Annotated in this window: 49 protein-coding genes and 1 riboswitch (1 of these 50 running past the window's edge); of the genes, 28 read left to right on the forward strand and 21 right to left on the reverse strand. The window is 61.3% G+C overall.

Annotated features, from left to right (window positions below; genetic code table 11):
• Positions 1–212: 212 nt before the first annotated feature.
• A riboswitch (cobalamin riboswitch) is annotated at positions 213–434 on the forward strand.
• A gap of 121 nt (positions 435–555) precedes the next feature.
• The 4 genes from N8H71_RS05770 to cobM all read left to right on the forward strand — a co-directional run bounded on the left by N8H71_RS05770 (position 556) and on the right by cobM (position 2,714).
• Positions 556–753, forward strand: a complete 198-nt coding sequence (locus tag N8H71_RS05770) for a CbtB domain-containing protein (protein WP_262193246.1) — start codon at positions 556–558, stop codon at positions 751–753.
• A gap of 11 nt (positions 754–764) precedes the next feature.
• The gene (locus tag N8H71_RS05775; RefSeq protein ID WP_262193247.1) at positions 765–1,466 is read left to right on the forward strand and encodes a CbtA family protein; all 702 of its coding nucleotides are present in this window, start codon (positions 765–767) and stop codon (positions 1,464–1,466) included.
• On the forward strand, positions 1,463–1,876 hold the full coding sequence (locus tag N8H71_RS05780) for a cobalamin biosynthesis protein (protein ID WP_011334491.1): 414 nt from the start codon (positions 1,463–1,465) through the stop codon (positions 1,874–1,876). Before N8H71_RS05775 ends, N8H71_RS05780 begins: the two co-directional genes overlap by 4 nt.
• A 91-nt stretch (positions 1,877–1,967) precedes the next feature.
• On the forward strand, positions 1,968–2,714 hold the full coding sequence (cobM, locus tag N8H71_RS05785) for a precorrin-4 C(11)-methyltransferase (RefSeq protein ID WP_262193248.1): 747 nt from the start codon (positions 1,968–1,970) through the stop codon (positions 2,712–2,714).
• Positions 2,715–2,857: 143 nt separating this feature from the next.
• Here the strand turns inward: cobM and nfuA are convergent, their stop codons facing one another.
• From nfuA to N8H71_RS05800, 3 genes are all read right to left on the reverse strand, one after another.
• Entirely contained in the window at positions 2,858–3,442 is a 585-nt protein-coding gene (gene nfuA / locus N8H71_RS05790) for a Fe-S biogenesis protein NfuA (protein WP_007959519.1), read from the reverse strand.
• A 91-nt stretch (positions 3,443–3,533) separates the two neighbouring features.
• Entirely contained in the window at positions 3,534–4,535 is a 1,002-nt protein-coding gene (locus N8H71_RS05795) for an acyltransferase family protein (RefSeq protein WP_262193249.1), read from the reverse strand.
• Between the two features lie 59 nt (positions 4,536–4,594).
• The gene (locus N8H71_RS05800) at positions 4,595–6,889 is read right to left on the reverse strand and encodes a fatty acid cis/trans isomerase (RefSeq protein ID WP_262193250.1); all 2,295 of its coding nucleotides are present in this window, start codon (positions 6,887–6,889) and stop codon (positions 4,595–4,597) included.
• Between the two features lie 158 nt (positions 6,890–7,047).
• Here N8H71_RS05800 and metH point away from each other — a divergent pair, with 158 nt between their 5' ends.
• Together metH and N8H71_RS05810 are read left to right on the forward strand one after the other, a co-directional pair.
• On the forward strand, positions 7,048–10,758 hold the full coding sequence (gene metH, locus N8H71_RS05805; RefSeq protein WP_262193251.1) for a methionine synthase: 3,711 nt from the start codon (positions 7,048–7,050) through the stop codon (positions 10,756–10,758).
• Between the two features lie 178 nt (positions 10,759–10,936).
• Positions 10,937–11,155, forward strand: a complete 219-nt coding sequence (locus tag N8H71_RS05810) for a DUF2970 domain-containing protein (protein WP_007959515.1) — start codon at positions 10,937–10,939, stop codon at positions 11,153–11,155.
• Positions 11,156–11,160: 5 nt separating this feature from the next.
• Here the strand turns inward: N8H71_RS05810 and N8H71_RS05815 are convergent, their stop codons facing one another.
• On the reverse strand, positions 11,161–12,234 hold the full coding sequence (locus N8H71_RS05815) for an ABC transporter substrate-binding protein (RefSeq protein WP_262193252.1): 1,074 nt from the start codon (positions 12,232–12,234) through the stop codon (positions 11,161–11,163).
• 525 nt (positions 12,235–12,759) lie between these two features.
• Here N8H71_RS05815 and N8H71_RS05820 point away from each other — a divergent pair.
• Positions 12,760–14,418: a nitrite/sulfite reductase gene (locus N8H71_RS05820; protein WP_262193253.1), complete on the forward strand. Its 1,659-nt coding sequence runs from the start codon at positions 12,760–12,762 to the stop codon at positions 14,416–14,418.
• Positions 14,402–14,896: a DUF934 domain-containing protein gene (locus N8H71_RS05825; protein ID WP_007959510.1), complete on the forward strand. Its 495-nt coding sequence runs from the start codon at positions 14,402–14,404 to the stop codon at positions 14,894–14,896. Before N8H71_RS05820 ends, N8H71_RS05825 begins: the two co-directional genes overlap by 17 nt.
• A gap of 62 nt (positions 14,897–14,958) precedes the next feature.
• Here the strand turns inward: N8H71_RS05825 and sohB are convergent, their stop codons facing one another.
• Entirely contained in the window at positions 14,959–15,981 is a 1,023-nt protein-coding gene (sohB, locus tag N8H71_RS05830; protein WP_262193254.1) for a protease SohB, read from the reverse strand.
• A 207-nt stretch (positions 15,982–16,188) separates the two neighbouring features.
• Here sohB and N8H71_RS05835 point away from each other — a divergent pair, with 207 nt between their 5' ends.
• Both N8H71_RS05835 and N8H71_RS05840 read left to right on the forward strand, forming a co-directional pair.
• Positions 16,189–16,899, forward strand: a complete 711-nt coding sequence (locus N8H71_RS05835) for a histidine phosphatase family protein (RefSeq protein WP_262193255.1) — start codon at positions 16,189–16,191, stop codon at positions 16,897–16,899.
• 48 nt (positions 16,900–16,947) lie between these two features.
• Entirely contained in the window at positions 16,948–17,265 is a 318-nt protein-coding gene (locus tag N8H71_RS05840; protein ID WP_114883460.1) for an SCP2 sterol-binding domain-containing protein, read from the forward strand.
• A gap of 52 nt (positions 17,266–17,317) precedes the next feature.
• Here N8H71_RS05840 and N8H71_RS05845 read toward each other — a convergent pair whose 3' ends face one another.
• The 10 genes from N8H71_RS05845 to N8H71_RS05890 form a co-directional block, all read right to left on the reverse strand.
• Entirely contained in the window at positions 17,318–18,901 is a 1,584-nt protein-coding gene (locus N8H71_RS05845; RefSeq protein ID WP_262193256.1) for an ABC transporter ATP-binding protein, read from the reverse strand.
• 1 nt (position 18,902) lies between these two features.
• Positions 18,903–19,925, reverse strand: coding sequence for an ABC transporter permease (locus tag N8H71_RS05850; protein ID WP_262193257.1), 1,023 nt, complete (start codon positions 19,923–19,925; stop codon positions 18,903–18,905).
• Positions 19,925–20,989 (reverse strand): microcin C ABC transporter permease YejB, encoded by a 1,065-nt coding sequence (locus N8H71_RS05855; RefSeq protein ID WP_085745481.1) that lies wholly within the window; start codon positions 20,987–20,989, stop codon positions 19,925–19,927. The genes N8H71_RS05850 and N8H71_RS05855 overlap by 1 nt, the downstream gene beginning before the upstream one ends.
• Positions 20,976–22,826: an extracellular solute-binding protein gene (locus N8H71_RS05860; RefSeq protein WP_262193258.1), complete on the reverse strand. Its 1,851-nt coding sequence runs from the start codon at positions 22,824–22,826 to the stop codon at positions 20,976–20,978. Before N8H71_RS05860 ends, N8H71_RS05855 begins: the two co-directional genes overlap by 14 nt.
• A gap of 228 nt (positions 22,827–23,054) precedes the next feature.
• A complete protein-coding gene (locus N8H71_RS05865) occupies positions 23,055–25,709 on the reverse strand; it encodes a TonB-dependent receptor (protein ID WP_262193259.1) in 2,655 nt (884 codons plus the stop codon).
• A gap of 118 nt (positions 25,710–25,827) precedes the next feature.
• A complete protein-coding gene (locus tag N8H71_RS05870; protein ID WP_262193260.1) occupies positions 25,828–26,331 on the reverse strand; it encodes an RES family NAD+ phosphorylase in 504 nt (167 codons plus the stop codon).
• Positions 26,328–26,819, reverse strand: a complete 492-nt coding sequence (locus tag N8H71_RS05875) for an antitoxin Xre/MbcA/ParS toxin-binding domain-containing protein (protein WP_262193485.1) — start codon at positions 26,817–26,819, stop codon at positions 26,328–26,330. Before N8H71_RS05875 ends, N8H71_RS05870 begins: the two co-directional genes overlap by 4 nt.
• A 254-nt stretch (positions 26,820–27,073) precedes the next feature.
• Positions 27,074–29,998, reverse strand: a complete 2,925-nt coding sequence (locus N8H71_RS05880; RefSeq protein WP_262193261.1) for a TonB-dependent receptor — start codon at positions 29,996–29,998, stop codon at positions 27,074–27,076.
• Between the two features lie 91 nt (positions 29,999–30,089).
• Positions 30,090–31,037, reverse strand: a complete 948-nt coding sequence (locus tag N8H71_RS05885; RefSeq protein WP_262193262.1) for a FecR domain-containing protein — start codon at positions 31,035–31,037, stop codon at positions 30,090–30,092.
• Positions 31,034–31,540 carry a sigma-70 family RNA polymerase sigma factor gene (locus tag N8H71_RS05890; RefSeq protein ID WP_262193263.1) on the reverse strand — a complete coding sequence of 169 codons (507 nt, stop codon included), beginning with the start codon at positions 31,538–31,540 and terminating at the stop codon, positions 31,034–31,036. The genes N8H71_RS05885 and N8H71_RS05890 overlap by 4 nt, the downstream gene beginning before the upstream one ends.
• 298 nt (positions 31,541–31,838) lie before the next feature.
• Here N8H71_RS05890 and N8H71_RS05895 point away from each other — a divergent pair, with 298 nt between their 5' ends.
• From N8H71_RS05895 to N8H71_RS05910, 4 genes are all read left to right on the forward strand, one after another.
• Positions 31,839–33,557: a hydrogenase maturation protein gene (locus tag N8H71_RS05895; RefSeq protein ID WP_262193264.1), complete on the forward strand. Its 1,719-nt coding sequence runs from the start codon at positions 31,839–31,841 to the stop codon at positions 33,555–33,557.
• Positions 33,558–33,720: 163 nt separating this feature from the next.
• The gene (locus tag N8H71_RS05900) at positions 33,721–34,584 is read left to right on the forward strand and encodes a LysR family transcriptional regulator (protein WP_039768849.1); all 864 of its coding nucleotides are present in this window, start codon (positions 33,721–33,723) and stop codon (positions 34,582–34,584) included.
• A gap of 108 nt (positions 34,585–34,692) precedes the next feature.
• Positions 34,693–35,838 carry a sterol desaturase family protein gene (locus N8H71_RS05905; protein ID WP_262193265.1) on the forward strand — a complete coding sequence of 382 codons (1,146 nt, stop codon included), beginning with the start codon at positions 34,693–34,695 and terminating at the stop codon, positions 35,836–35,838.
• A 56-nt stretch (positions 35,839–35,894) separates the two neighbouring features.
• Positions 35,895–36,911 carry an SMP-30/gluconolactonase/LRE family protein gene (locus N8H71_RS05910; protein WP_279309533.1) on the forward strand — a complete coding sequence of 339 codons (1,017 nt, stop codon included), beginning with the start codon at positions 35,895–35,897 and terminating at the stop codon, positions 36,909–36,911.
• A 108-nt stretch (positions 36,912–37,019) separates the two neighbouring features.
• On the opposite strand, the gene N8H71_RS05915 is transcribed toward N8H71_RS05910, so the two are convergent.
• The gene (locus N8H71_RS05915) at positions 37,020–37,190 is read right to left on the reverse strand and encodes a hypothetical protein (RefSeq protein WP_178081267.1); all 171 of its coding nucleotides are present in this window, start codon (positions 37,188–37,190) and stop codon (positions 37,020–37,022) included.
• 109 nt (positions 37,191–37,299) lie between these two features.
• Positions 37,300–37,542: a YdcH family protein gene (locus tag N8H71_RS05920; RefSeq protein WP_007959466.1), complete on the reverse strand. Its 243-nt coding sequence runs from the start codon at positions 37,540–37,542 to the stop codon at positions 37,300–37,302.
• 205 nt (positions 37,543–37,747) lie between these two features.
• On the opposite strand from N8H71_RS05920, the gene N8H71_RS05925 reads away from it, so the two are divergent.
• The 7 genes from N8H71_RS05925 (at position 37,748) to N8H71_RS05955 (ending at position 43,931) form a co-directional block, all read left to right on the forward strand.
• Positions 37,748–38,269 (forward strand): DUF4142 domain-containing protein, encoded by a 522-nt coding sequence (locus N8H71_RS05925; RefSeq protein WP_262193267.1) that lies wholly within the window; start codon positions 37,748–37,750, stop codon positions 38,267–38,269.
• Between the two features lie 238 nt (positions 38,270–38,507).
• Positions 38,508–39,359, forward strand: a complete 852-nt coding sequence (locus N8H71_RS05930; protein ID WP_262193268.1) for an STAS domain-containing protein — start codon at positions 38,508–38,510, stop codon at positions 39,357–39,359.
• Between the two features lie 3 nt (positions 39,360–39,362).
• Positions 39,363–39,725 (forward strand): STAS domain-containing protein, encoded by a 363-nt coding sequence (locus N8H71_RS05935; protein WP_262193269.1) that lies wholly within the window; start codon positions 39,363–39,365, stop codon positions 39,723–39,725.
• Positions 39,722–40,126, forward strand: a complete 405-nt coding sequence (locus N8H71_RS05940) for an anti-sigma regulatory factor (RefSeq protein WP_262193270.1) — start codon at positions 39,722–39,724, stop codon at positions 40,124–40,126. Before N8H71_RS05935 ends, N8H71_RS05940 begins: the two co-directional genes overlap by 4 nt.
• Positions 40,123–41,133, forward strand: coding sequence for an ATP-binding protein (locus tag N8H71_RS05945; RefSeq protein ID WP_262193486.1), 1,011 nt, complete (start codon positions 40,123–40,125; stop codon positions 41,131–41,133). Before N8H71_RS05940 ends, N8H71_RS05945 begins: the two co-directional genes overlap by 4 nt.
• Positions 41,126–42,001, forward strand: a complete 876-nt coding sequence (locus N8H71_RS05950) for a sensor histidine kinase (RefSeq protein WP_262193271.1) — start codon at positions 41,126–41,128, stop codon at positions 41,999–42,001. Before N8H71_RS05945 ends, N8H71_RS05950 begins: the two co-directional genes overlap by 8 nt.
• Entirely contained in the window at positions 41,991–43,931 is a 1,941-nt protein-coding gene (locus N8H71_RS05955; RefSeq protein WP_262193272.1) for a response regulator, read from the forward strand. Before N8H71_RS05950 ends, N8H71_RS05955 begins: the two co-directional genes overlap by 11 nt.
• Before the next feature lie 107 nt (positions 43,932–44,038).
• On the opposite strand, the gene N8H71_RS05960 is transcribed toward N8H71_RS05955, so the two are convergent.
• From N8H71_RS05960 to N8H71_RS05970, 3 genes are all read right to left on the reverse strand, one after another.
• Positions 44,039–46,669, reverse strand: a complete 2,631-nt coding sequence (locus N8H71_RS05960; protein ID WP_262193273.1) for an excinuclease ABC subunit UvrA — start codon at positions 46,667–46,669, stop codon at positions 44,039–44,041.
• A 29-nt stretch (positions 46,670–46,698) separates the two neighbouring features.
• Complete coding sequence (locus N8H71_RS05965) at positions 46,699–48,810, reverse strand: ATP-binding protein (protein WP_262193274.1); 2,112 nt, start codon at positions 48,808–48,810, stop codon at positions 46,699–46,701.
• 129 nt (positions 48,811–48,939) lie between these two features.
• Complete coding sequence (locus N8H71_RS05970) at positions 48,940–49,629, reverse strand: GntR family transcriptional regulator (RefSeq protein WP_262193275.1); 690 nt, start codon at positions 49,627–49,629, stop codon at positions 48,940–48,942.
• Between the two features lie 141 nt (positions 49,630–49,770).
• On the opposite strand from N8H71_RS05970, the gene N8H71_RS05975 reads away from it, so the two are divergent.
• From N8H71_RS05975 to N8H71_RS06005, 7 genes are all read left to right on the forward strand, one after another.
• Complete coding sequence (locus N8H71_RS05975) at positions 49,771–50,856, forward strand: ABC transporter ATP-binding protein (protein WP_230731222.1); 1,086 nt, start codon at positions 49,771–49,773, stop codon at positions 50,854–50,856.
• 1 nt (position 50,857) lies between these two features.
• Positions 50,858–51,775, forward strand: a complete 918-nt coding sequence (locus tag N8H71_RS05980; RefSeq protein ID WP_007959454.1) for an ABC transporter permease — start codon at positions 50,858–50,860, stop codon at positions 51,773–51,775.
• Entirely contained in the window at positions 51,772–52,560 is a 789-nt protein-coding gene (locus N8H71_RS05985) for an ABC transporter permease (protein ID WP_064597101.1), read from the forward strand. Before N8H71_RS05980 ends, N8H71_RS05985 begins: the two co-directional genes overlap by 4 nt.
• Before the next feature lie 18 nt (positions 52,561–52,578).
• The gene (locus tag N8H71_RS05990; RefSeq protein WP_127798350.1) at positions 52,579–53,631 is read left to right on the forward strand and encodes an extracellular solute-binding protein; all 1,053 of its coding nucleotides are present in this window, start codon (positions 52,579–52,581) and stop codon (positions 53,629–53,631) included.
• 150 nt (positions 53,632–53,781) lie between these two features.
• Positions 53,782–54,978: an amidohydrolase family protein gene (locus N8H71_RS05995; protein WP_262193276.1), complete on the forward strand. Its 1,197-nt coding sequence runs from the start codon at positions 53,782–53,784 to the stop codon at positions 54,976–54,978.
• On the forward strand, positions 54,975–56,462 hold the full coding sequence (locus N8H71_RS06000) for an amidohydrolase family protein (RefSeq protein WP_262193277.1): 1,488 nt from the start codon (positions 54,975–54,977) through the stop codon (positions 56,460–56,462). The genes N8H71_RS05995 and N8H71_RS06000 overlap by 4 nt, the downstream gene beginning before the upstream one ends.
• An 11-nt stretch (positions 56,463–56,473) precedes the next feature.
• Positions 56,474–57,136, forward strand: coding sequence for a flavin reductase family protein (locus tag N8H71_RS06005; protein WP_262193278.1), 663 nt, complete (start codon positions 56,474–56,476; stop codon positions 57,134–57,136).
• Between the two features lie 146 nt (positions 57,137–57,282).
• Here N8H71_RS06005 and N8H71_RS06010 read toward each other — a convergent pair whose 3' ends face one another.
• Positions 57,283–57,671, reverse strand: partial view of a DUF799 domain-containing protein gene (locus tag N8H71_RS06010; protein ID WP_262193279.1) — the 3' portion only. Its footprint extends 271 nt past the window's final position; only the last 389 of its 660 coding nucleotides appear in the window; its start codon lies off the right edge, out of view; it ends in the stop codon at positions 57,283–57,285.

A 57,671-nucleotide genomic window follows, 5' to 3' on the forward strand; every position in this document is an offset into this window, starting at 1 on the left:
AGGCGATGCCCCCGGATCAATCCCGGAGCGAAGGAACCCGAGCCACAGCGAGGGCCGTACGTCAGGGTAAAGCCTTTTGGGTTACCTTTTCGGCGTCTGGAAAAGGTGACTCGCCGTAAGGGCGAAACCCTAAGAAGCCGTTACCGCAGCAACGGATCTGCCCCCAATCCCAATCCCAATCCCAATTGACTCAAATCCCCCCCGCATGGTCTCCTACACAACTTGTTACGGGTGCCCTTCACAGGGTGAAACGGGAAACCGGTGAATCATGTGCTTTACTCTAAAGCCATGTCAGTCCGGTGCTGCCCCCGCAACGGTAAGCGAGCGAAGCGTCAGATCCACTGTGCCCACGGGCATGGGAAGGTGACGCTTGCAGGTCGGCCAGACGCCAACCCCTCGTGAGCCCGGAGACCGGCCCGCAACACACAGTGCGCATCTTGCGCCACTGAACATAACAAACCCGCGGTGGGCGGGCGCTGTTCGAACCTCTGCGTGCCCGGCCGCAGGGGTTTTCATGCGCTCTATTCACCCGCTGACACTCCAGAGGGAAGCGCCATGTCGATCATCAGCAGCACCGGCAGCAATTCGGACAAGATCGCCAACACCACCACCCTGAGCCAACGCCTGACCGCCGCCGTCTGCGCGTCGATCCTCGGTGCGTGCCTCGTGTATTTCGCCGGCTTCTCGCACATCGAAGCGGTGCACAACGCCGCCCACGATACCCGCCACAGCGCCGCGTTCCCGTGCCACTGAGACCTGACGACATGATCAAGCGTATTGCGCAGACCGCAGGTTTCACCGGCCTTCTGGCCGCCCTGCTCCTGACGTTGCTGCAAAGCTTCTGGGTTTCGCCGCTGATTCTGCAGGCCGAGACCTTCGAGAAAGCCGAACCGGTTGCCGAAGTTCACGAACACGCCGCCGGCACCGCCGCCCACACCCACGATGCCGAAGCCTGGGAGCCGGAAGACGGCTGGCAGCGTGTGGTTTCCACCACCAGTGGCAATCTGGTAGTAGCCGTGGGTTTTGCCCTGATGCTGGCGGGTCTGTACACCCTGCGTGCGCCGACCAAAACCTCGCAAGGCCTGCTCTGGGGCCTGGCTGGTTATGCGACCTTCGTGCTCGCCCCGACCATGGGCCTGCCACCTGAGCTGCCGGGCACTGCCGCCGCGGATCTGGCCTCGCGGCAGATGTGGTGGATCGGCACCGCCGCCTCCACCGCTGTCGGCCTGGCCTTGATCGCCTTCAGCCGTAGCTGGCTGATGAAGATCCTCGGTGTGGCGATCCTTGCCGTGCCGCACGTGATCGGCGCGCCGCAACCGGAAGTGCATTCGATGCTCGCCCCGGAAGCCCTCGAAGCTCAGTTCAAAATCGCTTCGCAGCTGACCAACGTCGCGTTCTGGCTGGCCCTGGGCCTGATCAGCGCCTGGTTGTTCCGCCGCAAAAGCGAAGGTCAGTACCACGCATGACCGATGACAGCGCAGCGCCGACCTTCGTGGTCGGCCTGGGCTGCCAGCGCGGCTGCCCGGCCAGCACGCTGCGCGCATTGCTTGATCAGGCGTTGCAGGCGCATCGAATTGATCTTGAGAAGGTCAAGGCGCTGGCCAGCATCGATCTCAAGCGCGACGAGCCCGGTTTGCAGGAACTCGCCGCCCAACTGGCGCTGCCGTTGCTGTACTTCAGCAGCGAAGAACTGGCCAGTTATCAGCAACGTTTGAGTCACCATTCACAGATCGCCTTCGAACGCACCGGCTGCTACGGCGTAGCGGAAAGTGCCGCGCTGGCGCTCGCCGAGCAGTTGATCAGTGGCCCGGCAAAACTGCTGATTTCCCGGCAAAAGTACGCTCAGGCGACACTGGCATTGGCCGGCGCCGCGTAAATTCCCGATAATCCCCGCTTTCGATCATGAGCATTCTTCATCTGAAGCGCTTGTGAAGCACTGCCCTGCCCCTTTTCTACAGGATCCAACGATGACCGTTTACTTCATCGGCGCCGGCCCCGGCGACCCGGAATTGATCACTGTCAAAGGACAGCGGCTGATCCGCAGTTGCCCGGTGATCATCTACGCAGGTTCGTTGGTGCCAACGGCAGTGCTGGAAGGTCATTGCGCGCAAACCGTGATCAACAGCGCCGAGCTGCACCTGGAACAGATCATCGACCTGATCAAAACCGCCCACACCAAGGGCCAGGACGTGGCTCGGGTGCATTCGGGCGATCCGAGCCTGTATGGCGCCATTGGCGAGCAGATTCGTTATTTGCGCGAGCTGGGTATTCCGTTCGAGATCATTCCCGGTGTGACCGCTACCGCCGCGTGCTCCGCGCTGTTAGGCGCTGAGCTGACCCTGCCGGACGTCTCGCAAAGCGTGATTCTGACCCGTTATGCGGATAAAACCGCGATGCCTGCCGGCGAAGAGCTCGGCAATCTGGCGCAGCACGGGGCGACCATGGCGATTCATCTGGGAGTCAATCATCTGGAGAAAATCCTCGCCGAGCTGCTGCCGCATTACGGCGCGGATTGCCCGATCGCGGTGATTCACCGGGCGACGTGGCCGGATCAGGACTGGGTGGTCGGGACGTTGGAGGATATTGCCGCAAAGGTGGCGGCCAAGGGGTTTCGGCGTACGGCGTTGATTCTGGTTGGGCGGGTGTTGGGCAGCGATCATTTCAGTGAGTCTTCGCTGTATCGCGCGGGGCACGCACATCTTTACCGCCCATAACAACCCCATTGCGAGCAGGCTCGCTCCCACAGTAGACCGCATTTCCCTGTGGGAGCGAGCCTGCTCGCGATAAGGGGCGCTGAATTTCTGGCATAAAAAAACGGCGCTCACGGGGCGCCGTTTTTCATGCCGCAGCGAACACCTTAGTAGTAGGCGTTTTCTTTCTGCGTGTGGTCGGTCACGTCGCGAACGCCCTTGAGCTCCGGAATACGCTCGAGCAAGGTGCGCTCGATGCCTTCCTTCAGGGTCACGTCCGCCTGGCCGCAGCCCTGGCAACCGCCGCCGAACTGCAACACGGCAATGCCGTCTTCAACCACATCGATCAGGCTGACCTGACCGCCGTGGCTGGCCAGCCCCGGGTTGATTTCGGTTTGCAGGTAGTAGTTGATGCGCTCGTTGATCGGGCTGTCGGCGTTGACCATCGGGACTTTGGCGTTTGGCGCCTTGATGGTCAGCTGGCCGCCCATGCGGTCGGTGGCGTAGTCGACGACGGCATCATCGAGAAACGCTTCGCTGAACGAGTCGATGTAAGCGGTGAAGCTTTTCAGCCCCAACGCCGTGTCTTCAGGTTTCTCTTCGCCCGGCTTGCAGTAGGCAATGCAGGTTTCGGCGTACTGGGTGCCAGGCTGGGTGATGAAAACGCGGATGCCGATGCCCGGGGTGTTCTGCTTGGACAGCAGATCGGCCAGGTAATCATGGGCGGCGTCGGTAATGGTAATAGCGGTCATGGAGACTCCTCGCAGGCTTGAGGCGGAGTTTACGCCAATCGGCGCGCGGCACAAAGTCCTAGTATTTACGTAGGAATAGTTCGCAAATCGGCTAGGCGCCAGGTTCGCCGTCAATCCGCGCTTTAAGCCATTGATAACTGCGTTTTTCCACCCATTCGTAGCTCAGCCACGAACCGATAGCGATGGCCAGCGCACAGACGACAAACATCAAATACGGGTTGATCCCATAGCGTCGGGCCAGATAACCGCCGGCCGACAGCACCAGCACATGCATCAGATACACCGAGTAGGAACAGTCGCCCAGCAGCTTTAGCAGCCTGTTGCGTTCGACATACCGCTCCAGCGCCATGCTCGCCATGACCAGTACCGCACTGGGTACGCCCCAATTCAGCAATCGGGGTTCCGGCGGCAGATGATAGATCGCCAGCAACGCCGCACCGACCCCCAGTAACGGCAGCCAGAGCGCCGGACCGATCCAGCCCCGACGGTAAAGCATGCCGATGCCGATCCCCAGCAGGAATTCATAAACGATGTCCGAGCGATAAAACTCGCTGACCCAGCCAAACCCGGTCCAGGCCTGGCACACCGCAAACAGCAGCGCCGCGACCACCAGCAAGCGCACTTGCAGCCGGAACAACAGCGCCCAGGCGAACAGCACGTAGAACAACATTTCGTAATTCAGGGTCCAGCCGACATTCAGGGTCGGATAGATCCCATAGCCGCCGGGGTTTTCGGTCGGGATAAACAGCAACGACAGGAGCAAATGACTCCAATCCACCGCCTGGTCCGGCAGCAACGGCCGGGCGAACACCACCAGCAACGCCATCAGCACCGTATAGAGCCAATACGCCGGGACAATCCGAAACAGTCGATACAGCAGAAAACGCGCCGGCGGCAGCGCCTTGCCTTCGGTCGACAGGAAAATCACCAGCCCGCTGATCACGAAAAAGATATCGACGCCCACTGCGCCCTTGTCGATGAACAGCTGCCCTATCGGTCCGCGCGCCTCGAAGTCGAAGAAAATCTGCATGAAGTGATGACAGACTACCGCCCACGCGGCGAGCGCTCGCAGGGCCTGCACTGAAATCAACATCGATGGCGCTCCCGATCCCGTACTTCACAGGATTGGGACAACCGCCATCGCTCAAACGATCAAAGATTCTCGTACCGGTTCATATCCAGCACGCCCTCTTCCACCGGATCGGTTTCGTGGATGTATTGGCTCAGGTCATGGAAATAGAACCAGAACTGCGGATGACTGCGACGAATCCCCCAGCGTTCGACGATTTTCTCGAACTGCGCCGCGTCCTTTGCACTTTCCATCGCATCGACAAACGCCGGCACCTGATCCGCCGGGATTTTGAACATGAAATTCGGGTAGCTGCTGAGCACGCCCGGATAGATCGTCAACGTGTCCAGGCCCGGCTGATAGCGCAGGGATTCACCGAGCAGGAACGCCACGTTGCTGTGCGCACGGTTGCGCAGCAGGCTGTAGACCTCGCGTTTGCCGCTGCGGGTTTCGACCCGAAGCATGGTCGCCTCCGGCAATTGATCGATCACTTTCAGGCCGGCCGCCGGGCGCGAAGTCAGGCGGCTCAGTGCCTGTTCGGCGTTTTGCAGCGCCGGGTCGATGTTCGGGCGCGAGCAATAGGCGTCTTCGCAGCGGTTGATCGGATCGGGCCGCGCATTGAGGTCGCCGTAGCGCGCCAGCAATTGCATGGCGAAATCGCGTTTCGGGTCCTTTTCGTCGAGTTTCAGCGCGGTCGGCTTGTCGTCGTCGATGGCTTCGTAATCGAGCCACATCTTGAACTGGCCGCTGCTCTGGTACCAATCGTCGAGGTAACCCTCGCGGGAATCGGCTGGCATCAGGCGCAAGAAGTTCTGTTCGGCGCCGTTGCGGATCAGGTCGAAATACAAGCGCGTTTGCGCCTGATGGGAAACGTTGCCGAACACATCGAAATTCACCGCCAACTGGTAATAGGTGCGCTCCAGCAGCGGATAGTCGAACAGCCACATCGTCTGCGGCACTTCGCCAATCAGGCCTTTGGTCACCGAGGCGCTGTCGAAGTGGCGGAAGATGCTGAGCAAAGCGTTGTCATTGCCGGCCCACAGGGTCGACCAGCTCGGTGCCGGCAGATCGGCGTAGCTGTCACGGCGCAGCGCTTCGTATTTGTTTCGCTTGTTGCGGTAGTTGTGCCACAGGCTCAGGACGCTGCCGACGTCGTCGTTCTGCCCCGGCATCGCCAGCAATGGCGTGGCCTGGCCGCGATAGTTCGGGTCGGTGATGTACAGGTCGTGCTCCGGAGCCTGGAACAGCGCCCAGAAGTTGTCGCGGATCACGTCGGTTGCAATCTGCCCACGGCACACCGGGCCGCGAATGAACGTGCGCACGAAGTATTCGGCGTTATCGAGCATGAACTGATAGCGCGCCTGCGCCGGGATTGCCTCAAAGGTCGCGAACGGGTTGGCCCGGCTCTGCGGCCCGTAGCCCGGCAACGCGTTGACCTGCCAGTTGCCGTTGTAGAACAGGCTTTTGACCCGCGCCATCTTCGCCGCGCTCAGCGGATAGGTGATGTGGGTTTTGTGCACGATCACGCCCTGCACCGGCCACAAACGGTAATACACCTGAGTGCCTGGATCGTCGTTCGGGCGGCGGGTAGCGATCAGATCGATCGGCTGGCCGGTCGGCGTGCGCGAGCGCACCCACTGAAAGTAATGCCCCGGTTCGCCGTCCTTGAAATAGATGTGTGCCAGGAACCAGTGCTCGTACAGCCAGCGCCCGAGCAGACTCTCCCGTGCACCGGGCTGGTTGAGCAGGTTTTCCCACTGGACGATTTGCATCGCCTCTTTGGCGCTCGGCGCCAGCCCCTGCTCATCGATCGGAGCGCCTGACGCGAGCCAGCGCTGCAAGGTCTGGTATTGCTGATCGGTCAGGCCGGTGACGGCCAGCGGCATGCCCTCTTTCGGATGGGCGCCGGCATAGCCGTCGAATTCGGCGGGCATCGCGCACAGGTTCTCGCGGTTGAGTCCCAGCACAATGTCTTCCGGCAGTTTGGCGTTGGGCGTCAGCGGCGTTTTGTGCCCCAACTCCAGCATGCGTGCCATCAGGGCGGCCTGACTGCCCTGGGCATCGAGCACCGAATAGAAATCTTTCTGCTGCCAGGCGCGTTTGCCGAAGGCGTCATAGAACAACCGGGTGGTCGGTGCTGCCTGTGTGCGGTCACCGTCGTAGACCGGCATTTTACTCGCACCACGGGCTGCGCCTTCGCCGCTGCCCAGGTTCAACTGGCAGGCAGAGTCGTAGCACGCATGGCAAGCCACGCACTTCTCGGTGAAGATCGGCTGGATGTCGCGGGTGTAAGAAATTGAAGGCGAGATCGCAGGACTTTGCGCCGCCGCGCCAAAGCTCAAAAACAGCAACACCATGCTGACGACGCGGTACGACATATCCCTGATCCTGATCCTGAAGAAAAACGCCGCGATTCTACCGTTATGACGCCCGTTCCAACATGAGCGATATTCATGCAAAAGCACCACATGCTCTAAATCCGCACAGGTTTGTTATGATCCCGCTCCTTCGTCATGGTCTTTTTCGAGTAGTCCCAATGTCCGATCGCAGCGTCCGTCTTCAAGCTCTCAAGCAAGCTCTCAAAGAGCGCATCCTGATTCTCGACGGCGGCATGGGCACGATGATCCAGAGCTACAAGCTCGAAGAGCAGGATTATCGCGGCAAACGCTTCGCTGACTGGCCGAGTGACGTCAAGGGCAACAACGACCTGTTGGTCATCACCCGTCCTGATGTTATCGGCGGTATCGAAAAAGCCTATCTGGATGCCGGTGCCGACATCCTGGAAACCAACACCTTCAACGCCACCCGCATTTCCATGGCCGACTACGGCATGGAAGAGCTGGCCTACGAACTCAACGTAGAAGGCGCACGACTGGCGCGCAAGGTGGCCGACGCCAAGACCGCCGAGAACCCTGACAAGCCACGCTTCGTCGCTGGCGTGCTCGGTCCTACGAGTCGCACCTGTTCGCTGTCGCCGGACGTCAACAACCCGGGCTATCGCAACGTCACTTTCGATGAGCTGGTGGAAAACTACACGGAGGCCACCAAAGGCCTGATCGAGGGCGGCGCCGACCTGATCCTGATCGAAACCATTTTCGACACCCTCAACGCCAAAGCCGCGATCTTCGCCGTGCAAGGCGTGTTCGAAGAACTGGGCTTCGAGTTGCCGATCATGATTTCCGGCACCATCACCGACGCCTCCGGCCGGACCCTGTCGGGCCAGACCACCGAAGCGTTCTGGAACTCCGTGGCCCACGCCAAACCGATTTCGGTCGGTCTGAACTGCGCCCTCGGTGCCCGCGAACTGCGTCCGTACCTCGAAGAGCTGTCGGACAAGGCCAGCACTCATGTTTCGGCGCACCCGAACGCCGGCCTGCCGAACGAATTCGGCGAGTACGACGAACTGCCGGTTGACACCGCCAAGGTCATTGAAGAATTCGCCCAGAGCGGCTTCCTCAATATCGTCGGCGGTTGCTGCGGCACCACGCCGGGTCACATCGAAGCCATCGCCAAAGCCGTCGCCGGCTATGCGCCACGGCAGATTCCGGACATTCCCAAGGCTTGCCGCCTGTCGGGTCTGGAACCGTTCACCATCGATCGCAGCTCGCTGTTCGTCAACGTCGGCGAGCGGACCAACATCACCGGTTCCGCGAAATTCGCCCGCCTCATCCGTGAAGACAATTACACCGAGGCCCTGGAAGTCGCCCTGCAACAGGTCGAAGCCGGCGCCCAGGTGATCGACATCAACATGGACGAAGGGATGCTCGATTCGAAGAAGGCCATGGTGACCTTCCTCAATCTGATTGCCGGCGAGCCGGACATCTCCCGCGTACCGATCATGATCGACTCCTCGAAATGGGAGGTGATCGAAGCCGGCCTGAAGTGCATCCAGGGCAAGGGCATCGTCAACTCGATCAGCATGAAAGAAGGCGTCGAGCAGTTCATCCACCACGCCAAACTGTGCAAGCGCTACGGCGCCGCCGTGGTGGTGATGGCGTTCGACGAAGCCGGCCAGGCCGACACCGAAGCGCGCAAGAAGGAAATCTGCAAACGCTCCTACGACATTCTGGTCAACGAAGTCGGTTTCCCGCCGGAAGACATCATCTTCGACCCGAACATCTTCGCTGTGGCCACCGGTATCGAAGAACACAACAACTACGCTGTGGACTTCATCAACGCCTGTGCCTACATCCGTGACGAACTGCCGTATGCCCTGAGCTCCGGCGGCGTGTCCAACGTGTCGTTCTCGTTCCGTGGCAACAACCCGGTGCGCGAGGCGATCCACTCGGTGTTCCTGCTGTATGCAATCCGCGCCGGCCTGACCATGGGCATCGTCAACGCCGGTCAGCTGGAGATCTACGACCAGATCCCGCAGGAACTGCGCGACGCCGTTGAAGACGTGATCCTCAACCGCACGCCGGAAGGCACCGACGCCCTCCTCGCCATCGCCGACAAGTACAAGGGCGACGGCAGCGTCAAGGAAGCCGAGACCGAAGAATGGCGCAGCTGGGACGTCAACAAGCGTCTGGAACACGCGCTGGTCAAGGGCATCACCACCCACATCGTCGAAGACACCGAAGAATCCCGCCAGTCGTTCGCGCGCCCGATCGAAGTGATCGAAGGCCCGCTGATGTCGGGCATGAACATCGTCGGCGACCTGTTCGGCGCCGGCAAAATGTTCCTGCCGCAGGTGGTGAAATCCGCCCGCGTGATGAAGCAGGCCGTGGCCCACCTGATCCCGTTCATCGAGCTGGAAAAAGGCGACAAGCCGGAAGCCAAGGGCAAGATCCTGATGGCGACCGTAAAAGGCGACGTGCACGACATCGGCAAGAACATCGTCGGCGTGGTGCTGGGTTGCAACGGCTATGACATCGTCGACCTCGGCGTGATGGTGCCGGCCGAGAAGATCCTGCAGGTGGCCCGCGAAGAGAAATGCGACATCATCGGCCTCTCCGGCCTGATCACCCCGTCGCTGGATGAAATGGTCCACGTGGCCCGCGAGATGCAGCGCCAGGACTTCCACCTGCCATTGATGATCGGCGGCGCGACCACCTCCAAGGCGCACACGGCGGTGAAGATCGAGCCGAAGTACAGCAACGACGCAGTGGTCTATGTGACCGACGCCTCCCGCGCCGTGGGCGTGGCGACGCAGTTGCTGTCCAAGGAACTGAAGGCCGGTTTTGTCGAAAAGACCCGCGAAGAGTACATCGACGTCCGCGAGCGCACCGCCAACCGCAGCGCCCGTACCGAACGCCTGAGCTACGCGGCTTCCATCGCGAAAAAACCGCAGTTCGACTGGGCGAATTACACACCGGTCAAACCGACGTTCACCGGAACCCGTGTGCTGGACGACATCGACCTCAACGTGCTGGCCGAGTACATCGACTGGACGCCGTTCTTTATCTCCTGGGACCTGGCCGGCAAATTCCCGCGCATCCTCGAAGACGAAGTGGTCGGTGAAGCGGCGACCTCGCTGTACAAGGACGCCCGCGAGATGCTGACCAAGCTGATCGACCAGAAGCTGATCAGCGCCCGTGCGGTGTTCGGCTTCTGGCCGGCCAATCAGGTACACGATGACGATATCGAGCTGTACGGCGATGACGGCAAGCCAATGGCCCGCCTGCATCACCTGCGTCAGCAGATCATCAAGACCGACGGCAAGCCGAACTTCTCCCTCGCCGACTTCGTCGCACCGAAGGACAGCGAAGTGACCGACTATGTCGGTGGTTTCATCACCACCGCCGGGATCGGCGCCGAAGAAGTGGCCAAGGCTTATCAAGACGCTGGCGACGACTACAACTCGATCATGGTCAAGGCCCTGGCCGACCGGCTGGCCGAGGCCTGCGCCGAGTGGCTGCACCAGCAGGTGCGTAAAGAGCACTGGGGTTACGCCAAGGATGAAGTCCTCGACAACGAAGCACTGATCAAAGAGCAATATTCCGGCATCCGCCCCGCTCCGGGCTACCCGGCGTGCCCGGATCACACCGAAAAAGCCACGCTGTTCGCCCTGCTCGATCCTGAAGCCCAGGAAATGCGCGCCGGCCGTAGCGGCGTGTTCCTGACCGAGCACTACGCGATGTTCCCGGCGGCAGCGGTAAGCGGCTGGTACTTCGCCCATCCGCAGGCGCAGTATTTTGCCGTGGGCAAGGTCGACAAGGATCAGGTGCAGAGCTACACCTCGCGCAAAGGCCAGGAGCTGAGCCTGACCGAACGCTGGCTGGCGCCGAATCTGGGTTACGACAACTGATCCAGCTTCACGCAATACCCTGTGGGAGCGAGCTTGCTCGCGAAAACGGTCGATCATTCAGCATTAATGTTGAATGACGCGCCGCCATCGCGAGCAAGCTCGCTCCCACAGTTCGTTTTGCGGTGTTCTCCAGATGGTTGACTATGCTTGTCTGACACACACGGCAGACGGGGGATTTATGGACGATCCAGTCGACAACAAGCCACCGACCTTCTGGCAGATGCTGCACAGTGTCATGGCGGCGGCGTTCGGGGTGCAGAGCGGCAAGAACCGGGCAAGGGACTTCACCCACGGCAAGCCCAGCCATTTCATATTCCTGGGCATCGCGTTCACGGCGGTGTTTGCCTTGACGCTGTTCGGCATTGTGCAACTGGTGGTGCATCTGGCGGGTGTCTGAGCCGCTCAGCGCATCAGTGTCTGCAGATTGAAGGGATAGCGATACGACACCGGACGCCCCTTCGCCGAGAGCTTGCGAAAGTGCACGCCGTAGTCCGGTGACGCGCCCATGGCCAGCATTCGGCGGGCTTGATCCCTGTCGATCAGTTGCAGCAGCGCAACCTGTCGGTCACGACCGCCGTACTGATTCAGATCGACGCCCTGCTGATAATCGTGCAGCTCGACCAGCGCCCAGCCTCCGAGGGTGAAGTGTCCACCGAGCAAGGCGCTCAGCCGACCGTCGACCAATGCCTGCAAGGCCTCGTGCGAGGTGTTGACAGCGCTGAACAACACGTCCTTGCCCGGCACTTTGCCCGCCTCGGAAACCGCACGCATCGCACCGAACGCCATTTCGTCGTTGGCCGCCCATACCAATGACACATCCGGGTAACGAACCAGCAACTGCTTCGCCTGCTCGTAAGCGCGTTTTTGCGTCCAGCCACCATAGACCAGTTGCCGCAAACGCACCTGAGGATGCTCGGCCAGTGCCCGCTGCATGCCCTTTTCACGCAGTTGCGCCGACGGCGTGATCTTCAGGCCCGAGAAGGCCAGCAGATCGATCGTTTTACCGGGTGCCACAGGCGGATGCAGACGGATCAGCTCCTTCATCATCAGATAACCGCCCTCTTCGTCGTTCGGCACCAGGCTGCCGATCCGGTCCGCACGCTCTACCACCAATGCCTGCTGATTGGGCGTCAGTGCGGAATTGACCATGAACAGTTTTACCCCGCTGTCATTGGCCAGCCGCAAGATTTGCGGGGCGACGTACTGTTCGTTGACGAACATCAGATAGTCGGGACGATCCGGCCCCTGCAACGCCAATCGGGCCTGGGCGACTGTCAGTTCGGGCTGGCGCTGTGAATAGAGAATGCGCAAGTCGATCCCCAGATCCCGGGCAGCGGCCTGCATGAATTGCGAGTAACTGACCCAGAACGCTTCCTCAGTCGAACCCGGATTCAAAAACAGCACGGACTCTGCCCGCACACACGATCCGAAAATCGCGCCGAACAGCAACAGACTGATGTGAAGTAACTTGAACATGAAACATCCGGGCCCAGGGGAAAAATGGCCGCGCATTATAGCCACCTATCAATCGGCCATTGGCGCTTGATCCCGTTTTTCGTCCGACAATCGTCGCAAGCGGGGCCCGGACGTGTCGTTTACTGATGACTGACCCAGAACACGGCTGTTCCAACAACCAGAATGATCAGGAACAGAATCGCCCAGGCATCGACGCTGCTATCACTTTTCCTTGCTTTGGTCGGGTTGCTCATTGCATCGCCTCTTGTCGGTTTTATCGGTGATTGCAGAAAGACTCGACCACAGTTAAGACGATGATTGCCCACACGACAAATGCGGGATAGTTGACAGCCATTCTCGTTAGGCGATTTGGTTCTTTACATATACTCAAACATCACTTTTGCGCATAACTGCAAACGGGTATATTGCCCCGGCTCCGTTAGGGAGTGCGCGGCCGTGCGCGCAGAATTGCAGAGGAACCATCGGACTCCAGCAAGCGAAAACGCAGCGTTTTCCGAGTGGCCAAAGCCTGAGAACAGGACTTATATGTACGTATACGACGAGTACGATCAGCGGATCATCGAGGACCGCGTCAAGCAGTTCCGTGATCAGACCCGACGCTATCTGGCAGGTGAGCTGAGCGAAGAAGAATTCCGCCCCCTGCGCCTGCAAAATGGCCTGTACATCCAGCGTTTCGCGCCGATGCTGCGCGTGGCTGTGCCCTACGGCCAACTGACTTCGCGTCAGATGCGCATGATGGCAAAAATTGCCCGTGACTACGACAAGGGCTACGCCCACATCAGTACCCGGCAGAACGTGCAGTTCAACTGGCCGGCGGTCGAAGACATCCCGGACATCCTCGCGGAACTGGCCACCGTGCAGATGCACGCGATCCAGACCAGCGGCAACTGCCTGCGCAACGTCACCACCGACCAGTTCGCCGGTGTTGCGTTCGATGAGCTAATTGACCCGCGTCCTTGGTGCGAAATCGTCCGTCAGTGGACGACCTTCCACCCGGAATTCGCTTACTTGCCGCGCAAGTTCAAGATCGCCGTCAACGGTTCGACCTCTGACCGTGCGGCCATCGAAGTCCACGACATCGGCCTTGAGCCGGTCCACAACGCTGCTGGCGAACTCGGTTTCCGCGTGCTGGTCGGCGGTGGTCTGGGTCGTACCCCGGTGGTCGGTGCCTTCATCAACGAATTCCTGCCATGGCAGGATCTGTTGAGCTACCTCGATGCGATCCTGCGGGTCTACAACCGCTACGGTCGTCGTGACAACAAATACAAGGCGCGGATCAAGATCCTCGTCAAGGCGCTGACTCCCGAAGTCTTCGCCCAGAAAGTCGATGCGGAGATGGAGCACCTGCGCGGCGGCCAGACCACCCTGACCGAAGCCGAACTGCACCGCGTGGCCAAACACTTCGTCGACCCGGACTACAAGGCGCTGGAAAACCAGACCGCCGACCTGGCCGCCCTCGACAAAGAACATCCGGGCTTCGCCCGCTGGCGTACCCGCAACACCCTGGCGCACAAGAAGCCGGGCTATGTGGCCGTGACCCTGTCCCTGAAGCCGACCGGTGTTGCACCGGGCGACATCACCGACAAGCAACTCGACGCCGTCGCCGACCTGGCCGACCGCTACAGCTTCGGTCAACTGCGCACCTCCCACGAGCAGAACATCATTCTGGCCGACGTCGAGCAGAGCCAGCTGTTCACCCTGTGGGGCGAGCTGCGTGAAGGTGGCTTCGCCACGCCGAACATCGGCCTGCTGACCGACATCATCTGCTGCCCTGGTGGTGATTTCTGCTCGCTGGCCAACGCCAAGTCGATCCCGATCGCCGAATCGATCCAGCGCCGTTTCGACGACCTGGACTACCTGTTCGACATCGGTGAACTGGACCTGAACATTTCCGGTTGCATGAACGCCTGCGGTCACCACCACGTCGGCCACATCGGCATTCTGGGCGTGGACAAAAAAGGTGAGGAGTTCTATCAGGTCTCGCTCGGCGGCAGCGCCAGCCGTGACGCCAGCCTGGGCAAGATCCTCGGCCCGTCTTTCGCTCAGGAAGACATGCCGGATGTGATCTCCAAATTGATCGACGTGTACGTGGAACAGCGCACCGAAGACGAGCGCTTCATCGACACCTACCAGCGTATTGGCATCGACCTCTTCAAGGAACGCGTCTATGCAGCGAATCATTAAGAACAACGAGGTCGTCGACGAAACCTGGCACCTGCTGCCCAAGGATTTCAACATTGACGAAATCAGCAACTGCGACGACCTGATCGTCCCGCTGCAGCTATGGCGTGAACACGCACGTATGCTCAAGGCCCGCGATGGCGGTCTGGGTGTGTGGCTGGACGCCGATGAAGAAGCCGAAGAAATCGGTGACGACGTGAATGAGTTCCAGGTGATTGCCCTGAACTTCCCGGCGTTCACCGATGGCCGCAACTACTCCAACGCCCGCCTGCTGCGTGACCGTTACGGTTTCAAAGGCGAACTGCGAGCGATTGGCGACGTACTGCGCGATCAGTTGTTCTATATGCGCCGTTGCGGTTTCGATGCCTTCGCCCTGCGCGCCGACAAAGACCCGTACGACGCTCTTGAGAGCCTCAAGGACTTTTCGGTGACCTATCAGGCCGCCACTGACGAACCGCTACCGCTGTTCCGTCGTCGATAAGCCTTCAGGTTTACTGCGCACACAAAAACGCCGGTCATTGACCGGCGTTTTTTATGTCCGTGTTACCAGAACCGTTGCTGGGTCAAGCGGCTCCACCAGCTCAACAGCACGCGATCCACCGAACCGCTGGCTGCCATGCCGATACGCTCTTGCAGACTTTTACGTTCCGCGTAATGCAGGTGATAGATCTCGGACTGCTTGGCACAATCGGCCAGGTATTCATCACTGGTCTTCAGTTCGTCCACCAACTGTTTTTCAAGCGCCGCGATGCCCAACCACACCTCACCCGTGGCAACGTCGTCAATGGCCAGTTGCGGACGATAGCGGGCAACGAAGTTCTTGAACAACTGATGGGTAATATCCAGGTCTTCCTGGAACTTCTCCCGACCCTTCTCGGTGTTTTCGCCGAACACGGTCAGGGTGCGCTTGTATTCGCCGGCAGTCAGTACCTCGAAATCGATGTCGTGTTTTTTCAGCAAACGGTTAACGTTGGGCAACTGCGCGACGACGCCGATGGAGCCAAGAATGGCAAACGGTGCACTGATAATCTTCTCGCCGATGCACGCCATCATGTAGCCGCCGCTGGCCGCAACCTTGTCGATGCACACGGTCAACGGCACGCCGGCTTCACGGATACGCGCCAGTTGCGATGAAGCCAGACCGTAGCTGTGAACCATACCGCCGCCGCTTTCCAGACGCAGCACCACTTCGTCCTTCGGTGTGGCCAGGGTCAGTAGCGCAGTGATTTCGTGACGCAGGCTTTCGGTAGCGGAGGCCTTGATGTCGCCGTCGAAGTCCAGCACGAACACCCGAGGCTTGGCGTCGGGTTTCTTCTTCTGTTTTTTTTCAGATTTGGCCTCGGTCTTGCGCAAGGCCTTGAGCTGATCCTTGTCGAGCAGGGTCTGTTCCAGACGCTCACGCAGACCTTTATAGAAATCGTTGAGCTTGCTGACCTGCAACTGGCCGGCCGATTTGCGGCGGCCCTTGCTGCGCAACGCAGCGAAGCTGGCCAACACCACCAGAATGGCGACAACCAGGGTCACGGTCTTGGCCAGAAAACTGGCGTATTCGACAAAAAACTCCACGGGGACTCCTTCAAACGATGCGCCGTCGCAAAACGCGCGCGGGAATTGACTCCAGCATACCCATGCACCGGCCCGCCGGCCAGCCGTGAAACCTCTGGAAACAGCCCTGTAACGGGCATTTCAAACAAGCGTATGTTTTTTCATTGACAGCTCATCATCATCCCCATAACCTCGCCACAACCTTCAACGTACCGGGATGACGCGGACGTGGGCAGCATCTACTTGATTCGACATGGCCAGGCCTCCTTCGGTGCAGACGACTATGACGTCCTGTCGCCGATCGGTGTACGCCAGGCAGAAATCCTCGGCCGTCACCTCGCCGAACTCGGAATCAGCTTCGACCGCTGCCTGTCGGGCGATCTGCGCCGCCAGCAACACACGGCCAACAGCGCGCTGGAACAGTTTGCCGCCGTCGGCCTGCCAGTGCCGACTCTGGAAACCGATTCGGCCTTCAACGAATTCGACGCCGACGCCGTGATCCGCGCCCTGCTCCCGGCCATGTTGCCGGAAGAGCCCGAAGCGCTGGAGATCCTGCGCAACGCCGCACAGAATCGTGGCGAGTTCCAGCGCATCTTCGCTCTGATCATCGAACGCTGGCTCGCCGGCACCTACGACACTCCGGGCCTGGAAAGCTGGCTGGGTTTCGTCGAACGGGTACAGGCCGGGCTGCAGCGGATTCTCGAACAGGCCGACAACAAACAGAAAATCGCGGTGTTCACCTCCGGTGGCACGATCACCGCCCTGCTCCACCTCATCACTCAAATGCCTGCCCGGCAGGCCTTTGAACTGAACTGGCAAATCGTCAACACCTCGCTCAACCAGCTGAAGTTCCGCGGTCGCGAGGTGGCTCTGGCTTCCTTCAACAGTCATGCACACCTGCAACTGCTGAAGGCCCCGGAACTCATCACGTTTCGCTGAGTCCGGATTACTGTGACCCTGCTGCAATCAACCAAAAAGGATCGAACCATGACCTCCGTAGCCGATGCCGTAAAAGCAATGCAAGCCAAGTTCAACCCAGCCGCTGCTGCCGGTCTGGATCTGGTCTTCGGTTTCAACATCACTGACGAAGACAAGCAATACGCCCTGATCGTCAAAGACGGCACCTGCGACATCCAGGAAGGCGAAAACGCTGACGCCAACTGCACGCTGGTGCTGGACAGCGAAACCCTGAAAGGCATCGTTTCCGGCGAAACCGATGGCATGCAGGCTTTCATGGGCGGCAAGCTGCGCGTCGAAGGCGACATGATGCTGTCGATGAAACTGTCCGAGCTGTTCCCGGCTTAAGACCGCAGCCAGTCTGCAAACAAATCCCGCCCCTGTGGCGGGATTTGTCGTTTCAGGCGTTCGTACCGGTAAACGACGCCGCCAGCAACTCCCGCGTATACGGGTGCCGAGCCGAATGGAACAACCCGGCCGTTTCGCCACGCTCCACCACCTCGCCATCCTTCATCACGATCAGATCGTGGGCCAGTGCCCGCACCACTGCCAGGTCATGACTGATGAACAGATAGGTCAGTCCGTGCTCCTCCTGCAATCGACGCAATAGCGCGACGATCTGTTTCTGCACCGTGCGATCCAGCGCCGACGTCGGCTCATCCAGCAGGATCAAATCCGGCTTGAGCACCAGTGCCCGAGCGATGGCGATGCGTTGCCGTTGCCCGCCGGAAAACTCGTGGGGATAGCGATGACGCGTCGCCGGATCGAGCCCGACTTCCTTCAATACATCGATCACCGCCTGCTCGCGCGCCTGCGCATTCAAGTCACTGTGCACCTGCAAACCTTCGGCAATGATCTGCTCCACGCACAAACGCGGGCTGAGGCTGCCGAACGGATCCTGAAACACCACTTGCAGGCGTTTGCGCAACGGACGCAATTGTTGGCCGCTCAGTTGTTCCAGCGCCACGCCCTTGAAGCGGATGCTACCGTCGGCGTCGATCAGGCGCAGGATCGCCTGACCCAGAGTGGACTTGCCCGAGCCGGACTCACCAACGATGCCCAGAGTCTTGCCCCGTTGCAGGTTCAGATCGATGCCATTGACCGCGTGCAGATACGACTTGGGCCGCAGCCACCCGCCGCCCAGTGGAAAACGTACATTCAGATCGCGAACCTCGAGCAGGTCCGCCGCCGCATCACGGCACAGCGCCGCGCCACCGGGTTCGGCGTTGAGCAATTCGATGCTGTAGGGATGCTGCGGCGCGCGGAACAATTGCTCGCAGCTCGCCTGTTCAACGATCTCGCCCGCGCGCATCACCGCCACCCGCTGGGCGATGTTGCGCACCAGATTCAAGTCGTGACTGATGATCAGCAGCGCCATGCCCAGTCGCTGTTGCAGTTCCTTGAGCAGCAACAGAATCTTGCGCTGCACCGTGACGTCGAGGGCTGTGGTCGGCTCATCGGCGATCAGCAATTGCGGCTCGCACGCCAGCGCCATGGCGATCATCACCCGCTGCCGCTGCCCGCCGGAGAGCTGATGCGGATACGCCTTCAGCCGCTCGCGCGGACGTTGAATGCCCACCAGTTCCAACAGTTCCAGAATCCGCTTGCGCGCCGCCGCGCCCGCCAGGCCCTTGTGCAGCGCCAGGCTTTCGCCGAGTTGCCGCTCGATGCTGTGCAACGGATTTAGAGAACTCATCGGCTCCTGAAAAATCATCGCAATACAGTTGCCGCGCAGTTGCCGCAAATAACGCTCGTGCACACCGAGCAACTCTTCGCCGCCATAGCGGATGCTGCCGTCGATCTGCGTAATGTTCGGGTCCAGCAGTTGCAGAATGCTGTGGGCCGTCACCGACTTGCCTGAACCCGATTCACCGACCAGCGCCAGGCACTCTCCCGGGCAAATATCGAGGTCGATGCCGTGCACCACTTCCTGCCCTTTGAACGCCACCCGCAGGTCGCGTATTTCGATCAGATGTTCACGCATGTCAAGTCCTGGGGTCGAAGGCATCACGGCAGGCTTCGCCGATGAATACGAGTAGAGAAAGAATCAGTGCCAGGGCGAAAAATGCCGTCAGCCCCAACCACGGTGCTTGCAGATTGTTCTTGCCCTGACCGATCAACTCACCCAGCGAAGCACTGCCGGCAGGCATGCCGAAGCCGAGAAAATCCAGCGCCGACAACGTCGCAATCGCCCCGGTCAGAATGAACGGCAGGTACGTCAACGTCGCATTCATGGCATTGGGCAGAATGTGCCGCACGATCACCTGCGCATCGCCGACACCCAGCGCCCGCGCCGCTTTCACGTACTCAAGCCCCCGACTGCGCAGGAACTCGGCGCGCACCACGTCCACCAGACTCAGCCAGGAAAACAGCGCCATGATCCCCAGCAACCACCAGAAGTTCGGCTCGACGAAGCCCGACAGAATGATCAGCAGGTAAAGCACCGGCAGCCCCGACCAGACCTCCAGCAAACGCTGGCCGAGCAAGTCGACCCAGCCGCCGTAATAGCCCTGCAAGGCACCGGCGGCGATGCCGATCAACGCGCTCACCGCCGTCAACGCCAGGGCGAACAACAGCGACACACGCGTGCCGAATATCACCCGCGCCAGCACATCCCGCGCCTGATCGTCGGTGCCCAGCCAGTTTTCAACGGTGGGCGGGCTCGGGGCCGGTTCGGTGAGGTCGTAGTTGGCCGTGTCGTAGCCGAACGGGATCGGCGCAAACCACATCCGCCCGCCCTGCCCCTCGATCAGTTCACGCACCTGGGCGCTGCGGTAGTCAGGCTGGAACGGCAGCTCACCGCCAAAATCCTGCTCGGTGTAGCGCTTGAACGCCGGGAAATACCATTCGCCCTGATACGTCACCAGCAATGGTTTGTCATTGGCGACCAGTTCGCCGCCCAGGCTCAGGCCGAACAGCGCGAGAAACAGCCACAACGACCACCAACCGCGTCGATGGGCCTTGAACCGCGCCCAACGGCGCTGTCCGATTGGAGAAAGCGTCGGCATCAGGCAGTCCTCGCGGTGAAGTCGATGCGCGGATCGACCAGCGTGTAGCACAGGTCGCCCAGCAGTTTTATCAAGAGCCCGAACAGGGTGAAGATGAACAACGAACCGAACACCACCGGGTAATCCCGCGACACCGCCGCTTCGTAGCTCAGGCGGCCGAGACCGTCGAGGGAGAAGATCACTTCGATCAGCAGCGATCCGCCGAAGAAAACCGTGACCAGCGCCTGCGGCAGTCCCGCAACCACCAACAGCATGGCGTTGCGAAACACGTGCCCGTACAACACCTGCCGTTCACTCAGGCCCTTGGCCCGTGCCGTGACCACATACAGCCGCGAGATCTCGTTGAGGAAGCTGTTCTTGGTCAGGATCGTCAGCGTTGCAAAACCGCCGATCACCAATGCGCTGACCGGCAACACCAGATGCCAGAAGTAATCAGCGACCTTGCCCCACAGCGACAGCTCGGCGAAGTTGTCCGAGACCAGCCCGCGCACCGGGAACCAGTCCAGCGCCGTACCGCCGGCAAACACCACGATCAGCAGCAAAGCAAACAGAAACCCGGGCATCGCGTAGCCAATGATGATCGCCGCGCTGCTCCAGACATCGAACGCCGAGCCGTTATGCACCGCCTTGCGGATGCCCAGCGGAATCGATACCAGATAAGTGATCAGCGTCGCCCACAATCCCAACGACAAGGTCACCGGCAGTTTCTGCCAGATCAGCTCGGTCACCGACGCCCCCCGGAAGAAGCTCTTGCCGAAGTCCAGTTGTGCGTAGCTCTTGAGCATCAGCCACAAGCGCTCACCGGCACTTTTGTCGAAGCCGTACTGGCGCTCGATCTCAGCCACCAGTTTCGGGTCCAGGCCACGGGTCGCGCGGGACTCGCCGCCAATGCTCTCGACATGACTGGCCCCCACCGCCGCACCGACGCCAATCCCCTGCAATCGGGCGATGGCCTGCTCGACCGGACCACCGGGCGCGGCCTGCACGATCACGAAGTTCACCAGTAGAATCGCCAGCAAGGTCGGCACGATCAGCAGCAGGCGCCGCAGGCTATAACCCCACATGGGCGTACTCCTTTTGCTGTTGCTGCATTTGCGTCGAGGTCAGCGCGGTTGGACTGATTTCCCACCAGGTGTCGAGGCCGGCGTCGTACAGCGGCGCAATTGCCGGGCGACCGAAGCGGTTCCACCAGACCGTGGAAATCCCCGGCGGGTAATAGTTGGGAATCCAGTAATAGCCCCACTGCAACACCCGATCCAGAGCATGGGCGTGGCGCAGGAGACTCTCGCGATTGTCGGCCTGGACCACGCCTTCAAGCAGTGCATCCACCGCCGGGTCGCGCAGCACCATATAGTTGTTGGAGCCAGGATCATCGGCGCCGTCGGAGCCGAAATAGTTGAACAGCTCGCGCCCCGGCGCCTGACTCACCGGGTAACCGACAACGATCATGTCGTAGTCGCGGCTGCGCACGCGGTTGGTGTATTGCGCGGTGTCGACCTGACGAATATCGAAACCGATGCCGATCTGCGCCAGGTTGCGCTTGAACGGCAGCAGCAAACGCTCGAAACCCTTCTGGCCGTTGAGAAAGGTGAATTGCAACGGCTCGCCGGCGGCATTCACCAGTTGATCGCCACGGGGCTTCCAGCCAGCGGCCTCCAGCAATTTCAACGCTTGCAACTGCTGCGCACGAATGTTGCCGCTGCCGTCAGTGCGCGGCGCCTCGAATACCTGGTTGAAGACTTCATCGGGAATCTTGCCGCGCCACGGTTCGAGGATTTGCAGTTCTTCGGCATCTGGCGGTTCGGTGGCCGACAACGCACTGTGGGAAAAGAAGCTGCGCTGGCGCAGGTACATGCTGCGCATCATCTGCCGGTTGCTCCATTCGAAATCCCAGAGCATGGCGATCGCCTGCCGGACCCGACGATCCTGAAACACCGGTTTCTGCAGATTGAACGCAAACCCCTGTGCGCCTTGCGCAGCACCGGGTGCGAGGTGTTCGCGCAGCAACTTGCCCTGCTCCAGCGCCGCCCCGGCATAACCGATGGTGTAACTGGTGGCGGAGAACTCGCGGTTGTAATCGAAGCCGCCGGCCTTGAGCACTTGTCGCGACACGTCGGTGTCGGCAAAGAACTCCACGCTCAACTGATCGAAGTTGTAGAGCCCGCGAGTGATTGGCAGATCCCTGGCCCACCAGTCCTTGATCCGCTGGAATTTCACGCTGCGTCCGGCGTCCACCGCGCTGATCTTGTAAGGCCCACTGCCCGGCGGAATCTCGAAGCCTGCGCCATCGGCGAAATTGCGTGTGCGCCACCAATGCTCGGGCAGCACCGGCAACGTCGCCAGATCCAGCGGCAAGGTACGGCTCTCGTTGTTCTTGAACACGAAACGCACCTGGGTCGGCGACTCGACCTGCACCTCCGCGACATCGCGAAATTGCTGGCGATACTTGAGGCTGCCCTGAGTGGTGAACAGCTCGAAGGTGTAGCGCACGTCTTCGGCAGTGATCGGCGTGCCGTCCTCGAACCGAGCCTTGGGGTTCAGGTAAAAGCGCAGCCAGCGCCGGTCCGAATCCAGTTCCATCCGTTGCGCGACCAGACCGTAGACGCTGTAGGGCTCGTCCTTGCTGCGATAGGCCAGCGGCGCATAGAGCCAGCCGTCGATGTCGGCAACGCCGGTGCCTTTGTCGACGTAGGGAATCAGGTGATCGAACGGGCCGCTCTCCAGCGAAGAGCGGCGCAAGGTTCCCCCCTTGGGCGCGTCGGGGTTGGCGTAGGCCAGATGCTGGAAGTCTGGGGCGTATTTCGGGGCTTCGCCGTAGACCGTGAGGGCGTGTTGGGGCGCGGCGAAAATGAGCGGGCTCGACAACACTAAGGCGGCAAAAAGCATGAGTCTAAAGCGCATTGGCAAAATCCTGATGATTGGGCGACGCCAATGGCCTCTTCGCGAGCAAGCTCGCTCCCACAGGGGATCTGTGTTCACCACGAACCTGTGTGGGAGCGAGCTTGCTCGCGATGGGGCCAAAGCAGTCACCACACCCCCTGCCTACCTGTGATGTGCAACAGGCCGGGCCTTTTTATAGGGCGGGAGTTAGAACGATGTGTTACTAAAACCCACCCCGTCCGATCATTCTCAGAACTTGTAATTGACCCGCGTGTACAACGTGCGGCCAAACGGGTCGCCGTATTTCGGGTCATAGCCGCTCTGGAACGTGTAGGTCTGGTTGCTGAATGGCGGCTCGCGATCAAACAGGTTTTTCACCCCGAGGGTCACCGCCAGAGTCTTGCGCCAGGTGTAGGTGCCGGCCACGTCCCAGACGTTGTACGAACCGACGTAATCGTGAGTCTCACGATCCGAGTCGTGGTAACCGCTGGTGTAACGGTTGGTCAGGCTCGCGCCGAGCGGGCCGTAGTTCCAGCTGCCAGTCAGGCTGTGACGCCAGCGGGCCACGGCGCCGGCCGAGGCAAAGTCGCCACCACGAAAATCGCCGAGCTTGTCGATGTAGTCGCCCTTGAGCTGCTGCTGATAGTCGTAACGGGTGACGTAAGTGCCTTGCAGGCCGATACCGAATTCACCGTACGGCGTGCTCGGCAGGCGATAGTCGAAGCTCACGTCGACGCCGTTGGTCTTGATCTTGCCGAGGTTGGACAGGCCGGTGACGATGTGATCGATGGAGCCGTCCGGCTTGCGGATCAAACGCTCCGGGTACAGCTCCGGATTCTCGAACACTGCCGATTCGGGGAATTCGGCGATCTGGTTGGCGATATCGATCCACCAGAAATCCAGCCCGGTGGTCAGGCGATCGAATGGCTGGTAAACGAAACCGAGGGTGACGTTGCGTGCAGTTTCCGGGCTCAAGTCCTGGTTACCGCCGGTCCGGTTATAGAACTGCTGAGCGCAGTCGCGGTTGGCAATCCCGCCATTACTCGGGTTGCCACCGGCACACAGTCGCGGGTCGTTGTAATTGGCCACGGTGAACGAGGTGAAGTTCGGGTTGTACAACTCGTACAGCGACGGTGCGCGGAAACCTTCGCTATACGCGCCACGCACCACCAGTTCCTTGAACGGCTGGAAGCGGAACGAGTATTTCGGGTTGGTGGTACTGCCGAAATCGCTGTACTTGTCGTGGCGCACAGCGGCGGACAGTTCCAGGCTGTCGAGCACCGGCACGTTGACCTCGGCGTACTGCGCCGAGACGCTGCGATCCCCGGCGACACTGGCATTGGGGTCCACCCCCAGGCTCTGCACATCAGCCGCGAACTGGGCGAAATCCTGATGGAAGTCCTCCTTGCGGTATTCGCCGCCCAGGGCCAGCGCCGACGGCCCGGCACCGAACCAGTCGCCGATCTCGCGGCTGATCCGCCCGTCGATCGCCTTGACCCGGCCTACGGCCGTCGAGTAATCGCCGTCCACTCCGTTGGCTGCCAGCAACGCCGAACCGGCAGCCGTCTGTGGGCCGAACGGGTTGATCACACCGTTGGCGATACCTTGACTGACGGCCCGATCGTTCACGTAACCACTGCGAATCGTATTGACCACCTTGTTCTGGTTGTACGAAGCGCCGAGGTTGTAATCCCACCCAACCAGCGTGCCGTCGAAGCTCAACAGCAGGCGCTGACCGGTGTTGTCATCTTCATGCTGACGCGCACCGACGGCGGTTTCACGCCAGTTCACGTCCACCGGTTGCGTCGGGTCCAGCGCAAAACCGTTCGGGCCGGGCGTAATGCCGTTACCGGGATAGAACGCGGTGCCGGGGTTGACCTGATTGCCCATCAAAGTACCGGGCCCTATCTGCGTCCGGTTTTCGTTGCGCGCCCAGAAGTATTCGAGGCTGACGTTGTGATCGTCCGACAGCTTGCCGGTGGCCTTGGCGAAGGCCGAGGTCTTCTCGGTTTCCGGCACCAGATCCAGGTAATTCCACAGGCTCTGGCGGCAGATGCCGTTGCGCGACAGCAGCCCCGGAGCATTGCAACCGGAACCGGCCGATGGGTTGGTGGCGTTGCTGCCCTGGCTCCAGTTGGCGGGCGACGCCGTGCCGGAGGTGTAATCCAGGCCGCGCCCCGGCTGGTAGTTATAGGTGTAACCACGATCGTCGGCGGCCAGGCGATTCTGCTTGTCGTAGCTCACCACGCCGAAAACGTTGAAGCGATCGTCCTGTAAATCACCAAAACCCCAACTGCCGCTGAAGTTGCGGCTTTCACCGCCACCGGAATGGGTCGGGGTGTCGTAGCTGGTGCTGATCTGGCCTTCGGTGAGGCTGTTCTTGGTAATGAAGTTGATCACCCCGCCGATGGCATCGGTACCGTACAGCGCCGAGGCGCCATCGCGCAGCACCTCCACCCGGTCGATAGCGGCGAACGGGATGGTGTTGAGATCGACGCCGGAGCCGTTGATCGCATTGGTCGCGTTGTTGCTCAGACGCCGACCGTTGAGCAGCACCAGTGTCTTGTTCGGGCCAATCCCGCGCAGGTCAGCGTAAGACGCCCCGCCACTGCTCGACCCCACCGAGCGCCCGGAACCCACCGAAGACTGGTTGGCCGAGATGCGGTTGACCAGCTCTTCCGTGGTGGTCACGCCCTGCTTCTGCAACTCCTCGACCCGCAGGATGGTGACCGGTACGGCGGTTTCGGCATCGACCCGGCGAATCGCGGTGCCGGTGACCTCCACCCGTTGTAGTTGGGTAGTCGGCTCGTTTGCCGTGCTGTCGGCAGCGATGGCCGGCAACGTGTTGATCGCCAGCAGCAAGGCCAGGCTCAAAGGGGATTTAACGGGTGAAAAATGGATCATGAACAGCCATCCCTGCGTTTTGGTTTATGCAGGGATGTGCGATGGCAGCTGGGGATTTATAGGGCGGGATTTAGACCGTTGGGTGCTGAGGTTATGCAAAATTCAGCATGGCGCTTCATCAGACTGACGCCATTTCCCCGAGTAGTCGGGTATCGAGGCCGAACCTCTCCTGCGAGACCATCCTGAACTGCCCCTCTGCCAGGTCGCAGCTCACCAGCAAGTTCCACGAATGCCGGGTTGCCGCCGACGGAATCAGTACAAACGGGTGCTCGGCCAGCAACGCATCGGCAAACAATTGCTGATTGGGTGAGGGCTGTGCAGGGCTCAGCCAGTAAGGGTTCGGCACCTCTTCGGGCTGCACGATTTTCACCTTCGCATCGCTGATGACCTCAAAGCACGTCAATACATAAGGTTCGCGGTCCAGGGCATCAAAACTGCGGTTGGCTGCCACCTCAAGAATGGCCGAGGAAGGATCGACGGATGCGTAGACGACGCGTCGTCCTGGTATGTTCCATCGACCGCCTCTGAGCTTTGATCCCATCCCGCTGTCCCACGTCCCTCCATAAACCTCGCGATCCAGCCGCCACGCATACCAATGCTCGTCCCACGGCAAGGGATTCATGGGTAAACCCCGTAGATAAGCTGCTGCAAATACTGCTCAACCATCTGAAAGCCCAATGGGTGTCCTGTCAATTCCAGCGGCACATGACCGTGAAAATAAGTAGAGGGTTTCTGCATCCAGTCCTCCGCCCGTGGTTGCCCCCCGAAGGCCCGAGTGGCCAACTCCAGCACCAATGCATATTGGTAGGCGATGACACTCTGCTGGGGATCAAGCCGTACCGGTTTGCCTTCCTTCAGAAGACGCCGAACCGTTCTGACGGACTTGCCAGTGATGCGTTGGACCATGTCGCCTTGCTGGTAAAGCCCGGAGGTGGAAAGCATGTCGACGACGTCGTTCAACTGGAAGCCTTCCTCGGTCAGGTGAACGATCAGCAAGGCGTCATCACCGATGTTCTGGCCATGCACGAGCAATTCGACAGGTTTGCCCTCGACCTTCTTCAAGCCCGTCAGGCGGGGTACCTTTGCGCTGGGCAACGCGACATCCTCCATGGGGCATCTTGCACGATCATCGCGCCACTGATGGCGAGCGGAATAAGCAGGCGTTTCGTATTCGAGGTGTGCAGTTCGCATGATCCATCCATTATCAGAGGCCTGAGTGACCAAGCCATTCACGACTTCAATGTCATCGCCGATGCTATAGATCACGCTTCCGACGACCAACCTGAAAATATCGTCGGAAATATCCCCTCTTTCGCGAAAAATCCTGCCGCTTCCGTAGGCCGTTTCCGAGCCACGCCGAGCCCTCAACCTCCGAAGTGATAACTCACATCCAGCCACCACTGGCGCCCGTACGGGTCATAGTTGCCGGTCGGGTAATACGGCCATCCAGCCGAGTCGTCATGCTTGACCTGATTGAGCACGTTGTTCACGGTCAGCCCGACACTCGCCCGATCGTTGAGTTTGTACCGCGCACTGGCGTTGAACACCGTCCACGGCGACAGACGCCCGTCGCCCGCGCCGTTGGTGACCGAGCCGTAACGAATCCCCATCAGCGTCGCCGTGGCTTTCTGGTAATCCCAGGTCAGGCTGGCGTTGACCTTGCTGCGCCAGTCGTAATTGGTGCGCGAGGTACGCCAATCCTGGGTCGGGGCTTCGTCCGATTCCTTGTAGTAATGCGACAGCACGAGCGTGTAGCCCAGCGCCGAACTGAACGCGCCGTACTGCCCGGCGCCCCAGCGGATGTTGCTCTTGAAGTCCAGGCCGCTGACTCGTTCGCTGGCGGCGTTGATCGCGTTCACCCGCACCCGCTGCAACTGATTGGGATCGACGGCGGCATTGCCGGGATTGCGATCGACGCGTGCCAGGGTCGACTGGCAATTGGCCGAGTTGATGTCCTGGGTGCCATTGCGACATTCGTTCTCTTGCTGCAACAGACGGTTTTCGTCGACAGTGGTCAGCAAGTCATCAATCTCCACCCGCCAGAAGTCGGTGGAGAAATCGAAATTACGTGAAGGCGACCAGACGAAACCGTACGTCCAGGATTTGCCGCGTTCGGATTCCAGATCCGCCGTGCCGCTCTGGGTGTAATCGACCCGCCCGCGATCACAGGCGCCCTCCACGCCCTGGCTGCAACCGTAATAGTCGATCTGCGCCGGGTAGTAGCCGTTGCTGTCGGACTGATAGATGTAGTTCAGGTCGGGGGCGCGGAAACTGGTGCCGTAGCTGCCGCGCACCAGAAGGCTGTTCACCGGCCGCCATTCCAGGCCGAGGTTGTAGGTTTTCTGTTGCTCGGTGCGGCCGCTGAATTTGTATTGGTCCCAGCGGCCTGCTGCTGTCGCCAGCACCGTGTCAGTGACCGGAATGCTGAACTCGCCACCGGCCGCGTAACGCTTGCGCGAGCCACCGGAGCTTTGTGCCGGGGTCACGCCGTAGAAACTGCCGTCGTTGAGGCTGTCGTCCGGATCGATGCGATATTCCTGCTTGCCCGCCTCGAGCACGCCGGCGAATCCCACCGGGCCGGCCGGCAGGTCAAACAACTCGCCATTGACCGAAGCGTTGTAACTCGTGGACACCGACTTGCTGCTCTGCGTCAGGTTGCCGCGAAACTGCTCCCACTCCTGCGGCGTCAGTGGCCGGTCGAGGCGCGAGGCATCCGGCGCGAACACCGGGTAACCGTCGCGGGTGCCCAGTTGCGGACCAAGGTAGAAATCCTGGATCGACGACAGCGGCGTGTAACGCGTGGTGCGCACGCTTTTATATTCGGACCGGTTGGCCGCCAGTTCATAGTTCCACCCGGTGTCGGCGATCTTGTCCGAGAGACCGAGGGTGCCGGTCCATGAGGTATCGCGCCACTTGCTGTTGTTGCTGGTGCGCCCGCCGATTTCCTCTTCACCGAAGCGCCGGTACCAGCGCTCAAGATTGCCGCTGTTCTGGTTGATGAAATCCGGCGAGGTAAAGCTCGGGCCGCGCGTGTTGTTCTGGATGTGATCGAGGCCGTACATCAAGTCGGCGAAGACCTGGCCGCTGTCGCTGAAATGCCAGGTGCCACGGGTGTAGCCGTCGTAGTTTTCCTTTTGCGTCTGCACCGTCCAGTAATCGTTGTACATCTGGTCGGTGCGGCAACGCCCGCCGCTGTTGAACAGTTTGTTGTCGAACGTACCTTGATACGCACCGCAACCGGGTCCCAGATAGCGGTTGTTGGTCAGGTCGCGACGGTAGCCGACATCCGCCAGCGGCCCGCTCTGCATGAAGCCGCGATCATCGGCCCAGATCGGATCGCGGTTGGTCAGTTCAAGTCCGAACAAACCGTCGAAGTCGCCCCAACTGCCGCCGCCACTGATCTGCAAGCGCTGGTTGTCACCGCCACCGCGCTCGCTGGTGCCGCCCTTGAGGTTGACGTCGACGCCGTTCATTTTGTCCTTGAGGATAATGTTCACCACCCCGGCAATCGCATCCGAACCGTAGATCGCCGACGCGCCGCTGCTGAGCACTTCGATGCGGTCGATGATCGCCGACGGAATATTCGCAAGATTCGTGAAGTTGACCTTGCCGTCATACGGCGTCGGGTAATCGGCGACCCGCCGGCCATTGATCAGCACCAGTGTGTGGTTGGGGCCGAGGCCACGCAGGTTGAGGGCGCTGGCCGCCGGTTGCCAGGTGTTGCCGTAGTCTTCGCCCTGGGTCATGCCGGTGTTCTGGGTTTGCGTGGCGAGTGCGTCGTAGACGTTCTTGTAGCCGCGCGCTTCCATCTCTTCGTGGGTGATGACGTTGACCGGCGTCGCACCGTCGCTCTGCGCGCGGGCAATGCGCGAGCCGGTGACGGTGACTTTTTCCATGCGGTAATCGGCGCTGCTGGCGGGTGTCACAGCGGCGGTTTTCACGGGCGCCGCGCTCGGCGCATCGGCCGGGCGAATGCTCAGGCCCTGCGTGCCTTGCTCGACTTGCAGACCGCTGCCGATCAGGGCTTTCTCTACCGCCTGACGGCCACCCAATGCGCCGCGCACCGCACTGCTGCGCTTGCCCTGAACCAGATTCTGGCTGAAGGAAATCGGCACGCCGGTCTGGCGCGAGATGTCCAGCAGCACCTCGTCAAGGGCCCCGGCGGCAATGTCGAAGGTATAGACCTGAGTGGCGGCGTCTTGTGCCAGAACGGCGACCGGCGCCATGCCCGTCGCCAGTACGATGGCCAGTGTCAGGCGGGGCAATTGTTGTTGTTTGAATGAGAACATTGAGGGGCTTCCCTGTTGAAGGCGTCTGCAGGGAATGAGCAGCGGGCCGGCGCTTTTTATAGGGGGACGGATAGACCGGGAAGTTATGGATTTATAACCGTGCTTCGATGCTGACCCAGTACGGGTTGTGCCAGGTGACACGGATCGGCAGCGAACGCTCCAGCAGTTGCAGAGTGCGGTCGCTGTCATCCAGCGGATAGAGACCGCTGAGGCGCAGACCGGCGACCTCCGGGCTCAGGTGCAGGATGCCGCGACGGTAGCTACGCAGGCTGTCGATGACTTCGCTCAAGGGGCGATCGCGCACTTCGAGTCGCCCTTGTACCCAGGCGCTTTCCTGTCCTTTGCTGCGTTCCAGCGCGAGGATTTCCTGGGCATTGAACAGCAGGCTTTCGCCCGCCTCCACCACTTGCCGCGCGCCGCTGGCGGTGACCACTTCGACCTGCGAATGCAGCATCACCAGCCGCGTCGAATCCTCGCCTCGCCGCACCAGAAATTTCGTACCGAGCGCACGCATCCGCCCATGTTCGGTTTCGACCACGAACGGCCGCGCCAGATTTTTCGCGACATCGATCAGCAGCTCACCGCTGCGCAGGTCCAGCAGACGCTCGAGATTGTTAAAGCGCGGCACCACGCGGCTGCGGGCATTGAGGGTCAGAGCGCTGCCATCCTCCAGCATGAATTCCCTACGCTCGCCGGTACCGGTCGACAAGTCGCCGGCCTCGGGCAACCAGCCATAACGTCGACCGAGCAAACCGGCCAGCACCGCGATCCCGAGCACGCTCAAACTGCCGCTGATGAATCGACGGCGACTGGACGGCGCATTCAGGCTGTGCAGCACACTCTCACGCGGCAATCCGCGCAAGTTCGAATGGCGCAGCAGATTCAACCCGCCGCCCATTTGCTCGATGATCTGCTGATGCCGTGGATCCGCCGTGCGCCATGCGTCGAAGGCTGCACGCTCCTGCAAGCTGACATCCCCCGATTGCAGCAGCGCCATCCATTGCGCGGCTTCGTCGATCAGCGTTTCGTCCGGCCTCATGCCTGCATCGCCTGATAGCAGCGTTTGAAGGCTTCGACCATATATTGCTGCACACGGCTGGTGGACACGCCGAGGCGTTCGCCGATTTCGCTGTAGGTCAGGCCGTCGAGCTGGTGATAAAGAAACGCAGCCTTGGCCTTGGCCGACAAACCATTGAGCAAGCGATCCACCGCCAGCAACGTTTCGATCACCATTTCCCGTTCCTCGGGCGACGGGTGCACTGGCTCCGGCGCCAAGGCAAGGCTTTGCAGATAGGCGCGCTCCAGATCCTGACGGCGCCAGCCTTCATAGACCAGTCGCCGCGCAATCGTGGTCAACAGCGCGCGGGGTTCGCGAATCGCCAGCGGATCGGGCAATGCCAAGACCCGAAGAAAAGTTTCCGAAGCAATGTCCTGTGCACTGTGCGGGCAGCCGAGGGTACGGCTGACCGCTGCACACAGCCATCGGTAGTCCTTTTGGAACATCTGCCCGATGACCTGGTAATGCGGGTTGTGACTCCCCATGCCTTACTCCCTGAAAACGGGCTCCACCCGCTGCGAAAATCCATGGATACGCCGGGATCTTCCGGCGGTGATCAGGGGTGCGACTGTGCAATAGCGCCTGCGACATTTGAAGTAATAAAAAATCAGGATCAGCAAACCTTTGAGAATAAGGCACGTCGTCGTCCTAGCAACACTGGCTGACACAACGTTGATCTCGATCAGTGGCGCCGGCCACGCCAGTCTCTAACCTTGCGCCTCCATCGATAGCCACGGACGGCTCACCGGGAGCCTGCGGCTGACCTTTCAAGGAAGAGCAATCATGCGATCACTCAACATCATTCTTCTGTCGTCGGCGTTCAACGGCCTGACCCAACGTGCCTGGCTGGAACTGCGTCAGGCCGGGCACTCACCCAGCGTGGTGCTGTTCACCGACGAAACCGCCGTGTGCGAGCAGATTGAAAACAGCGGCGCTGATCTGGTGATCTGCCCGTTTCTCAAGGACCGCGTGCCCCAGGCGCTGTGGAGCAATCCGCAGCGTCCGGTCGTCATCATTCACCCCGGCATCGTCGGCGATCGCGGTGCCAGCGCACTGGACTGGGCGATCATGCGCGAGCTGCCGTCCTGGGGCGTGACTGCCCTCCAAGCGGTGGAAGAAATGGACGCCGGTCCGGTCTGGGCCACCTGCGAATTCAACCTGCCGACGGGCCTGCGCAAATCCGAGCTGTACAACGGCCGGGTCAGTGATGCGGCGATCCGTTGCATCCGCGAAGTGGTGGAGAAATTCATCGACGGCTTCGTGCCGGTGGCGCTGGATTACAGCGATCCGACAGTGCGCGGGCGTTTGCAGCCGAACATGAAACAAGACGATCGCACCTTCAGCTGGCACGACTGTTCGCGCTTCATCAAGCGCTGCATCGATGCGGCGGACGGCCAACCGGGTGTATTGGCCAGCCTCGCCGGCGGGCAGTATTACGTGTACGACGCGCACCTCGATCAGCGCACCGGCATGCCCGGCGAGATTCTCGCGGTGCATGACGACGCGGTACTGGTGGCGACCGGTGATCACAGCCTGTGGATCGGCTCGCTGCGACGCAAACCACAACCGGGCGAGGAAACCTTCAAGCGTCCGGCGCGGCATGTGCTGGCCGGGCAGTTGTCTGGCGTGCCGGTGCTGGACTGGTCGATTGCCAACGCGCCATTCAGCGACGAGCCTTATCAGCCGATCCGTTATCGCGAGTCCGGCCAGGTCGGCGAGCTGACGCTGGAGTTCTACAACGGCGCCATGAGCACAGAACAATGCCGGCGCATGGTCGAAGCCCTGCGCTGGGCCAAATCCCGTGACACTCAGGTGTTGTTGATCAAGGGCGGACGCGGCAGCTTTTCCAACGGTGTGCATTTGAATGTGATTCAGGCCGCCGAGGATCCGGGCGCCGAAGCCTGGGCCAATATCCAGGCCATCGATGATGTGTGTGAAGAACTGCTCAGCGCCCGGCAACTGGTGGTCAGCGGTGTGACCGGCAATGCCGGCGCTGGCGGTGTGATGCTGGCGCTGGCGGCTGACATCGTGTTTGCCCGCGCCGATATCGTGCTCAATCCGCACTACAAGAGCATGGGGCTGTACGGCTCGGAATACTGGACTTACAGCCTGCCCCGCGCCGTCGGCCCGGCCATGGCGGAACAATTGACCCAGGCCTGTCTGCCGGTCAGCGCTGCGCAGGCGCTGCAACTGGGCATGGTCCAGGAAGTCGGCCCGCGCTGCCCGGACGAGTTCTCGCTGTGGCTGCTGCAACGGGCCAACAGCGTGCTGAGCGATCCGACTTATGCAGCGGTGCGGGAGCGCAAGCTGCGGGTCGATCATGTGTTGATCCGTCAGTGCCGCGAGGCGGAGCTGCAGGAGATGCAGGAAGACATGCTGTACAACCGCAATCAGTTCGCCGAGAAGTGCCGCAACTTCGTTTACAAACGCAAGACCTGCTGCACGCCGGCGCGGTTGGTGGAAGACTGGGCTCGGGTGCAGGAGGCCGAGTTGGCCAACTGATCAGCGGCGCAGTCCCGAGCGCCATCGCGAGCAGGCTCGCTCCCACGGTCAGTGATGCCTCGAAACCTACATGAACGGTGGGAGCGAGCCTGCTCGCGATTGAACGATGACGCGGTATCAGGCGTGGATCTACAATGCGCGCACCTCAGACACCGGCCCGCCCATGGACATCGATCTCGCCCGCACTTTTCTGGAAATCGTCCGCCACGGCAGCCTCGCCGCGGCGGCTGAAAAGCTGTTCGTCACCCAGACGGCAATCACCGCCCGAGTGCAGAAACTCGAAAGCCAGTTGGGCAGCACGCTGTTCGTGCGCAACCGTGCCGGTGCGCGCCTGACCGCCAACGGCGAGGCCTTCGTGGTCTACGCCAATCAACTGGTGCAGACCTGGGAAGCGGCGCGCCGCGACCTGCCCTTGCCCGAGGGCTATCACAACGTGCTGCACATCGGCGGCGAGGTCAGCCTGTGCAATCCGCTGATGCTCAGTTGGGCCGCCGAGCTGCGGGAGAAAATCCCAGGTCACGCCCTGCGCATGGAGATCCGCGACGGCGAAAACCTGCTGCGTCAGCTCGAACTGGGCGTACTCGACGCGGCGCTGGTCTATCAACCGGAATACTGGCCGGGGCTGCAGGTCGAGCAGGTGCTGGAAGAGAAACTGATTCTGGTGACCACCCCCGGCCGCCCTGCCCCCTACGTGTACATCGACTGGGGCCCGGACTTCCGCCGCCAGCACGACGCCGCCCTGCCGGAAAAGGCCAAGGCCGCCCTGAGCTTCAACCTCGGCCCGCTGGCCCTGCAGTACATTCTGGAGAACGGCGGCAGCGGTTATTTCCGGACCCGGGTTGTGCGCACTTATCTGGAAAGCGGCGCGCTGGAACCGGTGACCAAAGCCCCGGAATTCGGCTATCCGACCTACCTCGTCTACTCCCGCGACCGCGACTCGGCGATCCTGCAACAGGCGTTCGATCTGCTGCGCGAAGTGATCAGGGCCGATGACGACTGGTCGCAGCGCTGGAACCCGTTGAGCTGACGGCCGCTTTGCACCGGAGCATGGCAGTTGTGACCTGAAGGTTGACCTGCACGAACCGCGGGATCGGCTAATCTGCCCGGATAACAAAAATATCCGCAGGTGACCGTAGTGAGGCAGACCACCGAGGCATTTCGCAGCCGCTACCGTGCGGCGATCCATCCCCGCTACAACCCGTGGCTGCATGGCGCGTTCGTGCTGTTGTTCGGCGTGCTGGCCATCGGCGCGTTCTGGAGCAGCGTGCACCAGGTGCGGCCGCTGGAATGGCTGACCGTGCCGCTGACCCTGCTGTTCTTCAATTTCGGCGTGTACATGGTGCACCGCCACCTCGGCCACCACAAAAAGAGCTTCGCGCGGATGTTCTACGCCCGGCATGCCGGCGACCATCACAGCTTCTTCACCCCCGGCCACATGACCTACGACGGCGCCCGCGACTGGCGGGTGATCCTGTTTCCCGCCTGGCTGATCGTGCTCCACACGCTGGCGATCACCCTGCCGCTGTGGTGGCTGTTCGCGCAGGTCAACAGCAACGTCGCCGGGTTGTTCGGCGGCTGCATGGTGTTCGGTTACCTGACCTATGAAGTATTTCACGCCTGCGAGCATCTGCCGCCGCAGAACCCGTTGACCCGTCTGCCGTGGATCCGCCAGATGCGCCGTCTGCACGAGCTGCATCACCGCCGCGAGCGCATGCAGGAGCGCAATTTCAATATCGTTTTTCCACTGATGGACTACCTGTTCGGCACCCTCTATTGGGAGCCGGAAACCGCCCCTCTGACCGACTCGAGAACGCCCATGACCCGCATGCAGCACACAGTCGACATCGCCGGCGATCCGATCGCCGTCCTCGCCTACGCCGCCACCGTCAGTCGCTGGCCGGAGTGGCATCCGTCTTCACTGAAGATCGACGGCCCCAGCGGTGCGCTGCATGCCGGTGCGCGATTCGATGAAGACATCCACGCCGGCGGGCGCGAGGGGCATTTGCGCTGGGAGGTCACCGAGTATTTGCCCGGTCGACGCTGGTGCGCGCGTGCCCAGGGTGATCAGGGTCTGTCGCTGCTGCTGACCTATGAATGCTCGGCGCAAAACGACGCGACGCGCTTCGTGCGCACCCTCGATTATCAGTTTGAGGGCATCGGCCTGCGCATCGCCAACCACCTGCTGCTCAAGCGTCGCATCGATCGTGAATCGGCGGCTTCGATGCTGGCCCTGCGTGACATGGCGACCCGGCACCTGGCACTCGCGGGAGCCCACGTGTGAGATGGCGTTATCTGGTGTTGCTGCTGATTGTCGGGGTTCTGGGCTTTTTGCTGTTGATGCCGACCAAAGTCGAGCCCGTGGCCTGGACACCGCAACCGGCGCCCTCGCTGACGGAAGGCCAATACGCTGACAATCAGCGACTCAAGGGCGCGGCGCAAGTCGGCCCAAGTGACATCGAAGGCCCGGAAGCGCTGCTGCTGGAGAACGACTTCCTGATCACCGGCCTGCACGACGGCCGCTTGCTGCGTACCAGCCTCGACGGTCAGCAACGCAAAGTGCTGGCGGATACCGGCGGCCGGCCGCTGGGGCTGGCGCGGCATCCCAACGGCTTGCTGGTGATCGCCGACGGGGTCAAGGGTTTGCTGTCCCTCGATGCGCAGGGCCGGCTGGTGGCGCTGACCACCGAGGCCAATGGCTTGCCATTCGGTTTCACCGATGACGTGGCCATCGACAAGTCCGGGCATTACGCCTACTTCAGTGATGCGTCGAGTCGCTGGGGTTACGGCCACGATGGCGAAGCGATCATCGAGCACGGCGGCGATGGACGCCTGCTGCGTTACGACTTCCAGACTGGCAAAACGAGCGTGCTGCTGGACAAGCTGGAGTTCGCCAACGGCGTGACTCTCGGCCCGGAAGACGCCTATGTGCTGGTCAACGAAACCGGCGCCTACCGGATCAGCCGCTATTGGCTGACCGGACCGAAGGCCGGCACTCACGACCTGTTCATCGACAACCTGCCGGGGCTGCCCGACAACCTCGCGTTCAATGGTCGGGATCGCTTCTGGGTGGCGCTGTACACACCGCGTAATCCGCTGCTCGACCGCACCGCGCCGCACCCGTTCGTGCGCAAGATGATCGTGCGGGCGATGACCGTCGTGCCCAAACCGGTGGAGAAGCGCGGGTTCGTGCTGGGGCTGGATCTGGAGGGCAAGGTGATCGCCAATCTGCAGGACGCCAGCGCCGGCAATTACTCGCCGATCACCACGGCGCGCGAGTATGGCGACTGGTTGTATTTCGGCTCGCTGAAGGCCACGCACATGGCGCGGATGCCGTTGGAGGCGGCCTTGAAGTGAGGACCGGGCTTGTGTAGTGAATCGAATGGCCCTATCGCCAGCAGGCTGGCTCCCACTGTCGGATTGCATTCCAAATGTGGGAGCCAGCCTGCTGGCGATAGCGGATTGTCAGTTGCTGGACCGATCGAACTTGTCCGGGTCTTCATCCTCCGGCACGTCCTCGCGCTTGCGTTCCTCTTCAGGATTACGGACGGTGTGCGCCGGACTGTTCGGCTCGGGATGCGTGGGAACGGGGTCGAATGCCCCCTGCTCTTCACTGGGGAATTTTGGCTTGTTCATAAGGCACCTCGCTGAGAGTCGCTATGTGAAGACTCTGAACATTCGAGGTGCCGGTCGGGGTTGTCGTTCCAGTCGTTTCACCACCGAAAGCCGGTGGCGCGACTGACGGTCAGGTTCGGGCCTGCAACTGCTCGACGATCTTGTCTTTGACCTGCAGGCGTTTCTCTTTGAGTTTCTTGAGTGTGTCGTCGCTCGGCGCATCCGAGGTCGCTGTCTCGGCCTTGACGACTTCGGCGTCCGCCTGGGAATACTTGTTGATCAGTGCATCCAGATGTGGATCCGCGGTGCGTCGTTGCTGGATCTCTTCCTTTGTTAGTTTCAAGTCCTGTAACAGATCATGGGTCACCGGCATGGAACACCTCCGTCAGTTGATCGGCAGCCAACGCGACCGATTGCGCTGGCCAGGTATCAGAATGGCCTCGGTTGGCCTGTTCTGTCGACCACCTGTCAGACCAGCGGTGCCCGTTCGTCGCCCTTTCGCAAATGCGATAAAACCTTTCTCCGCGCCGTTCCCTCCATTGATTAACGCTCACAAAAAACCGCGTGGAGAAACACCAATGGACGGATTCAAACTGCGTCATCTCTTTCTGGCCGTTGCGTTGAGCACCGGCATGGGCTCGGCCTTCGCTGCCACCGACAATGACTTCGTCGACAACGCCGCTGCTGGCGGCATCGCCGAGATCGAAACCAGCCGCCTGGCGCTGGAGAAGAGCCAGTCGGCCGACATCAAGGCTTTCGCCAACATGATGATCACCGACCACGGCAAGGCCAACGATGAACTGGCCACCATCGCCAAGGCCCACGACATCGAAGTGCCGGACACCACCACGCTGGTCAAACAGGCCAAGGAAAAAATCCTCGAAGTCCGCGATGAATCCTTCGATGCGGCGTACGCCAACAATCAGGTCAAGGCCCACGAAGAAGCCATTCAACTGTTCGAGAAACAGGCCAACACCGTGACCGACGACAAGGTAAAAGGCGCCACCGAGCTCAAGGGCTTTGCGCAGAAAATGCTTCCGGGGCTGCAAAAACACCTGGCAGCCGCCAAGGAATTGCAGGCCAAACACCCGAGCAAATAGACGCAGCGCACCTCAAGAGGCCGCCTCCATTGGACGCGGCCTCTTTTTTTGGCCCACCGTTTTACGCAAAAAATCAGCGCCGCCAGCCATGACGACTAGAGTTACCGGTGCGTTTCTTGCGATAAATCAAAAATATCCCCGCGAGAACGAACAACTATTTGAAACGGCAAATGTCATTGACTTCGCGCCGGTCATTTTCCTCGCACCGGCCCCCCATTCGCGACGGAGCAAAACGCACATGGCAGCACTGCAGAACAGCACACTCGATGCGATGAAGAACAATCAGGCACAACTGCTGGGTGAATGGATTCAAGGGTTGGTCGATAGCGGTGCCACCCGCAATCTCAAGGAACTCGATGTACAGCAACAGACCAGCGAGTTTCTGCAACTGGTGGTCTCCGGGCTGGAAAACGAAAACGGCACAAACATCGCTGCGCCGGGCTGGGAAGCTACCCGCCAGTTCCTCGAAAAGCTCTCCCACAGCCGTGCCCTGCTCGGCCAGGATTCGCAGCAGACCGCCAGTTTCATCTTCGCCCTCAAAGGCCCGCTGTTCGCCTTGCTGCAAAGTCATTACCGGGAACAGCCGGCGCTGCTGGCCGAACAGCTCTGGGAAATCTCCGAACTGCTCGACGCCTTCGGCCTGCACACCATCCGCACGTTCCAGAAATCCCGTGAAGCGGTGATCAAGCGTCAGCAGGAAGAACTGCTGGAATTGTCCACGCCGGTGGTCAAGCTGTGGGACGGCGTGCTGGCCCTGCCAATGATCGGCACCCTCGACTCGCAACGCACGCAGGTCGTGATGGAATCCCTGCTGCAACGCATCGTCGACACCGGTTCGGAAATCGCCATCATCGACATCACCGGCGTGCCGACCGTCGACACCCTGGTGGCCCAGCACCTGCTGAAAACCGTGACCGCGATCCGCCTGATGGGCGCCGATTGCATCATCAGCGGCGTGCGTCCGCAGATCGCCCAGACCATTGTCCACCTCGGCCTCGACCTGCAAGGCGTGGTGACCAAGGCCAATCTGGCCGACGCATTGAAACTGGCCCTGACCCGTATCGGCGTCACACTGACCAAGACGGCCTGAGCCATGGAACGTATCCCGATTCTTCAGATGGGCGACTTCCTGCTGGTGACCATCCAGGTCGACATGCATGACCAGCTCGCCCTCACCCTCCAGGACGACCTGTCCGAGCGCATCAGCAAGACCTCGGCGCGCGGGGTGTTGATCGACATCTCCGCGCTGGACATGGTCGATTCGTTCATCGGCCGGATGATCGGCACCATTTCCGGCCTGTCTAAAATCATGGACGCCGAAATCATGCTGGTCGGCATGCAACCGGCGGTCGCAATCACGCTGGTCGAGCTCGGCCTGAACCTGCCGGGCGTCAGCACCGCGCTGAACGTCGAGCGCGGCATGAAACTGTTGCAGGAACGAGTACGCCAGCAATGACCGTGCGCAGCAGTGGTACACAACCGATCAAAATCGAGCAGGACGTGGTACTGGCCCGGCAACAGGCGCGCAAACTGGCTACCGAGTGCGGCATGCGCCTGATCGACCTGACCAAACTGGTGACCGCCGTCAGCGAGCTGGCGCGTAACACCATGGTCTACGGCGGTGGCGGTGACATGGACTGGCAGATCCTCGACGAAAATCACAAGGTTGGCCTGCGCCTGACCTTTCGCGACGAGGGACCGGGCATTGCCGACATAAAACTGGCGATGACCGATGGCTGGACCTCCGGCAGCGGCCTGGGCCTGGGCCTGACCGGGGCCAAACGGCTGGTGGACGAGTTCGAACTGGACACCGCGCCCGGCGAAGGCACTCGCATAACGATCACCCGATGGACATGAACATCAGCGGGAGTCTGACCCGAGTGCTGCCGATCGAGGACAGCAGCCAGATCGGCCATGCCCGGCGCACGGCGCAGCAACTCGCCGAGCAGCACGGTTTCGATGAGCGCGATGCCGGACGAGTCGCGCTGGTGGCCACGGAACTGGCGAGCAACGTGCTGAAACACGCGACGCACGGCGAATTGCACCTGCGCGTGTTGAAGCGCGTCGATGGTTTCGGCCTCGAAATGCTCGCGGTTGACCGTGCCGGTGGCTTCGACCTCGATGCATGCATGGCCGACGGTTTTTCCACGGGCGGCACGCAGGGAATCGGGCTCGGCGCGGTGTCGCGTCAGACCGAAGTCTTTGATGTCTACGCTGACGCCCGAGGCGCGGTGTTGCTGGCACGCCTGTATCCGCGCACCGACCGACAGGCAGATCTGCGCTTCGGCGTCAGTCAGCATTCACTGCACAACGACCCCGCGTGCGGTGATGTCTGGCATCTGGCGTTCAACGGGCCGGACATCAGCGCCCTGATCGTCGACGGTCTGGGCCATGGCGAAGACGCCGAGCGCGCCGGACGGGCCGGTGAGAAAGCCTTCGCCCTCACCCCATTCGCCGCCCCGGTGTTGCTGATGGAAGACCTGCACCGGGAAATGATCGGCACCCGTGGCGGCGCGGTGGCATTTGCGCAGTTTCATGGCGAACGAGACAGCCTGACCTATGCCGGTGTCGGCAACATCGGCGCCAGTCTGGTGACTGCTGACAAGTCCCGCGGACTGGCCTCGCATCCGGGGATCGTCGGCGGCCAATACCGAAAAGCCCAGCCCTTTGACTATGCTCACGTGAACGGACATCTATTGATCATGTACAGCGACGGCTTGCAGTCCCGTTGGAACCTTCAAGACTACCCCGGTCTGGTGCATCGCCATCCCGCCGTGATAGCCACCGTCCTGCACCGCGATTTCTGTCGCGGGCGCGACGATGTAACGGTGCTGGTCGTTGCCCTGGAGGCCGCCCATGGCTGAGTCCCCGACCTTGAGCAGCGCCGAGCAGGCGGCGCTGATCGCCCAGTTGCAGAGCGAAACCACCGCGTTGCGCGAAGAGCTCGACGAGACCAATCAGGGCGTGCTGGCCCTGTACGCGGAACTCGACACCCAGGCCGAACAACTGCGTCAGGCGTCCGACCTGAAAAGCCGCTTCCTGTCGTACATGAGCCACGAATTCCGCACCCCGCTGGGCTCGATCCTGAGTATCAACAGCCTGTTGGCCGACGAACTCGACGGCCCGCTCAGCCCCGAGCAGCACAAACAGGTGGCGTTCGTCAGCAGCGCCGCCCGAGAGCTCAGCGACATGGTCGACGACCTGCTCGATCTGGCAAAAATCGAGGCCGGGCGTATCACTATTTCCCCGGCGTGGTTCGACATGTTCGACCTGTTCGCAGCACTGCGGGGGATGTTCCGGCCGATTGTCGATGCCACGGCGGTGGACCTGATTTTCGAGGAGCCGGTCGGCCTGCCGCGTCTTTACACCGACGACAAGAAACTCGCGCAGATCCTGCGCAACTTCATTTCCAACTCGCTGAAGTTCACCACCCGTGGCGAAGTCCGGGTCTCGGCACGACTGGACGGTGCAGACAGGGTTCGCTTCGCTGTCAGCGACACAGGCATCGGCATCGCGCCTGAATTGCACGGCAAACTGTTCGAAGACTTTTCCCAGGTCGACTCGCCGTTGCAAAAGCGCCTGCGCGGCACCGGGCTCGGACTGTCGCTGTGCAAACGCTTCGCCGAGCTACTGAGCGGTGAAGTCGGCGTAGAAAGCGCTCCGGGCATCGGCTCGACCTTTTTTGTGATCATTCCGCTGGCGATTGCCCAGGAGAGCGTCGATGAAACGTGACATACGTCTGTTGATCGTCGATGACAACGTCGCCACCCGCTACGCGTTGCGCCGACGACTGGAGCGCCACGACTATGAGGTGCTGGAGGCCGGCACCGGCAGCGAAGGTTTGTCGCTGATCGGCAGTGAAAACCTGGATGCGTTGATTCTCGACGTCAACCTCCCGGACATGAGCGGCTTCGATATCGTCCGCGAATTGCGCTCCGACACAAGGACGGCCCTGCTTCCGGTGATTCATGTTTCGGCGGCCTCGATCCAGACCGGCGACATCATCACCGGCCTCGACGCCGGGGCCGATGCCTATCTGATTCATCCCGTGGACCCGGATGTGCTGCTGGCCACCCTGCGCACCTTGCTGCGTGTGCGTGACACCGAAAATGCGCTGCGAGAGAGCGAGGCACGTTTCCGCGAGATTTTCGTCAACGTCTCGGCGCCGATTGCAGTCGTCGACGCATCGCTCAAGGTCCACGAATGCAACCACGCCTTCTCCCAGCTGATCCAGGACAACCGCGACCCGCAGACCCTCAGCGAATGCTTTGCCGAGGATCAGAGCGCGATCCTCGACGAACTGCGCCTGCGGCTGGAGGACGGCGAACGCTGGAAAGGCACGCTGAACATGCGCGTGCAGGGCGAGATCCGCGAAACCGAGTGGCAGATTTCCCCCTACCGCACCCCGAAACTGAGCCTGGTGTTCGTCGAAGACGTCACCGAACACCGTCACCGCGAACGCTCGCACCTGGCGCGGCTGGACGACACCACCACGCAATTGGCCAAGGAAGTCGCCGACCGGGTCCGCGCCGAATCGCAGCTGCTGCAAGTACAGAAAATGGATGCGCTGGGCAAACTCACCGGCGGCATCGCCCATGACTTCAACAACCTGCTGACCGGGATCATCACCAGCCTTGAGCTGATTCAGAAACGCGTCGCCGATGCCCGTCTGGACAAAGTCCAGTTCTACACCGAAGCGGCGCTCAACTCCGCGACCAGTGCGGCGTCCCTCACCCATCGCCTGCTGGCCTTTGCCCGCCAGCAACCGCTCGACACCCGGCCGGTGGACATCAACGATCACGTGCGTTCGCTTGAAGAATTGCTGGTGCGCACCATCGGCGAACGCATCGCCCTCAAGCTTGAGCTGACCACTAAACCGGCCATCGCGCTGGTTGACCCGATCCAGCTGGAAAGCGCGGTGCTCAACCTGGTGATCAATGCCCGTGATGCGTTGCCGCAGGGCGGCAATATCTGGGTCAGTACCTACGCTGCGTACTCCCACGGCGATCCGAACCTCACCGATGGTTCCTACGTGGCGCTGTCGGTACGCGATGACGGTACCGGCATCGAGCACAGCGTCATCGACAAGGTGTTCGACCCGTTCTTCACCACCAAACCACTGGGCCAAGGCACCGGGCTGGGGTTATCGACGATCTACGGTTTCGCCCGTCAGTCCGGTGGCGATGCGCACATCCGCAGTGTGGCCCGACGCGGCACCGAAGTGACGATCATGTTGCCGGCCACCACTGATTCGACTTCTGTCGATGTGACACCGGCGGCGATTGATCCACGGGGCACCGAGCATGTGCTGATCGTCGAGGACATGGCCTCAGTCCGGATGTTCGTCACTGAAGTGCTGGAAGACGCCGGTTACCGCTGCACTCAGGCGGCCGATATCGAAACCGCGCTGGAGCGTTTGCAGAATGACCCGTCGATCAACCTGCTGCTGACCGATGTCGGCCTACCACGCATGACCGGCCGTGAACTGGCAGACGTTGCCCGGGGCTGGCGTGAAGGGCTACCGATCCTGTTCATGACCGGTTACGCGGAAACCGCGATCAATCGTCAGGTGTTTCTCGGTGCGGGCATGGAGATGCTGGTCAAACCGTTCCAGATCCGTGAGTTGCTGGACAAGGTACGGCGCACACTCGATGGCGCCTGACACTCCCCTGTGGGAGCGAGCTTGCTCGCGAAAACGGTGTGTCAGCCAAAAAGTTTCAATTTGACACACCTCCTTCGCGAGCAAGCTCGCTCCCACAAAAGTGAGTATTAGCTCAAGGCTCTTGTGAGAAACGGCGCAGTCCGGCTCTTCTTGCTCGCCGCGACTTTCTGCGGCGTCCCGGCCACGACAATCTTCCCGCCCTGATCCCCGGCGCCCGGACCGATGTCGATCACCCAGTCGCTCTGCGCCACAACGCGCATTTCATGCTCGACCACAATCACCGTGTGCCCAGCAGTCACCAGCGTATCCAGTTGTTCCAGCAAGCGGTCGACATCCCGCGGGTGCAGGCCGGTGGTGGGCTCATCCAGCACATACAAAGTAGCGCCACGCTGGTTGCGTTGCAGCTCGGTGGCCAGTTTGATCCGCTGGGCTTCGCCACCGGACAACTCGGTGGCCGGCTGCCCGAGTCGCAGGTAACCCAGGCCGATGTCGCGCAACACCTCCAGCGAACGGCGAATGCCCGGTTGTTCGGCAAATACCGTCACCGCGTCGTCCACGGTCAATTGCAGCACCTGGGCAATGCTCAGGTCTTGCCAGAGGATCGCCAGCGTTTCGGGGTTATATCGTGCACCGTGACAGGTCGGGCATGGCGCATAGACGCTGGGCATGAACAGCAACTCGACACTGACGAAGCCTTCGCCTTCACAAGTCTCGCAGCGACCCTTGGCGACGTTGAAGGAGAACTGCCCCGCGTCGTAGCCGGCAGCCTTGGCGTCGGCCGTCGCGGCGAACAGTTTGCGCACGTTGTCGAACAGCCCGGTGTAAGTCGCCAGGTTCGAACGCGGCGTGCGGCCGATGGGCTTCTGATCGACTTGCACAAGGCGCTTGATCGACTCCAGCCCGGCCGTGACCTGACCCGTGCTGGCCTGCGGGGTGTCGTCCTCCAGATTCAGCTCTTCAGGTTCCGCATCACTGACGCTGCGCCCCAATTGCGCACCCACCAGTTCCAGCAGTGCCTGGCTGACCAGACTCGATTTACCCGAGCCCGACACGCCGGTCACCGAGGTAAAGCAACCCAGAGGAAATTCAGCGCTGAGGTTGTTCAGATTATTGCGCGTGACGCCCTCGAGCTTCAGCCACCCAGAGGGTTTACGCGCAAGCCGTGTTGGCCGTTGGTGTTCGGAAAACAGATAGGCGCGGGTTTGCGAATGTTCAATGGTGGCCAGCCCCGATGGCGGGCCGCTGTAGAGAATCTGCCCGCCCTTCTCGCCCGCTGCCGGGCCGACGTCGATCAGCCAGTCAGCGTTGCGCATGGTGTCCAGATCATGCTCGACCACAAACACGCTGTTGCCGTCAGCTTTGAGTCGCTGCAAGGCATCGAACAGTGCCTCGCCGTCAGCCGGATGCAAACCGGCGGAGGGCTCGTCCAGCACATAAATCACACCGAACAACTGCGAGCCTAATTGCGTGGCCAGTCGCAGGCGCTGCAACTCGCCGGACGACAGGGTTGGCGTGCTGCGCTCCAGTGCCAGATAGCCAAGACCCAGGTCGGTCAGGGTGCTGACTCGCTCCAGCAAATCTTCGGCAATGCGTTGCGCCGCCAGACGTTTTTCCAGTGAAAGGTTCGGTGTGTGGCGCACGTCCGGCGCGTTGGCGTGGCCACTGGCACCGTGAGCCACCCGTTGCTGGCGGGCGTCGCGGGTCTGGGCGTGGCTCAGGGTTTCACCGGTTTCCCCGGGGTGTTCCAGCCAGCTCGCAGCGGCCACCGGTTTCAATACCTCGGCCAGTTTGAGCAACGGCATCTGCGCCAGCTCACCAATGTCATAGCCTGCGAAAGTCACCGACAACGCTTCGCGCTTGAGGCGTTTGCCATCGCACAGCGGGCATGGGCTGCCGATCATGAATTGCGAAACACGCTTTTTCATCAGCGCGCTTTGTGAATGGGTGAAGGTGTGCAGGATGTAGCGCCGGGCGCCGGTGAACGTGCCCTGATAGCTCGGCTCCATCTTGCGCTTGAGCGCGACCCGGGTTTCCTCCGGCGTCAGCCCGGCGTACACCGGAACCGTCGGTGTTTCCTCGGTGAAGAGGATCCAGTCGCGCTGTTTTTTCGGCAGTTTGCGCCATGGAATATCGACGTCGATGCCCATGGTGACGAGGATGTCGCGCAGGTTCTGTCCCTGCCACGCGAGCGGCCAGGAGGCCACGGCGCGTTGGCGGATGGTCAGCTCCGGATCGGGCACCATCAACGCTTCGGTCACTTCATAGACTCGCCCCAGACCATGGCACTCCGGGCAGGCACCTTGCGGCGTATTCGGCGAGAAATCCTCGGCGTACAGCATCGGCTGGCCTGGCGGGTAACTCCCGGCGCGGGAATACAGCATGCGGATCAGGCTCGACAGCGTGGTCACACTGCCCACCGACGAGCGCGTACTCGGCGTGCCACGTTGCTGTTGCAGGGCCACGGCCGGCGGCAGTCCATCGATGGAGTCGACATCCGGCACGCCGACCTGATCGATCAAACGCCGCGCGTAAGGCGCCACCGATTCGAAATAGCGTCGTTGGGCTTCGGCGTACAGCGTCGAAAACGCCAGCGACGACTTGCCCGACCCCGACACGCCGGTGAACACCACCAGCGCATCACGGGGAATATCGACATCAACGTTCTTGAGGTTGTGTTCACGGGCGCCGCGTACGCGAACCATGCCGGCGGCGGAATTGGAGCTGCGCTTGGAGGTCATTGGCCAGCCTTGGTCAAGGGATTCGAAGCTCAGGCACTGAGCACGGAGCGGATCATCTGCAACAGCGCTTCGGGGCCGTAAGGCTTGCCGAGCAAATGGGTATCGGGGCTGAGCTGATGGTTGCGCGAGATGATGTCGCGCGTGTGCCCGGAGGTGAACAACACTGCAACTGGTGGCATTTGCACCTTGGCCCATGCCGCCAGATCGGAGCTCTTGATCAGGCCGGGCATGACCACGTCGGTGAAGATCAGGTCGACCCGGGCGCCTTCCATCAACATCTGCATGGCCGCATCGCCATTGCCGGCGATCAGCACACGATAGCCTTCTTCGCGCAACAGCTCGACAGCCGAGGTGCGCACTGCTTCGTTGTCTTCGACAACCAGGATCGTCTCGTGACCACCGGCCTGATGTTTTTCCAGCGTTGGCACGACACCCCCCAACGGCCGCAGGCTGCGCGGGAAGAACAACTGCACCCGCGTGCCTTCGCCGATCCGGCTGTCGATCTCGACATGCCCGCCGCTCTGTTTGACGAAGCCGAACACCATGCTCAAGCCCAGGCCCGTGCCCTGGCCGTCAGCCTTGGTAGTGAAGAACGGTTCGAACACTTGCTCGAGCATGTGCGGGGCGATGCCCACACCACTGTCACCGACCGACACTCGGACGAAATCCCCCGGCACGATGCCCTTGCCCGAACAGAACTCCCGGTCCAGTGAAAGATTGGAGGCGCCGAGCACAATAGTGCCCTCGCCCTTCATCGCATCCCGGGCATTGATGGCCAGATTGAGAATGGCGTTTTCCAGTTGATTGCGATCGACATTGATGTGCCAAGGTTCGTTCGGCACCTGCACGTCGATCTGAATGGTTTCGCCCAGCGCACGTTGCAGCAATTCGCCGACGCCGTCGAAGATCTGCCGTGGATTGCACACCGCTGGCGACAGCGGCTGACGCCGGGCAAACGCGAGCAGTTGCGAGGACAGCTTGGCACCGCGCTCCACCGCCGCCAGCGAGGCACTGACCCGGCGCTGCACATTGGCATTGTCCGGTTCGTGCCGGGCCAGCAGGTGCAGGTTGCCGGCGATCACTTGCAGCAGGTTGTTGAAGTCGTGGGCCACGCCGCCAGTGAGGCCGCCGATGGCTTCGAGTTTCTGCGACTGACGCAGTTGCTCTTCGGCATTCAGGCGCGCCTCGACCTCATCGGCTACTCGCTGTTCGAGATTGCGGGTGAATTTGAGCAGGGACTCTTCAGCGGTCTTGCGTTCATGGATGTCAATCAGCACGCCGGGAAAACGAAACGGCTGGCCTTGCTCGTCGAACTCGCAGCAACCGCTGGCCAGCACCCAGAGGAAGCTGCCATCGGCGCGTATCACGCGATATTCGGCGTTGTAGGGCTCGCCGGTGCGCACCGAATTATCGACGCATTCCTGCACCCAACTACGATCATCGGGATGAATGTGCGCTTGGGCAATGTGCTGCGGCAGGTTGGTCAGGTCCTGATCCAGCGGGAAGGAAAACGTACGGGCAAATCGCTCATCGGCGGACAGCACGTTGTTTTTCACATCCCACACGAACGAGCCCAGTAACGCCCCCGCGTTCAGCGCCAGACGCACCCGTTCATTGTCGGCGCGGTAGGCGTCTTCGGCAGCCTGACGCAGGCGTTCTGACTGCACCAGCTCGGTGGTTTCCACCACCATCGCTATCACGCCCGAAGGCACCCCGGCATCGTTGGCCACCGGGCTGTAATAAAGATCCAGCCAGACATCCTCGGGCACGCCATCACGCAACAGCACCAGGACTTTGTTGCGATATTCCAGGGTGCCCCCCGCCAGACAGGTGTCGACCACATGCCGGTTGAACTCGGCGACCTCCGGCCAGCCCAGCTCGACGGGCACACCCAACAGATACGGATGGCGTCCGCCGGCAAATCTGGAATAGGCGTCGTTGTAAATCATGTAACCGGCCTGGCCCCAGAGCATGACCATCGGCAACGGCGAAGCGAGCATCAGTTGCACTGTGCTGCACAGACTGGCGGGCCAGGCTTGGAGGGGGCCAAGGTCGGTCCCGCTCCAGTCGAACGCACGGATACGTCCGGCCATCTCGCCTTTCCAGCCGTCACACCCATGGCTATCGGATAAAAACTGCATCGACTGGTTGAACGCCTTGTGGTTGCCCGTTGAATTGCTCTGCGCGGCAGGCCGCACCCGTCTGTTTCGAGCCCTGGCTACGCCAATGGTTTCATTTGAGGTATAGCCGATTTCATTCGCGGGCGGCCGTCAAACCTCAATCAGGTGTTTGAGCGGGTGGTAGCCGGTCTTGAGCTTGGCAGCGACGTCGAGGATCGCCTTCTGGATACCGTCCAGATGCATGCAGGTCAACTCGATCGCCGCGCTCTGGTTGCCGGCCTCGATGTATTCGATCAGCCGCAAGTGCTCATCGTCGCGGCAGGCTTCATGGCTGTCGTCATCCAGCGCGGCGGCGTACAGCGAGGCGCGGGAAATCAGTTTCTGGAACCAGTCGAGCAGCACCGGGTTGTTCAGGCTGCGGGCCAGTTTGATGTGGAACTCGCCGAGCAGGTGGATCAGACGCTCATGATCTCCGGCCTGGTGGGCTTCGTCTTCGAGCAGCAGGTGATCACGCAGATCCTGCATCGCCGCCGTGTCCTTGCGCCGGCACAGTTCAGTGACGATGCCGATCTCGATCAGGCGCCGGGTTTCGAACAGCGAACGGATTTCCTCATCGCTGGGCAGCGACACCGACGCACCTTTATTGGGCTCGGTGGTGACCAGTCCGTCGGCCTCCAGTTGCTTGAGCGCGGCACGAACCGACGTGCGGCTGACATTGAACAATTCCGCCAGCGACGCCTCGCCCAGCTTCATGCCCGGACGCAGCGAACGCTTGCTGATCGCCTCGTAAACCCCTTGGTAGACGCGGTCGACCGTGGTTTCCGGTTTCTTCTCGGTCATTCGAAAACTCCTTCAGTGCTGGCAACACTCCCCGGCATTAGCGACAGCAGGGGGAATAAGGGGGTTGCACGAGCAGATTAATCCGGGTATTTCTAAATTGCATTCAGATATTGCATACAATAATTAGAGGATTGCACCATTATGGGCCAACCAATAGCCATTGAAGTGCGTAACGTATCCAAGCGGTATTCTGATGATCCTGGCTTGGCGCCAGCCCTTGACAACGTGTCGGTGAACATCGCCGACAACGAGTTCTTCACCCTGCTCGGCCCTTCGGGCTGCGGCAAGACCACCCTGCTGCGCACCATCGCCGGTTTCGAACACGTCAGCGACGGCGAGATCCGTCTGGCGGGCGAAACGGTCAATCACCTGCCACCGTTCAAGCGTCGGGTCAACACGGTGTTCCAGAGTTACGCGCTGTTTCCGCACATGAGTGTCGCGCAGAATATCGCCTTCGGGCTCGAGATGCAGGGTCTTGATCGCAAGACGATTCCAGGACGGGTCGACGAGATGCTCGCGCTGGTGCAGATGGAGCACCTGGCCGGGCGCAAACCGGCGGAATTGTCCGGCGGCCAGCAGCAGCGCGTGGCTCTGGCCCGGGCCCTGGCGCCGAAGCCCAAAGTGCTGTTGCTGGATGAGCCGCTGTCGGCGCTGGACCTGAAGCTGCGCAAGGAAATGCAGGTCGAACTCAAGCGAGTGCAGCAGGAAGCCGGCATTACTTTCATCTTCGTCACCCACGATCAGGAAGAAGCCCTGACCCTGTCCGACCGGATCGCGGTGATGTCCGCCGGCAAGATCCTGCAGATCGGCACCCCGACCGATATCTATGAACGTCCGCAGCATCGTTTCGTCGCCCAGTTCATCGGCGATATCAATTTCCTCCCCGGTCAGCTCAAGCGCGGCGAGCACAACGAAAACATCTTCGTGCCCAACGGCATGCCGGTGGAAATCCCCTGTCCGCCCCAAGGCGTCAATGGCAGCAGCGTGCAACTGGCGTTTCGTCCCGAGCGTTCGCAACTGGTCGCGGCGGATCAGCCCCATCATCTGCGCGGGGTGATCGAGGCCGTGCTGTATGTGGGCACCGCGACGCTGTATCAGTGCCGTTTGAACAACGACATCAAAGTCATGCTGCGGGAAAACAACGAAGGCCTGAACCGTGGTCGCGCGGTCGGCGAGCGCGTGGCGGTACACCTGCCGCCCCAGGCCTGCCTGCTGATGGAGGCCTGAGATGAGCGTCAGCAGCACTTCCCCCTCCCTCAACCGTGCGCTGTTGCTCAGCCCGGTGGTGTTGACCCTGCTCGCCCTGATCGCCATTCCGCTGGGGATCATGGGCTACATCAGCCTGCTGCCGCGCAACACTTACGGCGGTGTCGACTGGCAGGCCCAATGGCAACTGCAGAGCTACGTTCAGCTGTTTTTCCAGGAAGGTTTCGACGGTGAACTGGAGCTGAACTGGGTCTACGCCCAAGCGCTGTTGCGCTCGGTGTTCCAGGCCGGCGGCACCACCGTGCTGTGCTTTCTGTTCGGGTTTCCGGTGGCGTTGTGGATGTCGAGCCTGACCCCGCGCCGACGCAACCTGATGGTGTTGCTCATCACCATTCCGTTCTGGACCAACCTGCTGATCCGCAACTACGCGTGGCTGATCATCCTGCGCGAACAGGGCTGGGTCGCCCAAAGCCTTAACGCGCTGTTCCCGAGTGCCGGCGGCATCACCCTGCTCTACAACGACTTCGCCGTCAGCGTCGGTCTGGTCTACAGCTTCCTGCCGTTCATGATTCTGCCGATCTACTCGACCCTGGAAAAACTCGACTGGCGTCTAGTGGAAGCCGCCTATGACCTGGGCGCCAACCGCTGGCACGCGCTGCGCCGGATCATCCTGCCGCTGTCGATGCCCGGCGTGATTGCCGGCGCGTTGCTGGTGTTCGTGCCGAGCCTCGGCGCCTTCATCACCCCGGCGATTCTCGGCGGCGGCAAGACCCTGATGATCGGCAACCTGATCCAGCAACAGTTCGGCACCGCGCGCAACTGGCCGCTGGGCAGTTCGCTGTCGTTCCTGCTGCTGGGGATTCTGCTGTTGTCGCTGGTGCTCTACGCCCTCTACAGCCGCAGCGCGGCGAAAACCCTGAACCGGGGAGCGAAAGCATGATCTCTCTGCACCTGAAAAAACTCCCGGCGACCCGGGAAATCAGCCTGCTGATCCTCGCCTATCTGTACGTGCCGATCCTGGTGTTGATCGCCTACAGCTTCAACGCCAACCGCTCGGCGACGGTGTGGACCGAGTTCTCGTTCGCCTGGTACGGGCGGATCCTGGCCAACCCGTCGATCCAGACGGCGGCGCTGAACTCGATCATCGTCGCGACCATCGCCACGGTGTGCGCCACGGCCATCGCATTGCTCGCGGCGCTGGCAACTTACCGGCCGTTCTACGGACAGAAAATGGTCGAAGGCGGGATCAACCTGCCGCTGATCCTGCCGGAGATCGTCACCGCCGTGGCCACCCTGCTGCTGTTCATGGCGCTGGGGATCAAGCTCGGACTGATGACGGTGATCGTCGCGCACATCGGCTTCTGCATTCCGTTCGCCTACCTGCCGATCCGCGCACGCCTGAACGATCTGGACAAGAGCCTGCTGGAGGCCGCCAACGATCTGTACGCCAACCCGTGGCAAGTGTTCCGCCGCGTGACCTTGCCGCTGTTGTGGCCGGCGGTGTTGTCCGGTTCGGTGCTGGCGTTCGTGGTCAGCCTCGACGATTTCATCATGACCTTCTTTGTCGCCGGCCCCGGTTCGACCACGTTGCCGGTGTACATCTTCTCGGCAATCAAGGCCGGCGTGACGCCGGAGATCAACGCGATCTCGACCCTGATGCTGGTGATTTCCATCGTGCTCGTGGTGCTGGCCTTCTGGCTTGGCCAACGCGGCAAACAACAATAAACCTGGAGCGCTCTGTTCATGAAAACCAAAAGCATGCGTTTGGCTATTTCCGGTCTGGCCCTGAGTTGTTTCACCGCGTTCAGCGCCCACGCCGCCGAGCCCAAGGAATTGTTCTTCTACAACTGGACCGATTACTACCCGGTGGACCTGCTGGCCAAGTTCGAAAAGGAGACCGGGATCAAGGTCACCATGGACGGCTATGACAGCAACGAAACCCTGCTCGCCAAGTTGCAGGCCGGCGGCGCGGCGTATGACGTGATCGTGCCGTCGCAGTCGATCATGCAGACGCTGATCAAGCAGGACCTGCTGCTGGAAATCGACGCCCCGACCCTGAACAACTTCCAGTACGTCAAAGGCCCGTTCCGCGACCCGAGCTTCGATCCGGGCCGCAAGTTCTCGGCGCCGTACCTGTGGGGCACCACCGGTTTTTCCTATGACAGCGCCCGGGTACCGGGCGGCAAACTCGATGATTCGTGGAAAGAGTTCTTCGAACCGCGCAAGGAGCTGCAAGGCCAGCTCGCCGCCCTCGACACCTCCAGCAGCGTGATCAACGCCGCCAGCCATTACCTGAACGTCGACGAATGCACGGAAAACCCGCAGGACGCCAAGCGCATCCTCGAGCTGCTGCAAAAGCAGAAACCGTTTTTGAAGATGTACAGCTCCGACAACACCGTCGACCGCATGGCCTCGGGCGAAGTGATCATGATGCAGAACTGGAACGGCTCGACAGCGCGAGCCACCTTGCAGAAGAGCACCATCAAGTACGTGTACCCGAAAGAAGGCCTGGCGATGTTCCAGGACAACTTCGCCGTACCGAAGAGCGCGCCGCATCCGGGCAACGCGAAAATCTTTATCGACTGGATGATGAAACCCGAGAACGCGGCGGCCGTGTCCAACGCGATTGCCTATGCCAACGGGATTCAGAGCGATCAGTTGCTGGATGCGAAATGGAAGGTCATGGACGCGATCAACATGCCCGAGGAATACGCCTCGCGGCTGCGGCCGGAGAAGGAATGCAGCAACAAGGCGCGGGAGCTGCAGGATCGGATCTGGTCGAAGCTTAAGGGCTGATCGCCTGACTTGAGACCGCGTCGCGGCCATCGCGAGCAAGCTCGCTCCCACATTGGATCTGTGATCGACACCCATACCCTGTGGGAGCGAGCTTGCTCGCGAAGAGGCTAGCCAAGGCAACACAAAATCAAAGATCTGAATGAGGTTTGTATGTCCCACCCCCGCTGGCTTAGAAACATCCGCCCCTACGGCGCTTCCGCCGAAGACCTGCTGATCGAAAACGGCAAGTTCACCCAACGCCGCTTAGCCTCCAGCACCCCGCTGGCCGCCACCGACATCGACGGCCAGAACCAGCTCCTGACCGCCCCGCTGGTGGAAAGCCACGTCCACCTCGACAAGACCCTGTACGGCCAACCCTGGCGCCCAAACAGCGCCGGCCCGACGCTCAAGGATTACATCAGCAACGAGCGCCGCGTCCTGCGTGAAGTCAAAGCGCCGATCGCCGAACGCGCCGGCGCCCTGCTGGAAAACTGCATCGCCCGGGGTTCGCTGATAATGCGCTGCCACGTGGACATTGACCCGGAATTCGGCCTGCGTCACGTCGAGGCCATGCAGCAACTGCGCGAGCGCTATAACGACCTGATCGACCTGCAACTGGTGGTGTTCCCGCAAACCGGCCTGATCAGCCGCCCCGGCACCGCCGAACTGATGCGCGAAGCCATGGCCCTGGGCGTGGAAAACGTCGGCGGGCTAGACCCCTGCGGCATCGACAATGACCCGATCGCGCAACTGGACTTCGTGTTCAAACTGGCCAGTGAATTCCAGCGCGGCGTCGATATTCACCTGCATGACAAAGGTGAACTGGGTCTGTGGCAGATCGCCCGGATCGCCGATTACACCGAGCGTTTCAACCTGCAGAACCGGGTGATGATCAGCCACGCCTATTGCCTCGGCATGCTGCCGTGGAGTCAGGTCAAACCGGTCGCCGAACGCCTCGCGGCGCTGGGCATTTCGCTGATGAGTTCGGCGCCGGCCGACTGCGCGGTTCCGCCGTTTCTGGCGCTGCGTGAGACCGGCGTCAACGTGTGCCTCGGTTCCGACGGCATCCGCGATGCGTGGTCGCCGATGGGCAATGGCGACATGCTCGAACGGGCGATGCTGCTGGCGTTCCGTTTCGACCTGGGCAAGGACGAAGAACTGGCAGCGGCATTCGACGCGGCGACGGTCAACGGCGCGCGCGCATTGGGAATGACGGATTACGGTTTCGGTATCGGCCGGTCCGCGGATTTTCTGCTGATGCCGGTCGAAACCCTCGGAGAAGCCGTGGTAGCGCGCCCCGTGCGTCAGGTCTATCGCGGCGGCGAACTGATCGCCAGCGGCGGTCGCTTGCTGGGCAGCCGTCTGTGAAACGGATCGGCCTGAAGGCCGGTTGCGTGGTCGGCTTCGACGGCACGCGACATGTGCTGTGGCGCGACGGCGAAGTGGTGTTCGCCGGTTCACGGATCGAGTTTGTCGGACGCGGTTACCAAGGGCCGGTGGATCAGTGGATCGACTACGGCAATGCGCTGATCGGCCCCGGTTTTATCGATCTCGACGCCCTCGGCGATCTCGATTCCACCGTGCTGACCCTGGACAACGGCGACGAGCGCGCCATGGGCCGGATGTGGTCGGCGGAATATCTGGCGGCCGGCCCGCGTGAGTCGTTCAACCCGGAAGAAGAAGTCTTCAAATATCGCTACGCCTTCACCCAGTTGATCCGCAACGGCATCACCACGGCGATGCCGATCACCTCGATGTATTACCGAGAATGGGCGGAGACCTACGACGAATTTGCGGCCGTCGCCGATGTTGCCGGCGCGCTAGGACTACGTACCTATCTCGGCCCGTGTTACATGAGCGGCATGAGTTACTGGCGCAGCAATGGCAGTCTCGCCCATCACTGGGATGAAGGCCGGGGCCTGGCCGGACTCGATGCCGCTGAACGTTTTTTCAAGGATTTCGATGGCGCGCACGCCGGGTTGATTCGCGGTGCACTGCTGCCGGATCGCATCCAGACCTGCACCCCGGCGTTGTTGTTACGCACTGCTGCTCTCAGTCACGAACTGAACGCACCGATGCGCCTGCATTGTTGCCAGGCCCTCGGCGAGGTCGCGATGGTCGAACAATTGCGCGGCACCTCGCCCCTGGGCTGGTTGCAGCGACTCGATCTGCTTACCCCGCGCAGCCTGTTGCCCCACGGCATCTACACCTCGGGGGACGACGATCTGCAACGGGTCATCGACGGCGGCGCGAGCCTGGTGCACTGCCCGCTGGTGTTCGCCCGCGATGGCGAGGCACTGAATTCGTTCGGCCGCTATCGCGCCAAAGGCATCAACTTCGCCCTCGGCACCGACACCTGGCCGGCGGACCTGCTGGAAAACATGCGCCACGGTCTGAACATCGCCCGCTTGATGGAGGGCGGCTCGGCACTGACCAGCAGCCTCGATATGTACAACGCCGCCACCCTCGGCGGCGCCAAGGCGTTAGGCCGTGACGATCTCGGTCGCCTGGCCCCCGGCGCCAAGGCTGATATCACTGTGTTCAGCCTGCGCGGCCTGCACCTGGGCCCACTGTTCGATCCGCTGAAAAACCTGTTGCTGGCCGGGCGCGGCGACGATTGCATCGCCAGTTACATCGACGGTCGCTGCGTGATGCACGACGGTCAGGTCAACGGCGTCGACTACCCGGGCCTGCAACGTCGGGCCCAACGCCAATACGAAAAACTGATGCGCAGCCACAGCGACCGGGCTTTTGGCCGACCGGACTGGAAAACCCTGTTCCAGCCGGCCATTCCGTTCGCCGACGACTACAGCGCCGAGGCGCCGTTGAGCGCCATCGATCCACTTCTTTAGAGAACACTGCCATGCACAGCTTCGATTTCAGCCAACTGAGTCCACGGGAAAAGTACAAGATTCTGATCGGCAGCGTGGTGCCGCGCCCGATTGCACTGGTCACCACCATCGATGCCGAAGGCCGGGTCAACGCCGCGCCGTTCAGCTTCTTCAATGCGCTGTCGGCGGACCCGCCCATTCTCGCGCTTGGCGTCGAGAACTATGGCGACCAGAGCCCGAAGGACACCACGCGCAATATCCAGATGAATCAGGAATTCACCGTCAACATTGTCAGCGACGCACTGGTAGAAGCCATGAACGTCTGCGCGGTGCCTTTCGCGCCGGGCTTCGATGAGCTGACCGCAGCCGGCCTGACAGCCATCCCCGGCACCTCGGTCAAATGCCCGCGAATCGGCGAAGCACCGGTAGCGCTGGAGTGTCGGCGGATGATGGCGCTAAACATCGGTCAGTCGCGGGAGATCATTTTTGGCGAGGTGTTGATGGCGCATGTGCGCGACGAATTGATCGACCCGAAAACCCTGTACATCGATCAATTGGGGCTGGATGCGATCGGGCGCATGGGCGGGCATGGTTATGCGCGGACCCGGGATTACTTCGATTTGCCGACCCGCTCGTTGCAAGCGTGGACGGAGGCACCGGGGGGTGGCGAGCGGTTCTGGCCTTCAGCCAAATAAATCAGCGGATGAACACATTGCCCCCTGTGGGAGCGAGCTTGCTCGCGAAAGCGGTGGTTCAGTCAGCATCCATGTTGAATGACAGACCGCCTTCGTCGGAACGCCGCCCGGAGCAGGCTCGCTCCCACAGGATTTACATCGTTTGCTCAGTCAGTGCCGTACTTCGGCGACCGTGGCCCGTACAGCAAGCCTGCCGGATGACCGGCCGACAGCAGTCGATTACTGGCCACGCCGGCAATCGGGTAGCCGGCATCGGTGGAGCTGTTGATGATCTGCTTCACCGCCGCGGTGATCAGCGCGCCGATCAGGCCGCCGCCACTGTTATTGCCGCCCTCCTCGCTCGACGCTCGGGCCGCACCGGTCCACAGGGTGACGCCGGTTTTCAGGTCCACCAGTTTGGCACTGGCGGTGACGGCGGTTTCGCTGCTGATCACCATGTAGCGCGTGCCGTACTCGCTGACGGTGATGTACAGCGCCGCGTCGGCACCGAAGATTTCCTGCAGTTTGTTGGCCGGCGCCTGGTGGATGTCATCCG

Origin of the sequence: Pseudomonas koreensis (assembly GCF_025447595.1) — a bacterium.
GTDB lineage: Bacteria > Pseudomonadota > Gammaproteobacteria > Pseudomonadales > Pseudomonadaceae > Aquipseudomonas > Aquipseudomonas koreensis_H.

Coding starts and splice junctions, on each gene's coding strand:
- N8H71_RS05770 (WP_262193246.1), top strand. CDS start 556: ATGTCGATCATCAGCAGCACCGGCAGCAATTCGGACAAGATCGCCAAC.
- N8H71_RS05775 (WP_262193247.1), top strand. CDS start 765: ATGATCAAGCGTATTGCGCAGACCGCAGGTTTCACCGGCCTTCTGGCC.
- N8H71_RS05780 (WP_011334491.1), top strand. CDS start 1,463: ATGACCGATGACAGCGCAGCGCCGACCTTCGTGGTCGGCCTGGGCTGC.
- cobM (WP_262193248.1), top strand. CDS start 1,968: ATGACCGTTTACTTCATCGGCGCCGGCCCCGGCGACCCGGAATTGATC.
- nfuA (WP_007959519.1), bottom strand. CDS start 3,442: ATGACCGCTATTACCATTACCGACGCCGCCCATGATTACCTGGCCGAT.
- N8H71_RS05795 (WP_262193249.1), bottom strand. CDS start 4,535: ATGTTGATTTCAGTGCAGGCCCTGCGAGCGCTCGCCGCGTGGGCGGTA.
- N8H71_RS05800 (WP_262193250.1), bottom strand. CDS start 6,889: ATGTCGTACCGCGTCGTCAGCATGGTGTTGCTGTTTTTGAGCTTTGGC.
- metH (WP_262193251.1), top strand. CDS start 7,048: ATGTCCGATCGCAGCGTCCGTCTTCAAGCTCTCAAGCAAGCTCTCAAA.
- N8H71_RS05810 (WP_007959515.1), top strand. CDS start 10,937: ATGGACGATCCAGTCGACAACAAGCCACCGACCTTCTGGCAGATGCTG.
- N8H71_RS05815 (WP_262193252.1), bottom strand. CDS start 12,234: ATGTTCAAGTTACTTCACATCAGTCTGTTGCTGTTCGGCGCGATTTTC.
- N8H71_RS05820 (WP_262193253.1), top strand. CDS start 12,760: ATGTACGTATACGACGAGTACGATCAGCGGATCATCGAGGACCGCGTC.
- N8H71_RS05825 (WP_007959510.1), top strand. CDS start 14,402: ATGCAGCGAATCATTAAGAACAACGAGGTCGTCGACGAAACCTGGCAC.
- N8H71_RS05840 (WP_114883460.1), top strand. CDS start 16,948: ATGACCTCCGTAGCCGATGCCGTAAAAGCAATGCAAGCCAAGTTCAAC.
- N8H71_RS05845 (WP_262193256.1), bottom strand. CDS start 18,901: ATGCGTGAACATCTGATCGAAATACGCGACCTGCGGGTGGCGTTCAAA.
- N8H71_RS05850 (WP_262193257.1), bottom strand. CDS start 19,925: ATGCCGACGCTTTCTCCAATCGGACAGCGCCGTTGGGCGCGGTTCAAG.
- N8H71_RS05855 (WP_085745481.1), bottom strand. CDS start 20,989: ATGTGGGGTTATAGCCTGCGGCGCCTGCTGCTGATCGTGCCGACCTTG.
- N8H71_RS05860 (WP_262193258.1), bottom strand. CDS start 22,826: ATGCGCTTTAGACTCATGCTTTTTGCCGCCTTAGTGTTGTCGAGCCCG.
- N8H71_RS05865 (WP_262193259.1), bottom strand. CDS start 25,709: ATGATCCATTTTTCACCCGTTAAATCCCCTTTGAGCCTGGCCTTGCTG.
- N8H71_RS05870 (WP_262193260.1), bottom strand. CDS start 26,331: ATGAATCCCTTGCCGTGGGACGAGCATTGGTATGCGTGGCGGCTGGAT.
- N8H71_RS05875 (WP_262193485.1), bottom strand. CDS start 26,819: ATGGAGGATGTCGCGTTGCCCAGCGCAAAGGTACCCCGCCTGACGGGC.
- N8H71_RS05880 (WP_262193261.1), bottom strand. CDS start 29,998: ATGTTCTCATTCAAACAACAACAATTGCCCCGCCTGACACTGGCCATC.
- N8H71_RS05885 (WP_262193262.1), bottom strand. CDS start 31,037: ATGAGGCCGGACGAAACGCTGATCGACGAAGCCGCGCAATGGATGGCG.
- N8H71_RS05890 (WP_262193263.1), bottom strand. CDS start 31,540: ATGGGGAGTCACAACCCGCATTACCAGGTCATCGGGCAGATGTTCCAA.
- N8H71_RS05895 (WP_262193264.1), top strand. CDS start 31,839: ATGCGATCACTCAACATCATTCTTCTGTCGTCGGCGTTCAACGGCCTG.
- N8H71_RS05900 (WP_039768849.1), top strand. CDS start 33,721: ATGGACATCGATCTCGCCCGCACTTTTCTGGAAATCGTCCGCCACGGC.
- N8H71_RS05910 (WP_279309533.1), top strand. CDS start 35,895: ATGCCGACCAAAGTCGAGCCCGTGGCCTGGACACCGCAACCGGCGCCC.
- N8H71_RS05915 (WP_178081267.1), bottom strand. CDS start 37,190: ATGAACAAGCCAAAATTCCCCAGTGAAGAGCAGGGGGCATTCGACCCC.
- N8H71_RS05920 (WP_007959466.1), bottom strand. CDS start 37,542: ATGCCGGTGACCCATGATCTGTTACAGGACTTGAAACTAACAAAGGAA.
- N8H71_RS05925 (WP_262193267.1), top strand. CDS start 37,748: ATGGACGGATTCAAACTGCGTCATCTCTTTCTGGCCGTTGCGTTGAGC.
- N8H71_RS05930 (WP_262193268.1), top strand. CDS start 38,508: ATGGCAGCACTGCAGAACAGCACACTCGATGCGATGAAGAACAATCAG.
- N8H71_RS05935 (WP_262193269.1), top strand. CDS start 39,363: ATGGAACGTATCCCGATTCTTCAGATGGGCGACTTCCTGCTGGTGACC.
- N8H71_RS05940 (WP_262193270.1), top strand. CDS start 39,722: ATGACCGTGCGCAGCAGTGGTACACAACCGATCAAAATCGAGCAGGAC.
- N8H71_RS05945 (WP_262193486.1), top strand. CDS start 40,123: ATGAACATCAGCGGGAGTCTGACCCGAGTGCTGCCGATCGAGGACAGC.
- N8H71_RS05950 (WP_262193271.1), top strand. CDS start 41,126: ATGGCTGAGTCCCCGACCTTGAGCAGCGCCGAGCAGGCGGCGCTGATC.
- N8H71_RS05955 (WP_262193272.1), top strand. CDS start 41,991: ATGAAACGTGACATACGTCTGTTGATCGTCGATGACAACGTCGCCACC.
- N8H71_RS05960 (WP_262193273.1), bottom strand. CDS start 46,669: ATGACCTCCAAGCGCAGCTCCAATTCCGCCGCCGGCATGGTTCGCGTA.
- N8H71_RS05965 (WP_262193274.1), bottom strand. CDS start 48,810: ATGCAGTTTTTATCCGATAGCCATGGGTGTGACGGCTGGAAAGGCGAG.
- N8H71_RS05970 (WP_262193275.1), bottom strand. CDS start 49,629: ATGACCGAGAAGAAACCGGAAACCACGGTCGACCGCGTCTACCAAGGG.
- N8H71_RS05975 (WP_230731222.1), top strand. CDS start 49,771: ATGGGCCAACCAATAGCCATTGAAGTGCGTAACGTATCCAAGCGGTAT.
- N8H71_RS05980 (WP_007959454.1), top strand. CDS start 50,858: ATGAGCGTCAGCAGCACTTCCCCCTCCCTCAACCGTGCGCTGTTGCTC.
- N8H71_RS05985 (WP_064597101.1), top strand. CDS start 51,772: ATGATCTCTCTGCACCTGAAAAAACTCCCGGCGACCCGGGAAATCAGC.
- N8H71_RS05990 (WP_127798350.1), top strand. CDS start 52,579: ATGAAAACCAAAAGCATGCGTTTGGCTATTTCCGGTCTGGCCCTGAGT.
- N8H71_RS05995 (WP_262193276.1), top strand. CDS start 53,782: ATGTCCCACCCCCGCTGGCTTAGAAACATCCGCCCCTACGGCGCTTCC.
- N8H71_RS06005 (WP_262193278.1), top strand. CDS start 56,474: ATGCACAGCTTCGATTTCAGCCAACTGAGTCCACGGGAAAAGTACAAG.